The sequence below is a fragment of the Cupriavidus sp. UBA2010 genome (assembly GCF_002335265.1).
Taxonomy (GTDB): domain Bacteria; phylum Pseudomonadota; class Gammaproteobacteria; order Burkholderiales; family Burkholderiaceae; genus Cupriavidus; species Cupriavidus metallidurans.
The window spans coordinates 278,863-335,962 of sequence record NZ_DDCI01000009.1; the positions used below are offsets into that span (position 1 = coordinate 278,863).

The 57,100-nt window shown below is 63.1% G+C and carries 56 protein-coding genes and 1 tRNA gene (1 of these 57 cut by a window edge); 50 read left to right on the forward strand and 7 right to left on the reverse strand.

Annotation, left to right across the window (positions count from 1 at the left end; all coding sequences use genetic code 11):
- The first annotated feature begins 47 nt into the window (after window positions 1–47).
- Complete coding sequence (gene lysM, locus B2246_RS04670; protein ID WP_008643332.1) at window positions 48–548, forward strand: peptidoglycan-binding protein LysM; 501 nt, start codon at window positions 48–50, stop codon at window positions 546–548.
- Window positions 549–857: 309 nt separating this feature from the next.
- Window positions 858–2,399, forward strand: a complete 1,542-nt coding sequence (locus B2246_RS04675) for a 2-isopropylmalate synthase (RefSeq protein WP_008643333.1) — start codon at window positions 858–860, stop codon at window positions 2,397–2,399.
- A gap of 96 nt (window positions 2,400–2,495) precedes the next feature.
- On the opposite strand, the gene B2246_RS04680 is transcribed toward B2246_RS04675, so the two are convergent.
- On the reverse strand, window positions 2,496–3,029 hold the full coding sequence (locus B2246_RS04680) for a hypothetical protein (protein ID WP_008643334.1): 534 nt from the start codon (window positions 3,027–3,029) through the stop codon (window positions 2,496–2,498).
- Between the two features lie 213 nt (window positions 3,030–3,242).
- Between B2246_RS04680 and B2246_RS04685 the strand changes: the two genes are divergently transcribed.
- From B2246_RS04685 to ureG, 45 genes are all read left to right on the forward strand, one after another.
- Window positions 3,243–4,520, forward strand: a complete 1,278-nt coding sequence (locus B2246_RS04685; RefSeq protein ID WP_040010914.1) for a branched-chain amino acid ABC transporter substrate-binding protein — start codon at window positions 3,243–3,245, stop codon at window positions 4,518–4,520.
- Between the two features lie 165 nt (window positions 4,521–4,685).
- Complete coding sequence (gene rpsO / locus B2246_RS04690; RefSeq protein WP_008643336.1) at window positions 4,686–4,955, forward strand: 30S ribosomal protein S15; 270 nt, start codon at window positions 4,686–4,688, stop codon at window positions 4,953–4,955.
- A 465-nt stretch (window positions 4,956–5,420) separates the two neighbouring features.
- Window positions 5,421–7,598: a polyribonucleotide nucleotidyltransferase gene (pnp, locus tag B2246_RS04695; RefSeq protein ID WP_035881723.1), complete on the forward strand. Its 2,178-nt coding sequence runs from the start codon at window positions 5,421–5,423 to the stop codon at window positions 7,596–7,598.
- Window positions 7,599–7,766: 168 nt separating this feature from the next.
- Window positions 7,767–8,771, forward strand: a complete 1,005-nt coding sequence (locus tag B2246_RS04700) for an NAD(P)H-quinone oxidoreductase (protein WP_286879883.1) — start codon at window positions 7,767–7,769, stop codon at window positions 8,769–8,771.
- A gap of 116 nt (window positions 8,772–8,887) precedes the next feature.
- Window positions 8,888–9,625, forward strand: coding sequence for a triose-phosphate isomerase (gene tpiA / locus B2246_RS04705; protein ID WP_035881724.1), 738 nt, complete (start codon window positions 8,888–8,890; stop codon window positions 9,623–9,625).
- Between the two features lie 50 nt (window positions 9,626–9,675).
- On the forward strand, window positions 9,676–10,044 hold the full coding sequence (secG, locus tag B2246_RS04710) for a preprotein translocase subunit SecG (RefSeq protein ID WP_008643340.1): 369 nt from the start codon (window positions 9,676–9,678) through the stop codon (window positions 10,042–10,044).
- A 197-nt stretch (window positions 10,045–10,241) separates the two neighbouring features.
- A tRNA-Leu gene (locus B2246_RS04715) sits at window positions 10,242–10,326 on the forward strand.
- 167 nt (window positions 10,327–10,493) lie between these two features.
- The gene (locus tag B2246_RS04720) at window positions 10,494–10,853 is read left to right on the forward strand and encodes an NADH-quinone oxidoreductase subunit A (protein WP_008643341.1); all 360 of its coding nucleotides are present in this window, start codon (window positions 10,494–10,496) and stop codon (window positions 10,851–10,853) included.
- Window positions 10,854–10,859: 6 nt separating this feature from the next.
- Window positions 10,860–11,342, forward strand: a complete 483-nt coding sequence (locus B2246_RS04725; protein ID WP_008643342.1) for a NuoB/complex I 20 kDa subunit family protein — start codon at window positions 10,860–10,862, stop codon at window positions 11,340–11,342.
- Between the two features lies 1 nt (window position 11,343).
- Window positions 11,344–11,943: an NADH-quinone oxidoreductase subunit C gene (locus B2246_RS04730; protein ID WP_008643343.1), complete on the forward strand. Its 600-nt coding sequence runs from the start codon at window positions 11,344–11,346 to the stop codon at window positions 11,941–11,943.
- A gap of 9 nt (window positions 11,944–11,952) precedes the next feature.
- Window positions 11,953–13,206, forward strand: a complete 1,254-nt coding sequence (locus B2246_RS04735; protein WP_008643344.1) for an NADH-quinone oxidoreductase subunit D — start codon at window positions 11,953–11,955, stop codon at window positions 13,204–13,206.
- A gap of 211 nt (window positions 13,207–13,417) precedes the next feature.
- The gene (gene nuoE, locus B2246_RS04740) at window positions 13,418–13,918 is read left to right on the forward strand and encodes an NADH-quinone oxidoreductase subunit NuoE (protein WP_008643345.1); all 501 of its coding nucleotides are present in this window, start codon (window positions 13,418–13,420) and stop codon (window positions 13,916–13,918) included.
- Between the two features lies 1 nt (window position 13,919).
- Window positions 13,920–15,215, forward strand: a complete 1,296-nt coding sequence (nuoF, locus tag B2246_RS04745) for an NADH-quinone oxidoreductase subunit NuoF (RefSeq protein WP_008643347.1) — start codon at window positions 13,920–13,922, stop codon at window positions 15,213–15,215.
- Between the two features lie 13 nt (window positions 15,216–15,228).
- Entirely contained in the window at window positions 15,229–17,601 is a 2,373-nt protein-coding gene (gene nuoG / locus B2246_RS04750; protein WP_008643349.1) for an NADH-quinone oxidoreductase subunit NuoG, read from the forward strand.
- An 18-nt stretch (window positions 17,602–17,619) separates the two neighbouring features.
- Entirely contained in the window at window positions 17,620–18,684 is a 1,065-nt protein-coding gene (gene nuoH / locus B2246_RS04755) for an NADH-quinone oxidoreductase subunit NuoH (protein ID WP_008643351.1), read from the forward strand.
- 71 nt (window positions 18,685–18,755) lie between these two features.
- Window positions 18,756–19,247: an NADH-quinone oxidoreductase subunit NuoI gene (gene nuoI / locus B2246_RS04760; RefSeq protein WP_008643353.1), complete on the forward strand. Its 492-nt coding sequence runs from the start codon at window positions 18,756–18,758 to the stop codon at window positions 19,245–19,247.
- Window positions 19,248–19,410: 163 nt separating this feature from the next.
- Window positions 19,411–20,052: an NADH-quinone oxidoreductase subunit J gene (locus B2246_RS04765; protein WP_008643357.1), complete on the forward strand. Its 642-nt coding sequence runs from the start codon at window positions 19,411–19,413 to the stop codon at window positions 20,050–20,052.
- A 17-nt stretch (window positions 20,053–20,069) separates the two neighbouring features.
- Window positions 20,070–20,375 (forward strand): NADH-quinone oxidoreductase subunit NuoK, encoded by a 306-nt coding sequence (nuoK, locus tag B2246_RS04770; RefSeq protein ID WP_008643358.1) that lies wholly within the window; start codon window positions 20,070–20,072, stop codon window positions 20,373–20,375.
- Between the two features lie 61 nt (window positions 20,376–20,436).
- Entirely contained in the window at window positions 20,437–22,515 is a 2,079-nt protein-coding gene (gene nuoL / locus B2246_RS04775; RefSeq protein WP_008643359.1) for an NADH-quinone oxidoreductase subunit L, read from the forward strand.
- A gap of 28 nt (window positions 22,516–22,543) precedes the next feature.
- Complete coding sequence (locus B2246_RS04780; protein WP_008643361.1) at window positions 22,544–24,010, forward strand: NADH-quinone oxidoreductase subunit M; 1,467 nt, start codon at window positions 22,544–22,546, stop codon at window positions 24,008–24,010.
- Window positions 24,011–24,029: 19 nt separating this feature from the next.
- On the forward strand, window positions 24,030–25,505 hold the full coding sequence (nuoN, locus tag B2246_RS04785) for an NADH-quinone oxidoreductase subunit NuoN (RefSeq protein ID WP_008643364.1): 1,476 nt from the start codon (window positions 24,030–24,032) through the stop codon (window positions 25,503–25,505).
- Between the two features lie 21 nt (window positions 25,506–25,526).
- Complete coding sequence (locus B2246_RS04790; RefSeq protein ID WP_008643366.1) at window positions 25,527–25,835, forward strand: DUF2818 family protein; 309 nt, start codon at window positions 25,527–25,529, stop codon at window positions 25,833–25,835.
- Window positions 25,836–25,884: 49 nt separating this feature from the next.
- Window positions 25,885–26,520 (forward strand): NUDIX domain-containing protein, encoded by a 636-nt coding sequence (locus B2246_RS04795; RefSeq protein ID WP_035881727.1) that lies wholly within the window; start codon window positions 25,885–25,887, stop codon window positions 26,518–26,520.
- A gap of 206 nt (window positions 26,521–26,726) precedes the next feature.
- A complete protein-coding gene (locus tag B2246_RS04800) occupies window positions 26,727–27,194 on the forward strand; it encodes a DUF1178 family protein (protein ID WP_008643370.1) in 468 nt (155 codons plus the stop codon).
- A gap of 91 nt (window positions 27,195–27,285) precedes the next feature.
- On the forward strand, window positions 27,286–28,488 hold the full coding sequence (locus tag B2246_RS04805) for an acyl-CoA dehydrogenase family protein (protein WP_186426412.1): 1,203 nt from the start codon (window positions 27,286–27,288) through the stop codon (window positions 28,486–28,488).
- A gap of 13 nt (window positions 28,489–28,501) precedes the next feature.
- A complete protein-coding gene (locus tag B2246_RS04810) occupies window positions 28,502–29,620 on the forward strand; it encodes an acyl-CoA dehydrogenase family protein (protein WP_011515756.1) in 1,119 nt (372 codons plus the stop codon).
- Window positions 29,621–29,684: 64 nt separating this feature from the next.
- Window positions 29,685–30,134, forward strand: a complete 450-nt coding sequence (locus B2246_RS04815) for a MaoC family dehydratase (RefSeq protein WP_008643386.1) — start codon at window positions 29,685–29,687, stop codon at window positions 30,132–30,134.
- Between the two features lie 85 nt (window positions 30,135–30,219).
- Complete coding sequence (locus B2246_RS04820; protein ID WP_286879907.1) at window positions 30,220–30,693, forward strand: MaoC family dehydratase; 474 nt, start codon at window positions 30,220–30,222, stop codon at window positions 30,691–30,693.
- Window positions 30,694–31,295: 602 nt separating this feature from the next.
- Window positions 31,296–32,264, forward strand: a complete 969-nt coding sequence (gene cyoA / locus B2246_RS04825) for a ubiquinol oxidase subunit II (protein ID WP_011515759.1) — start codon at window positions 31,296–31,298, stop codon at window positions 32,262–32,264.
- Window positions 32,265–32,272: 8 nt separating this feature from the next.
- Window positions 32,273–34,246 carry a cytochrome o ubiquinol oxidase subunit I gene (gene cyoB / locus B2246_RS04830; protein WP_286879910.1) on the forward strand — a complete coding sequence of 658 codons (1,974 nt, stop codon included), beginning with the start codon at window positions 32,273–32,275 and terminating at the stop codon, window positions 34,244–34,246.
- A 5-nt stretch (window positions 34,247–34,251) separates the two neighbouring features.
- A complete protein-coding gene (gene cyoC / locus B2246_RS04835) occupies window positions 34,252–34,896 on the forward strand; it encodes a cytochrome o ubiquinol oxidase subunit III (protein ID WP_008643394.1) in 645 nt (214 codons plus the stop codon).
- Window positions 34,897–35,247: a cytochrome o ubiquinol oxidase subunit IV gene (gene cyoD / locus B2246_RS04840; RefSeq protein ID WP_008643397.1), complete on the forward strand. Its 351-nt coding sequence runs from the start codon at window positions 34,897–34,899 to the stop codon at window positions 35,245–35,247. It abuts the gene before it with no gap.
- 317 nt (window positions 35,248–35,564) lie between these two features.
- Window positions 35,565–36,824, forward strand: coding sequence for an urea ABC transporter substrate-binding protein (gene urtA, locus B2246_RS04845; RefSeq protein WP_008643399.1), 1,260 nt, complete (start codon window positions 35,565–35,567; stop codon window positions 36,822–36,824).
- A 100-nt stretch (window positions 36,825–36,924) separates the two neighbouring features.
- Window positions 36,925–38,562: an urea ABC transporter permease subunit UrtB gene (gene urtB / locus B2246_RS04850; RefSeq protein ID WP_286879917.1), complete on the forward strand. Its 1,638-nt coding sequence runs from the start codon at window positions 36,925–36,927 to the stop codon at window positions 38,560–38,562.
- Window position 38,563: 1 nt separating this feature from the next.
- Entirely contained in the window at window positions 38,564–39,775 is a 1,212-nt protein-coding gene (gene urtC / locus B2246_RS04855) for an urea ABC transporter permease subunit UrtC (RefSeq protein ID WP_286879920.1), read from the forward strand.
- Window positions 39,772–40,620 carry an urea ABC transporter ATP-binding protein UrtD gene (gene urtD, locus B2246_RS04860; protein WP_286879922.1) on the forward strand — a complete coding sequence of 283 codons (849 nt, stop codon included), beginning with the start codon at window positions 39,772–39,774 and terminating at the stop codon, window positions 40,618–40,620. Before urtC ends, urtD begins: the two co-directional genes overlap by 4 nt.
- 2 nt (window positions 40,621–40,622) lie before the next feature.
- Window positions 40,623–41,315 carry an urea ABC transporter ATP-binding subunit UrtE gene (gene urtE / locus B2246_RS04865; RefSeq protein ID WP_008643406.1) on the forward strand — a complete coding sequence of 231 codons (693 nt, stop codon included), beginning with the start codon at window positions 40,623–40,625 and terminating at the stop codon, window positions 41,313–41,315.
- Window positions 41,316–41,423: 108 nt separating this feature from the next.
- A complete protein-coding gene (locus B2246_RS04870; protein ID WP_286879992.1) occupies window positions 41,424–42,305 on the forward strand; it encodes an urease accessory protein UreD in 882 nt (293 codons plus the stop codon).
- A 34-nt stretch (window positions 42,306–42,339) separates the two neighbouring features.
- Complete coding sequence (locus B2246_RS04875) at window positions 42,340–42,642, forward strand: urease subunit gamma (RefSeq protein WP_011515766.1); 303 nt, start codon at window positions 42,340–42,342, stop codon at window positions 42,640–42,642.
- A 44-nt stretch (window positions 42,643–42,686) separates the two neighbouring features.
- A complete protein-coding gene (locus B2246_RS04880; protein ID WP_286879929.1) occupies window positions 42,687–43,322 on the forward strand; it encodes a HupE/UreJ family protein in 636 nt (211 codons plus the stop codon).
- Between the two features lie 24 nt (window positions 43,323–43,346).
- A complete protein-coding gene (locus B2246_RS04885; RefSeq protein WP_011515768.1) occupies window positions 43,347–43,652 on the forward strand; it encodes an urease subunit beta in 306 nt (101 codons plus the stop codon).
- A complete protein-coding gene (ureC, locus tag B2246_RS04890; RefSeq protein WP_286879947.1) occupies window positions 43,652–45,370 on the forward strand; it encodes an urease subunit alpha in 1,719 nt (572 codons plus the stop codon). Before B2246_RS04885 ends, ureC begins: the two co-directional genes overlap by 1 nt.
- Before the next feature lie 3 nt (window positions 45,371–45,373).
- Window positions 45,374–46,018 (forward strand): urease accessory protein UreE, encoded by a 645-nt coding sequence (gene ureE, locus B2246_RS04895; RefSeq protein WP_286964021.1) that lies wholly within the window; start codon window positions 45,374–45,376, stop codon window positions 46,016–46,018.
- A gap of 34 nt (window positions 46,019–46,052) precedes the next feature.
- Window positions 46,053–46,745, forward strand: a complete 693-nt coding sequence (locus B2246_RS04900; RefSeq protein WP_186426418.1) for an urease accessory protein UreF — start codon at window positions 46,053–46,055, stop codon at window positions 46,743–46,745.
- A gap of 9 nt (window positions 46,746–46,754) precedes the next feature.
- Window positions 46,755–47,378: an urease accessory protein UreG gene (gene ureG, locus B2246_RS04905; RefSeq protein ID WP_035881742.1), complete on the forward strand. Its 624-nt coding sequence runs from the start codon at window positions 46,755–46,757 to the stop codon at window positions 47,376–47,378.
- Window positions 47,379–47,459: 81 nt separating this feature from the next.
- Here ureG and B2246_RS04910 read toward each other — a convergent pair whose 3' ends face one another.
- Window positions 47,460–47,855 (reverse strand): helix-turn-helix domain-containing protein, encoded by a 396-nt coding sequence (locus B2246_RS04910; protein WP_008643418.1) that lies wholly within the window; start codon window positions 47,853–47,855, stop codon window positions 47,460–47,462.
- A gap of 270 nt (window positions 47,856–48,125) precedes the next feature.
- On the opposite strand from B2246_RS04910, the gene B2246_RS04915 reads away from it, so the two are divergent.
- Window positions 48,126–48,797, forward strand: a complete 672-nt coding sequence (locus B2246_RS04915) for a hypothetical protein (protein WP_286879955.1) — start codon at window positions 48,126–48,128, stop codon at window positions 48,795–48,797.
- Between the two features lie 8 nt (window positions 48,798–48,805).
- On the opposite strand, the gene B2246_RS04920 is transcribed toward B2246_RS04915, so the two are convergent.
- Both B2246_RS04920 and B2246_RS04925 read right to left on the reverse strand, forming a co-directional pair.
- On the reverse strand, window positions 48,806–49,498 hold the full coding sequence (locus tag B2246_RS04920; RefSeq protein WP_286879958.1) for a glutathione binding-like protein: 693 nt from the start codon (window positions 49,496–49,498) through the stop codon (window positions 48,806–48,808).
- Window positions 49,499–49,663: 165 nt separating this feature from the next.
- Window positions 49,664–50,926, reverse strand: a complete 1,263-nt coding sequence (locus B2246_RS04925; RefSeq protein ID WP_008643423.1) for an acyl-CoA dehydrogenase family protein — start codon at window positions 50,924–50,926, stop codon at window positions 49,664–49,666.
- 249 nt (window positions 50,927–51,175) lie between these two features.
- On the opposite strand from B2246_RS04925, the gene B2246_RS04930 reads away from it, so the two are divergent.
- Entirely contained in the window at window positions 51,176–52,117 is a 942-nt protein-coding gene (locus B2246_RS04930; RefSeq protein ID WP_008643425.1) for a LysR family transcriptional regulator, read from the forward strand.
- 89 nt (window positions 52,118–52,206) lie between these two features.
- Window positions 52,207–54,174, forward strand: a complete 1,968-nt coding sequence (gene ggt, locus B2246_RS04935) for a gamma-glutamyltransferase (RefSeq protein WP_411860059.1) — start codon at window positions 52,207–52,209, stop codon at window positions 54,172–54,174.
- A gap of 143 nt (window positions 54,175–54,317) precedes the next feature.
- Here the strand turns inward: ggt and B2246_RS04940 are convergent, their stop codons facing one another.
- The 3 genes from B2246_RS04940 to B2246_RS04950 all read right to left on the reverse strand — a co-directional run.
- Window positions 54,318–55,319 (reverse strand): Bug family tripartite tricarboxylate transporter substrate binding protein, encoded by a 1,002-nt coding sequence (locus B2246_RS04940; RefSeq protein ID WP_186425232.1) that lies wholly within the window; start codon window positions 55,317–55,319, stop codon window positions 54,318–54,320.
- A gap of 292 nt (window positions 55,320–55,611) precedes the next feature.
- On the reverse strand, window positions 55,612–56,688 hold the full coding sequence (locus B2246_RS04945) for a phosphotransferase (protein ID WP_008643430.1): 1,077 nt from the start codon (window positions 56,686–56,688) through the stop codon (window positions 55,612–55,614).
- A gap of 42 nt (window positions 56,689–56,730) precedes the next feature.
- Window positions 56,731–57,100, reverse strand: the 3' end of a protein-coding gene (locus B2246_RS04950) for an oxepin-CoA hydrolase, alternative type (RefSeq protein WP_008643432.1). The gene runs 410 nt beyond the window's last position; the window shows 370 of its 780 coding nt (coding positions 411–780); the start codon falls outside the window, past its right edge; its stop codon occupies window positions 56,731–56,733.

A 57,100-nucleotide genomic window follows, 5' to 3' on the forward strand; every position in this document is an offset into this window, starting at 1 on the left:
TCTGTAGTCTGTGCGTTGTACGTTTCACCCACCCTCAGGAGGACATCATGGGCATGTTTGACTTCATCAAGGAAGCGGGAGAGAAGCTGTTCGGCAAGGGAGAGGCCAAGGCGGCCCAGGATGCGGCTGTGGCCGATCCGTCGACGGACAAGGTCGATGCGGCCAACCGCGCGGCTGGCGATGCCATCGAGGCTTATATCGCGCAGATGGGACTGACCGCGACGGGGCTGACAGTCACGGTTGACGGCTCGCAGGGCAAGGTCACCGTCTTTGGCGTGGCGGCTGACCAGGCAACGCGCGAGAAGATCATTCTGTGCTGCGGCAACGTGGAAGGCGTGGATTCGGTCGAGGACAAGATGTCTGTCAACGTCGAATCGGACGAGTCACAATGGCACACCGTCGTGAAGGGCGACACGCTCTGGGCGATCTCCCAGGCTGCCTACGGCAATGGCGCCGAATACAACAAGATCTTCGAGGCCAACAAGCCGATGTTGTCGAATCCGGACAAGATCTACCCTGGCCAGAAACTGCGGATTCCGCCGAAGTGAGTCGCTGGCAGGTATCGGGAATGATGCGGTTGCACACACGCGCCAAACCGGATATAGTCGCCGACATGATTTCGCGCCAGACCCTAATCGCCCGCACCATTCTAGGTGGCCTACTAGGCCGTCAGGTCGGGTTGCGCGCGCGCTAAGGGTCACCAATCGCCTTAACGCGGAATCACCAGGATTCTTTCGAACGCCCCGGCCTGCATCGTTGCACGCCGGGGCGTTTTGCATTCTGACGCGATTGTCCGGCAGCAAGATTGAGATCGGGACAGCACGGCACAACAGGGTACAGCCCAGGAGCTCCACAAAATGTCTGACAAACTCATCATTTTCGACACCACCTTGCGTGACGGCGAACAGTCGCCCGGCGCGTCCATGACCCGCGAAGAGAAGATTCGCATTGCGCGCCAGCTTGAACGCCTGAAGGTCGACGTGATCGAGGCAGGTTTTGCGGCAAGCTCCAATGGTGACTTCGAGGCCATCCGCTCGATCGCCCAAGTGGTCAAGGATTCGACGATCTGCTCGCTGGCCCGTGCCAACGACAAGGACATCGCTCGTGCCGCCGAGGCGCTCAAGCCGGCAAACTCGTTCCGTATCCACACGTTCATCGCCACCTCGGCGCTGCACATGGAAAAGAAGCTGCGCATGACACCGGACCAGGTTTATGAGCAGGCACGTCTGGCCGTGCGCTTCGCGCGCCAGTTCACGGACGACATCGAGTTCTCGCCGGAAGATGGCAGCCGCTCGGACATGGACTTCCTGTGCCGTGTGCTCGAAGGCGTGATCGCCGAAGGCGCCACCACGATCAACCTGCCCGACACCGTGGGTTATGCCGTGCCGGAAGGCTATGCCGAGCTGATCCGCTCGGTGCGCGAGCGCATTCCGAACTCGGACAAGGCCGTCTGGTCAGTGCATTGCCACAATGACCTCGGCATGGCCGTGGCGAACTCCCTGGCTGCCGTGAAGCTCGGCGGCGCTCGCCAGATCGAGTGCACGATCAACGGCCTTGGCGAACGCGCGGGTAACACCAGCCTGGAAGAAGTGGTGATGGCCGTGAAGACGCGCCGTGACTACTTCAACATGGATGTGGGCATCGACACGACCCAGATCGTGCCGGCCTCGAAGCTTGTGTCGCAGATTACCGGCTTCGTCGTGCAGCCGAACAAGGCCGTGGTGGGCGCCAACGCGTTTGCCCATGCGTCCGGCATTCACCAGGACGGCGTGCTCAAGGCGCGCGATACCTACGAGATCATGCGCGCCGAGGACGTGGGCTGGACGGCCAACAAGATCGTGCTTGGCAAGCTTTCGGGCCGCAATGCGTTCAAGCAGCGTCTGCAGGAGCTTGGCGTCCAACTCGAAAGCGAAGCGGAGATCAATGCGGCATTTGCTCGCTTCAAGGAGCTCGCCGACCAGAAGGCCGAGATCTTCGATGAAGACATCATGGCGATCGTCTCCGATGAAGAGCAAGAGCACGCCAATGAGCACTATCGCTTTATCTCGCTGTCGCAGCGTTCGGAAACGGGTGAGCGCCCCCATGCCCGCGTGGTGTTTAACATCGATGGCAGCGAGCAGACCGGCGAAGCTGAAGGCAATGGCCCGGTGGACGCCACGCTGCACGCGATCGAAGGCAAGGTCAATAGCGGTGCCGAACTGGTGCTGTACTCGGTGAACGCGATCACCGCTGGCACGCAGGCCCAGGGTGAAGTCACGGTACGTCTGTCGAAGGCGGGCCGTATCGTCAATGGCGTGGGTACCGACCCGGATATCGTCGCCGCATCGGCCAAGGCCTACCTGGCCGCGCTGAACAAGCTGCACGACAAGGCTGTGCAGAAGATCAACCCGCAGATCTGATCCCGAATCCTGCGATGCCGCTGGCGGGGCTCACAAGGCCCCGCCATCATGAAACGCCCGCCAGTCGCGTATCCCGCGATGGCGGGCGTTTTGTCGTCAGCGCTCAGGGCGGTCGCGCAAGGGGTCGGGTGTCACCAGTGTCTGGCGCAGCACACCCGTATCGTCGAACATGAAGTTGAACATCGAGTACCACTGGTCCTCGTGGAGGAAGCGGTAGCTCCAGGCCTCTTGCTTCAGGCGCGGGTAGTACTCGATCGGCTCGCGCGGCGCGCCGAAGTGTTCGAGCACGTCCTTCTTGGTCCAGACATTGACCTTTGCCTTGTACAGCTCGGTCGTCGTCAGCATCTGGCGGAAATTCGTCAGCTTGCCATCCCGATCGAAATCGGCCGCGTAGGAATACTCGCCGAGCGGCTGCTTCGAATAGAACCAGCGGGTTGTCCCGTCATCGAGCTTGTAGACGTCGGTGGGCTTGCCGAATGCGGCCTGCACGGCGCTCTGCGGCTGGCCGACGAGCTTGAGTCCGGAGTCGACCGGGGCAAGGACGGTGCAGGCGCCCAGCGCGAGGGTGGCCAGGACGGCCCACAGAATTGAAAGCAGATGGCGACTGCCACGCTGATAACGGGAGGGCATGACTTCAGGCTTGGCACATGGTGGATGCGAGTGGCGGCAGTTTAGCCGCACCAGTCGCGTCGTGTGAATGCCGCATTGCTTCTTTCAGATTCGTCTGCTTAGTCGCAATAAACTTCGCGGATCTAATGGCATCTGGCGATGATCGATGAAGATTGCCGGTCCGGGCGCATCTGCCTTAACATCGCTCGCTTTGCTGGGTAACTGGGGAGGGCGATGGCCTGGATTCGAGGGAACAGATTGCGCGTCTGGGTGGCTGCTGCGCTGTTTTGCGCGGCGGCAGCCGCGCAGGCGCAGGCTGGCGCGCCAATTCGCCTGGGCATGATCGACGGCCTGTCCGGCCCCTTTGCCAACGCAGGCGAGGCTGTGGTGCGCAACCTGCGTATCGCCATCGAGCGCGTCAACGCGAGCGGCGGTGTCAAGTTGCCCGATGGGTCGCATCCGTTCGAACTGGTGACATTCGATAGCAAGGGCAATGTCGATGAAAGCCTGATCCAGTTCCGCAGTCTGGTCGACAAGCGCATTCCGTTTGTGCTGCAAGGGAACAGTTCGGCCGTGGCCAGCGCGCTCGTGGGGGCAATCAACCGTCAGAACGCGCGCCAGCCCGATGCTCGCGTGCTGTTCCTGAACTATTCGGCCGTTGATCCTTCGCTGACCAACGAGAACTGCAGCTTCTGGCATTTTCGTTTCGACGCCAGCGCGGATATGCGAATGCAGGCGTTGACCGAGGCCATCCGAAGCGAGCGTTCGGTGCGCAAGGTCTACCTGATCGACCAGGACTACAGCTTCGGCCATCAGGTGGCGCGTTCGGCGCGTGAAATGCTGGCGACAAAGCGTCCGGATATCCAGATTGTCGGCGACGAGTTCCACCCGATCGGCAAGATCAAGGATTTCGCGCCGTATATCGCCAAGATCAAGGCGAGTGGCGCTGACGCGGTCATCACCGGTAACTGGGGCAACGATCTGACGCTGATGGTGAAGGCCGCGCGCGAGGGTGGCCTCAATGCGCGCTTCTACACGTTCTATGGCAATGGGCTCGGTGCGCCGGCAGCGATGGGTGACGCGGGTGTGGGCCGGGTGCTGGCCGTGGCCGAATGGCACCCGAACGTAGGCGGGGCGGCATCCGATGCGTTCTACCAGTCGTTCCGGGCACGCTATCCGGACCCCAAGGATGACTATGTGCATCTACGCATGCAGATGATGGTGGAGATGCTGGCGCGGGCGATCGAGCGCGCTGGTTCTACCGACGCCGTGGCCGTGGGCTATGCGCTTGAGGACATGCGTTTTACCAACGCGTTCCACGAGGCTACCGTGCGGGCGGACGACCACCAGGTCCTCCAGCCGCTTTATGTCTCGGTCATGGCGAAGCAGGGCGGCGATGTCCGTTTCGACAATGAAGGCTCCGGCTACGGATTCCGCACGATAAAGAAGCTTAAGACCGCCCAGACCACGCTGCCGACCACGTGCCGTATGGAGCGCCCGCCGCGCAATTGAGGCGGGCGCCGCCGTAGACTTCGCCGCGGGCGGGAATTCGGCTATAATGCGCGGCTGTCGTCCTCAAGCCACCCAGCTGGATGGCGACAGATGCCTCAAGTCATTCAGGCACGACGCAGGTGGCGCATCCCGCGCTGCAGCGTTCGCAAGTGAAAGGAAATCATCATGGCAACTGCCAATATCAACAAGTCCGAGATCATCGCGAAGTTCGCTCGCGGCACCAACGACACGGGTAGCCCCGAAGTTCAGGTCGCTCTGTTGACGACCCGTATCAACGAACTGACCCCGCACTTCAAGGCCAACATGAAGGATCACCACAGCCGCCGCGGTCTGCTGCGCATGGTGAGCCGTCGCCGTCGCCTGCTGGACTACCTCAAGGCCAGCGATGCCGATCGTTACCGCGCCCTGATCGAAGCCCTGGGCCTGCGTAAGTAAGGTCTGCGGATGGCAGCACGAATCCTGCGGAAGTTGCACGCGCACGATTTCACGTGAGGCCGCAATGCCTGCGTCAGCACTGCTGAGGCAGGCATTTTGCTTTTCTGGTCCAGCGATTGATATGCTGGGCCAGGGTTGGTAGTGATGTTCGCTTCACTCGAAAGTCGGGCGTTGATGCCCGGCGCCGTTGCGCCAAGTCGCGCGACGGAGTAAGTTACCTCGCTCTTTATCGCGCATTTTTGCGCATTGACACTGGAGTCGGCACCAAGGAAACGGGGTTTTGTGTCATTCCATCGCGGGTTGCATCGTCCACGTGCCTTCACGGACGGTGGCGCGATGGAATGGCATAGCACTTCCCTGGGACTGCGGACCGGATTACCTCCGGCAGTTCGCCTGCCGCTGCGAGCGCAGGCGTCGCCGATCGTGCATGTGTGCGGCCGGCAAGCATGAAATCAAGGAACGCTCATGACCATGTTCAACAAGATCGTCAAGGAATTCCAGTGGGGCCAGCACACGGTCCGCATGGAAACCGGCGAAATCGCACGCCAGGCATCTGGCGCCGTGATCGTCGACGTGGAAGACACCGTGGTGCTGGCCACCGTGGTGGCAGCCAAGAGCCCGAAGGCGGGTCAGGACTTCTTCCCGCTGACCGTCGACTACATCGAGAAGACCTACGCTGCTGGCAAGATCCCCGGTGGCTTCTTCAAGCGTGAAGGCCGTCCGTCGGAAAACGAGACGCTGACCTCGCGCCTGATCGACCGTCCGCTGCGTCCGCTGTTCCCGGAAGGTTTCTACAACGACGTGCAGGTGGTGATCCACGTGCTGTCGATCAACCCGGAAATCCCGGCTGACATCCCCGCGCTGATCGCTTCGTCGGCTGCACTGGCCGTTTCGGGCATCCCGTTCAACGGTCCGGTTGGCGCCGCTCGCGTCGGCTACAAGGACGGCCAGTACCTGCTGAACCCGACCCGCGCGCAAATCGCGACGTCGGATCTGGACCTGGTGGTTGCCGGTACCGAACGTGCCGTGCTGATGGTGGAATCGGAAGCCCACCAACTGTCGGAAGACGTGATGCTCGGCGCCGTGGTGTACGGTCACGAGCAAATGCAGATCGCGATCAACGCGATCCACGACCTGGTGCGCGAAGGCGGCAAGCCCGAGTGGGACTGGGCTCCGGCTCCGAAGAATGAAGCGCTGATCGCCAAGGTCAGCGAGATCGGCCTGCCGCTGTTGCAGCAAGCCTACCAACTGCGTCAGAAGTCGGCACGCAGCACCAAGCTCAAGGAAATCTACGCAACCGTGCAGGCCCAACTGGCCGAGGCCGGCGTGGAAGCCGACAAGGTGGAAGTGGGCAACGTCCTGTTCGACCTCGAGGCGAAGATCGTGCGTGGCCAGATCCTGGCTGGCGAGCCGCGTATCGACGGCCGCGACACGCGCACCGTGCGCCCGATCGAGATCCGTTCGTCGGTGCTGCCGCGCGCGCACGGCTCGGCGCTGTTCACCCGTGGTGAAACGCAGGCACTTGTGGTGGCCACGCTCGGCACCAAGAGCGATGAGCAGATCATCGACGCGCTGGCCGGCGAATACCGCGACCGCTTCATGCTCCACTACAACATGCCTCCGTTCGCCACCGGCGAAACAGGTCGCGTTGGTAGCCCGAAGCGCCGTGAAATCGGTCACGGCCGTCTGGCCAAGCGCGCGCTGATCCCGGTGCTGCCGAAGGACGACGAGTTCGCGTACACGATCCGTCTGGTGTCGGAAATCACCGAATCGAACGGTTCGTCGTCGATGGCTTCGGTCTGCGGCGGCTGCCTGGCGCTGATGGATGCTGGCGTTCCGGTGAAGGCGCACGTGGCCGGCGTGGCCATGGGCCTGATCCTGGAGGGCAACAAGTTTGCCGTGCTGACCGACATCCTCGGTGACGAGGATCACCTCGGCGACATGGACTTCAAGGTGGCCGGTACCGACGCGGGCATCACCGCGCTGCAGATGGACATCAAGGTCCAGGGCATCACCAAGGAAATCATGCAGGTGGCGCTGGCTCAGGCCCGCGAAGGCCGCATGCACATCCTCGGCGCGATGCAAGGCGCGATGGGTCACGCTCGCACCGAGCTGTCGGCGCACGCTCCGCGCATGATCACGATGAAGATCCATCCGGATAAGATCCGCGAAGTGATCGGCAAGGGCGGCTCGACGATCCAGGCACTGACCAAGGAAACCGGCACGACCATCGACATCCAGGAAGACGGCACGATCACGATCGCGTCGACGTCGACCGACGGCATGGCCGAAGCCAAGCGCCGCATCGAAGGCATCACCGCGGAAGCCGAAGTTGGCAAGATCTACGCCGGTACCGTGCTGAAGCTGCTGGACTTTGGCGCCATCGTCAACATCCTGCCGGGCAAGGACGGTCTGCTGCATATCTCCGAGATCGTCAACGAGCGCGTCAAGGACATCAAGGACTGGCTCAAGGAAGGCCAACAGGTTCGCGTCAAGCTGATCCAGGCCGATGAAAAGGGTCGTCTGCGTCTGTCCCTGAAGGCTGCGCTGGCCGAAGAGGGCGGCAGCATCAGCCCGATCGCGCAAGGCGATGCACCGGCCGCGGCACCTGCCGCCCCGGCATCGCCCGATCAGCAGCAGTAAGCTGACGGCGAACGCGGTCACCGCGTAGCACCCATGAAAGCGGCTGGCGATGTCCAGCCGCTTTTTTGTTTACACTGCCGGTCAGTTCGCCATCCGGTTCGCCTGCGACACGTGCGTCAGCAACGCCATCGCGCGCGATGCAATCCAAGACATTAATGAGGAGTCATCATGAAAGCCATCGAGATCCGTGAATACGGCGCTCCCGAAGTTCTGCAGGAAACGCAGCGTCCCGATCCGGAGCCGAAGGCCGGTGAAATCCTGATTCGTGTGGCGGCTGCTGGCATCAACCGTCCCGATGTGTTCCAGCGCACCGGCAACTATCCGGTGCCGCCCGGTGCGTCGGATCTCCCGGGGCTCGAGGTCGCGGGTGTGGTCGTTGGTGGAGACCTTTCGCATCCCGCCAATCGCTTCCGCCTGAAGGCTGGCGACCGCGTCTGTGCGCTGGTGCAGGGCGGTGGTTACGCCGAACTGTGCACGGCGCCGATCGAGCAATGCCTGCCCGTACCCGAGGGCCTCACCGATATCGAAGCGGCTGCGCTACCCGAGACATTCTTCACGGTGTGGAGCAACGTGTTCGATCGTGGGCAGCTTGGCAAGGGTCCGCGTGGTGCGGCTGAAACGCTGCTGATCCAGGGGGGATCGAGCGGCATCGGTACCACGGCAATCCAGATTGCCAAGGCACTTGGCTTCAAGGTCTTCGTGACGGCCGGCAGCGATGACAAGTGCAAGGCGTGTGAGGCGCTCGGCGCCGATCGCGCGATCAACTACAAGACCGAGGACTTCGTGGCCGAAGTGAAGGCGCTGACCGAAGGGAAGGGCGTCGACGTGATCCTCGACATGGTGGCGGGGTCGTATCTCGCGCGTGAACTGTCGTGCATCGCCGATGACGGCCGCATCGTGATCATCGCGCTGCTTGGTGGCGGCAAGGCGGAAATCCCCCTTGGCGATATCCTGCGTCGACGCATTACCGTCACCGGTTCCACGCTGCGCCCGCGTCCGGCTTCGTTCAAGGGCGCCATCGCGCAGGCGCTGCATCAGAACGTCTGGCCGTTGCTGGCATCGGGCAAGATCAAGCCGGTGATTCACAAGGTGTTTCCCGCAGCACAGGCCGCCGATGCGCATCGCCTCATGGAGTCGAGCGAGCATATCGGCAAGATCGTACTGACCTGGTAAGCCATGCTTCTTGCTGTGGTCCCGTGATCGCTTGCGGTCCGGGATTGCCTGCGCACGCTGGCGGCCCCCTTCTGACCACGCTACAATAGCCGGTTTGATTTAAAGAGGGGGCCCTTGTGAGACAAAAGCTGGTCATCGGCAATTGGAAGATGCATGGCAGCCTGGCCGCCAACGCGGCGCTGCTTGAGGGTATCAAGGCTGCACCTGCACGCGCGAAGCTGGCGGTCTGCGCGCCGTTCCCCTATCTTGCCCAGTGCCAGACGCTGTTGTCCGGTTCCCAGGTTGCCTGGGGTGCTCAGGATGTGTCGGCCGAGGCCCGTGGTGCCTTCACCGGCGAAGTGGCTGCCTCGATGCTGGGTGAGTTTGGTTGCGGCTATGCGCTCGTCGGCCATTCCGAGCGCCGTACCTACCATGGTGAAACTGACGCGGTAGTGGCTGCCAAGGCACTGCGCGCGTTGGAATTCGACATTGTTCCAGTGGTCTGTGTTGGCGAGACGCTGGCTGAGCGCGAAGCCGCTCAGACCGAAGCCGTGGTTGGCCGTCAGTTGCAGGCTGTTCTCGATGCTTTGTCTATCGAGCAGCTTGGTCGCATTGTCCTGGCCTATGAGCCTGTCTGGGCGATCGGCACGGGCAAGACGGCCACGAGCGCGCAGGCCCAGGAAGTTCACGCAGCGCTGCGTGCGCGGGTCGCGGCGAAGGATGTCGGTGTCGCGGCACGCATGGCCATTCTGTATGGTGGCAGCGTCAAGCCCGACAATGCGGCTGAATTGTTTTCCATGTCCGATATTGACGGGGGGCTTATTGGTGGCGCCTCCCTGAAAGCGGATGATTTCCTCGCGATCGGCAACGCCTGAATGCCGTACGCGACTGTCTGATCAGGCAAGTTCGAAACGACTTTAACCAAATGGCAATCTTCAAGACTTTGTTGGTAATCGTGCAGGTCCTGTCCGCGCTTGGCGTGATTGGTCTTGTTCTGCTGCAGCACGGCAAGGGTGCCGATGTCGGTGCGGCGTTCGGATCGGGCGCCTCTGGCAGTCTGTTCGGCGCTACCGGATCGGCGAACTTCCTGTCACGTACCACGGCCGTTCTGGCGGCACTGTTCTTCTGCTGCACCCTGGGTCTGACGCTGCTGGGCAACTACAAGCCCTCGGCATCCCTGGGCGTGATGGGCGCGGCGCAGCAGTCGGCGCCGGCCGCTGCGGCACCTGCTTCCGCACCTGCCGCAGCTGCAGCATCGGCCTCCGCCCCGGCGGGTCCGGCCGTGCCGAAGTAATTGCAATAATTGAACAGTGTGTCCACGGATTCCTGATTTTATTTGCAGTTGTGCATTGAACAAATCGGGAATCCTAGTTAGAATGCAGGGCTTGAAACGATTCCCCAGCGACGGGGCGAAAGCCGAAGGACAGACTCCTCGGCAGACGTTCCAGAGGGTATAAAAACCCAGCGCAAGGCAATATTGTTTCTCCCCCAGCCGACGTGGTGAAATTGGTAGACACGCTATCTTGAGGGGGTAGTGGCGAAAGCTGTGCGAGTTCGAGTCTCGCCGTCGGCACCAAACAACTTGATCGGAGTTCGTGTTACGCATCTCAAGATGCGTCGGCATGTCCTCCGGCAGTCCGCAAGGCGGCGCCGTAGCTATGACGGGATGGCGCTTGGGGTGGGCAACAGGACGCCGCTATAGCTGGTGCTGTTGACAACATTCCAGATAAGGCTGGCCGCATCTTGACTCTCGAAGCCTACTTCCCCGTCCTCATCTTCATCGTCTTTGGCGTCGTGCTCGGTGTGGCACTGATGGCCATCGGTCGAATTCTCGGTCCCTACAAGCCTGACGCAGCGAAGCTGTCGCCGTACGAGTGCGGCTTCGAAGCGTTCGAGGATGCGCGCATGAAGTTCGACGTGCGCTACTACCTCATCGCCATCCTGTTTATCCTGTTCGATCTCGAAACTGCCTTCCTGTTTCCGTGGGGCGTCGCCCTCAAGGACATCGGTTGGCCGGGATTCATCGCCATGGGCGTGTTTCTGCTGGAATTCATCGTGGGCTTCGTCTACATCTGGAAAAAGGGCGCGCTCGATTGGGAGTGATGTGAAATGGCAATCGAAGGCGTTCTCAACGAAGGCTTTGTCACGACGACCGCTGACAAGCTGATCAACTGGACCCGTACGGGTTCCCTGTGGCCCATGACGTTCGGTCTGGCCTGCTGTGCAGTGGAAATGATGCACGCCGGCGCCGCGCGTTACGACATGGACCGTTTCGGCGTGATTTTCCGCCCGTCGCCGCGTCAGTCCGACGTGATGATCGTGGCAGGCACGCTGTGCAACAAGATGGCCCCCGCTCTGCGCAAGGTGTACGACCAGATGGCCGAACCGCGCTGGGTGATCTCGATGGGATCGTGCGCCAACGGCGGCGGCTACTATCACTACTCGTATTCGGTGGTGCGTGGCTGCGACCGCATCGTGCCGGTCGACATCTATGTTCCGGGCTGCCCGCCGACGGCGGAAGCGCTGATCTACGGCGTGATCCAGCTCCAGAACAAGATCAAGCGTACCAACACCATCGCGCGCAAGGGCTGATATGGCGAACCTGGATACCCTCAAGGCTGCGCTCGAAAAGGTCCTCGGCAAGCGCGTGCAGAACCTGATCGAGGCCACCGGCGAACTGACGCTGATCGTCAAGGCCGCCGACTATCTCGAAGTCGCGCGTCTGCTGCGTGACGATCCCTCGTTGCGTTTTGAACAGCTACTCGACCTGTGCGGCGTGGACTATTCCGACTACGCCGAAGGCGCCTGGGATGGCTTGCGTTTTGCCGCTGTCTCCCAACTGCTGTCGGTAACGCACAACTGGCGTCTGCGTCTGCGCGTATTCGCGCCGGACGATGATTTCCCGGTGCTGCCGTCGGTCATCAACGTCTGGAACTCGGTGAACTGGTTCGAGCGCGAAGCGTTCGATTTCTACGGCATCGTGTTCGAAGGCCATCCGGATCTGCGCCGTATCCTGACCGACTACGGTTTCGTCGGCCACCCGTTCCGCAAGGATTTCCCAGTCTCGGGCTACGTCGAAATGCGCTACGACCCGGAACAGAAGCGGGTCATCTACCAGCCGGTGACGATCGAGCCGCGCGAAGTCACGCCGCGCGTGATTCGCGAGGAAAACTACGGCGGCACGCAGCACTGAGATCGCGTCATGGCAGATATCAAGAACTACACCCTCAACTTCGGCCCCCAACACCCTGCAGCGCACGGCGTGCTGCGTCTGGTGCTTGAACTGGACGGCGAAGTCATCCAGCGCGCCGACCCCCATATCGGCCTGCTGCACCGTGCCACCGAAAAGCTGGCCGAGCAGAAGACCTGGATTCAAAACGTCCCCTACATGGATCGTCTCGACTACGTGTCGATGATGGTCAACGAACACGCGTACGTGATGGCGATCGAGCGCCTGCTGGGCCTCGAGGTACCGATTCGCGCCCAGTACATCCGCGTAATGTTCGACGAAATCACCCGTCTGCTGAACCACCTGATGTGGATCGGCTCGCACGCGCTGGACGTGGGTGCGATGGCGGTGTTCCTCTACGCGTTCCGTGAGCGTGAGGACATGTTCGACATGTACGAGGCGGTGTCGGGCGCGCGTATGCACGCGGCCTACTACCGTCCGGGCGGCGTCTACCGCGATCTGCCTGACACGATGCCGCAATATCGCGCGTCGAAAGTCCACAACGAGAAGGCCATCAAGGTCATGAACGAAGCCCGTTCGGGCTCGCTGCTGGACTTTATCGAGGACTTCACGAACCGTTTCCCGACCTATGTCGATGAGTACGAGACGCTGCTGACCGATAACCGTATCTGGAAGCAACGTCTGGTCGATATTGGTGTGGTCACACCGGAGCGTGCGCTGCAGATGGGTTTCACCGGTCCGATGCTGCGTGGCTCGGGCATCGAGTGGGATCTGCGCAAGAAGCAGCCGTACGAGGTCTACGACAAGATGGACTTCGACATCCCCGTGGGTACGGCGGGCGACTGCTATTCGCGTTACCTGGTGCGTGTGGAAGAAATGCGCCAGTCGAACCGCATTATCAAGCAGTGCATTGACTGGCTGCGTCGCAACCCGGGTCCGGTGATCACCGAGAATCACAAGGTGGCGCCGCCGTCGCGTGTGGACATGAAGTCGAACATGGAAGAGCTGATTCACCACTTCAAGCTCTTCACCGAAGGTATCCACGTGCCGGCAGGCGAAGCCTACGCCGCGGTGGAGCACCCGAAGGGCGAGTTCGGCATCTATGCGATTTCGGATGGCGCGAACAAGCCGTACCGTCTGAAGATCCGTGCCCCGGGCTTTGCCCACCTGGCCGCGCTCGACGAAATGGCCAAGGGACACATGATTGCGGATGCGGTCACGATCATCGGTACACAGGACATCGTGTTCGGCGAGATCGACCGCTAAGGGATACCGGAAGACGAGTATCCCGTCACAGGCCGTTGCCCGGACGACGTTCCGGGTGTGTTCGGCCGGCCCCGGCTGTAACGGTGGCGGCAGGCAATGCCTGCAACGGATCGGCAAGGACGCGAAGGGGCGTCCGGGCCGGCAGAACATGGCAGCGACGGCTGCAAACTAGCGGAGCCCCGCGCGGCTTCGCCGTATTACTGCAATGACCATGCTATCAGCAGAAGCTCTCAAGGAAATCGATCGCGCGATCGCGAAGTATCCGGCCGACCAGAAGCAGTCGGCCGTGATGGCGGCACTCGCCGTGGCACAGGGCGAGGTGGGCTGGGTTTCCCCCGAAGTCATGCAGTTCGTCGCCAGCTACCTCGAAATGCCGCCCGTGTGGGTGGAAGAGGTGGCCACGTTCTACAACATGTATGACACCAAGCCGGTGGGCAAGCACAAGCTCGCCGTCTGTACCAACCTGCCGTGCGCGCTGTCGGGCGGCGAGCGGGCTGGCGAATACCTGAAGCGCAAGCTCGGGATCGACTATAACGAGACCACCGCCGACGGCTGTTTCACCCTGAAAGAGGGCGAGTGCATGGGCGCGTGCGGCGACGCACCGGTGATGATCGTCAACAACACCCGCATGTGCAGCTTCATGAGCGAGCAGAAGATCGACGCACTGGTCGAAGAGCTCAAGTCCGAAGCCGCCGCCAAGGGGGACAAGTAACATGACCTCTCTGCATGACCGTCATATCAAGCCGCTGATCCTGGCTGGCCTGGACGGCAAGAACTGGCACCTCGAAGACTACGTGAAGCGTGGCGGCTACAAGCAGCTCCGACGCATTCTCGAGGAAAAGGTAACGCCCGAGCAGGTGATCGCCGACGTCAAGGCGTCGGGTCTGCGCGGCCGTGGCGGTGCGGGCTTCCCCACCGGCCTGAAGTGGAGCTTCATGCCGCGTGCGTTCCCGGGTCAGAAGTACCTCGTCTGCAATACCGATGAAGGCGAGCCGGGCACGTTCAAGGATCGCGACATTATTCGCTACAACCCGCACGCGCTGATCGAAGGCATGGCCATCGGCGCGTACGCGATGGGCATCACCGTGGGTTACAACTACATCCACGGCGAAATCTGGAATGAATACAAAATCTTCGAGGAAGCCCTCGAAGAAGCGCGCCGCGCCGGCTTCCTCGGCGACAACATCCTGGGTTCGGGCTTCAACTTCCAGTTGCACGCCCACCATGGTTACGGCGCATACATCTGCGGCGAGGAAACCGCGCTGCTGGAGTCGCTGGAAGGCAAGAAAGGCCAACCGCGCTTCAAGCCGCCTTTCCCGGCCAGCTTCGGTCTGTACGGCAAGCCGACCACCATCAACAATACGGAAACGTTCGCCGCGGTGCCGTTCCTGCTGGAAGTCGGCCCCGAGAACTACCTGAAGATGGGCAAGCCGAACAACGGCGGCAGCAAGATCTTCTCGGTGTCGGGCGATGTCGAGCGTCCGGGCAACTACGAGATCCCGCTGGGTACGCCGTTCGCAACGCTGCTGGAACTCGCAGGCGGCATGCGCGGTGGCAAGAAGATCAAGGCGGTCATTCCGGGCGGTTCCTCCGCCCCGGTGGTGCCGGGCGACCTGATGATGGCATCGGACATGGATTACGACTCGATCGCCAAGGCCGGCTCGATGCTGGGCTCGGGCGCCGTGATCGTGATGGACGAAACACGCTGCATGGTGCGTTCGCTCCTGCGCCTGTCGTATTTCTACTTTGAAGAATCGTGCGGCCAGTGCACGCCGTGCCGTGAAGGCACAGGCTGGCTCTATCGCATGGTGAATCGCATTGAACACGGAGAAGGCCGCCAGGAAGATCTGGACCTGCTCAACAACGTCGCGGAAAACATCATGGGTCGCACTATCTGCGCACTCGGCGATGCAGCGGCGATGCCGGTACGCGGCATGCTCAAGCACTACTGGAAGGAGTTCGAGTATCACGTCGAACACAAGCAGTGCATGGTCCCGGCCTATTCCTGAAGCGTGGCAGAACATGGTTGAACTCGAGATCGACGGCAAGAAGGTAGAGGTTGCGGAAGGCAGCCTCGTGATGGAAGCGGCCCAGAAGCTGGGCACGTACATCCCGCACTTCTGCTACCACCGCAAACTGTCCATCGCGGCGAATTGCCGCATGTGCCTGGTTGAAGTGGAAAAAGCGCCCAAGGCGCTGCCCGCCTGCGCCACCCCGGTGACGCCAGGCATGAAGGTTTTCACCAATTCTGAGAAGGCTGTGAAGGCTCAGAAATCGGTGATGGAATTCCTGCTGATCAACCACCCGCTCGACTGCCCGATCTGCGATCAGGGCGGCGAATGCCAGCTCCAGGATCTGGCGGTGGGCTACGGTGGTTCGGAGTCGCGCTACAAGGAAGAGAAGCGTGTGGTGTTCCACAAGAATGTGGGCCCGCTGATCTCCATGGAAGAGATGACCCGCTGCATCCACTGCACTCGCTGCGTGCGCTTCGGCCAGGAAGTGGCCGGCGTGATGGAGCTGGGCATGCTGAACCGCGGCGAGCACTCGGAAATCACGACGTTCGTCGGCCAGACCGTGGATTCGGAACTGTCCGGCAACATGATCGACCTGTGCCCGGTCGGCGCGCTGACCAGCAAGCCGTTCCGCTACTCGGCCCGTACGTGGGAACTGGCACGCCGCAAGTCGGTGTCGCCGCACGACGGCCTGGGCGCCAACCTCGTGGTCCAGACCAAGAACCAGCGCGTGATGCGCGTGGTGCCGCTGGAGAACGAGGACATCAACGAATGCTGGATCTCCGATAAGGACCGCTTCGCCTACGAAGGCCTGAACAGCGCCGACCGTCTGACCCGCCCGATGCTCAAGCAGGGTGGCGAATGGATGGAAACGGACTGGCAGACCGCGCTCGAATACGTAGCCAATGGTCTGGCAAGCATCAAGCGCGATCACGGCGTCGACCAGATTGCTGCGCTGGCCAGCCCGCACAGCACGCTGGAGGAGCTGTTCCTGCTGGGCAAGCTCGTCCGTGGCCTGGGCAGCGACAATGTCGACTTCCGCCTGCGTCAATCCGATTTCTCGGCCGCACTAAAGGGCGCGCCGTGGCTCGGCATGCCGGTGGCCGACGTCAGCACGCTGCAACGCGCGCTGGTGATCGGTTCGTCGCTGCGCAAGGATCATCCGCTGCTGGCGTCGCGTCTGCGTCAAGCCGTGAAAAAGGGTACACGTGTGGCCGTGATTGGCGCGGGCGGTGAAGACCTGCTGATGCCGATCGCCGCGCGTATCAATGCTGCCCCGTCGGGCTGGACCGCCGCACTGGCCGGCGTGGCCCGTGCCGTGGCCGCCGCCAAGGGCGTGACCGCTCCGGCCGGTACCGAAGGATTCGACGGTGGCGATGCCGCGAAGGCCGTGGCCGATATGCTGCTGTCGGGCGAGCGCCGTGCGGTGTTCCTCGGCAACGAAGCCGTCCGTCACCCGCAGTTCTCGTCGCTGCACGCTCTGGCGCAGTGGATCGCCTCGGAAACGGGCGCGACGCTGGGCTTCCTGACCGAGGCCGCCAACACGGTCGGTGGTTATGTTGCTGGCGCCCTGCCGCAGCAAGGCGGTGCCAACGCACAGGCCATGCTCGATGCGCCGCGCCGCGCGTACATCGTGTTGAACGCCGAGCCCGAGTTCGACGCCGCCGATGGCCGCAAGGCACTGGCCGCGCTGAACCAGGCCGGCACGGTTGTGGTGCTGTCGCCGTTCCGTTCGGAAGCCGCGCTGCAATACGCAGACGTGATCCTGCCGGTCGCGCCGTTCACCGAAACCGCAGGTACGTTCGTCAATGCCGAAGGCAAGGCGCAGAGCTTCAACGGCGTGGTACGCGCGCTGGGTGAGTCGCGTCCGGGCTGGAAGGTGCTGCGCGTGCTGGGCAACCTGCTGGAAGTGCCGGGCTTCGACTTCGACACGGCTGAAGCCGTGCGCGATGCCGCGCTGGCTCGCCCGGTCGCCGAGCAACTGAACAACTCGACCGATGCTCCGATCCGCGTGACGGCTGCTGCCGCCAACGGTGTCGAGCGTATCGCCGATGTGCCGATTTACCACGCCGACCCGATCGTGCGCCGTGCCGACTCGCTGCAGCTTACCGCCGCCGCGCGCCGTGCGATGCAGGTGTCGCTGTCGTCGGATCTGTTCGCCAAGCTGGGCGTGCAGGCTGGCGATCCGGTGCGTGTGATGCAGGATGGTGCCAGCGTGGTGCTGCCGGCCGCTCTCGAAGCGACGCTGCCGGCAAACACCGTGCGCGTGCCGGCCGCCACAGAGGCTGCCGTGACGCTGGGTGCGCTGTTCGGCAATGTCACCGTTGAGAAAGCCATCGACCTGCCGGCCGGCAACAACGCGGCCGCGACGGCCACCGCATAAGAAGAGCGAGAAAGCAACATGATCGACTGGATTACCTCGCAAGGTCACGACATCTTCGGCATGTACTGGACGCCGCTGTGGATCCTCATCCGCGCGGTGCTCATCGTGGTGCCGGTGCTGCTGTGCGTGGCCTACCTGATTCTGTGGGAGCGCAAGCTGATCGGCTGGATGCACGTGCGTATCGGCCCGAACCGCGTGGGTCCGCTGGGCCTGCTGCAGCCGATCGCCGACGTGCTGAAGCTGCTGCTCAAGGAAGTCATGTTCCCATCGCAGATCAACCGGGGCATGTACCTGGTGGCTCCGCTGATGGTGCTGATGCCCGCGGTGGCTGTCTGGGCGGTGATTCCGTTCCAGGCCGAAGTGGTGATGGCCGATATCAACGCCGGTCTGCTGTATGTGATGGCCATCAGCTCGGTGGGCGTCTATGGCGTGATTCTGGCTGGCTGGGCCTCGAACTCGAAGTATGCGTTCATCGGTGCGATGCGTGCCGCGGCGCAGATGGTGTCGTACGAAATCGCCATGGGCTTCGCTCTGGTGACCGTGCTGATGGTGTCGGGCAGCCTGAACCTGTCGCACATCGTGAACGCCCAGAACACCGGCTACTTCGCCAACATGGGCCTGAACCTGCTGTCGTGGAACTGGCTGCCGCTGCTGCCGATGTTCGGCGTGTACTTCATCTCGGGCGTGGCTGAAACCAACCGCCACCCGTTCGACGTGGTGGAAGGCGAATCGGAAATCGTGGCCGGCCACATGATCGAATACTCGGGCATGACGTTCGCGCTGTTCTTCCTGGCCGAGTACATCAACATGATCATCATCTCGACGATGACCTCGCTGATGTTCCTCGGTGGCTGGGCACCGCCGTTCTCGAGCGCGCTGACCAATGCGATCCCGGGCTTCTTCTGGCTGGTGATCAAGGTATTCCTGCTGCTGTCGGTTTTCATCTGGATTCGCGCTTCGTTCCCGCGTTACCGCTATGACCAGATCATGCGTCTGGGCTGGAAGATCTTCATTCCGCTGACCGTGGCTTGGCTGATCATTGTGGCGATCTGGATCAAGTCGCCGTGGAACATCTGGCACTAAGAGGCCAGGCGATGGTGCGTGACTGCCAGGGGCAGGGCGCGCCGCGCGGAAATACTTAGGAAGCAATCGTCATGCTGCTCGCCATCAAGGACTTCTTCAACAGCCTGCTCCTGAAGGAACTCTTCAAGGGTATGGCTTTGACCGGCCGCTATCTCTTCGCGCGCAAGATCACTGTCCAGTTCCCGGAAGAGAAGACGCCGATGTCGCCGCGTTTCCGCGGCCTGCACGCACTGCGCCGCTATCCCAATGGGGAAGAGCGTTGCATCGCCTGCAAGCTGTGCGAAGCGGTGTGCCCGGCATTGGCCATCTCGATCGAATCGGACGTGCGTAACGACGGCACCCGCCGCACCACGCGCTACGACATCGACCTGACCAAGTGCATTTTCTGCGGCTTCTGCGAAGAAGCTTGCCCGGTTGACGCGATCGTCGAGACGCACATTCTCGAGTATCACGGCGAAAAGCGCGGTGACCTGTACTTCACCAAGGACATGCTGCTGGCCGTGGGCGACCGCTACGAGCCGCAGATCGCCGCGGCCAAGGCTGCGGACGCGAAGTACCGTTAAGCGTATCGACGCAGGGCGGGAGCAGGGCGCTTGAGGCGCCGGCTCCCGAAAGCGAAATTGAATCGGTCCCGCAAGGGGCCAACAGAAGGATGCCGCGAGCACGCGTGGCCACCCCGAAAAGGGGCCTGTGTGCAAGCGGCCCAAAGAGGATCCGATAGGGACCATGGAACTCACGACCACCATCTTCTATGTCTTTGCGTTGGTGCTGGTGCTGTCCGCACTGAAAGTCATCACGGCAAAGAACCCGGTGCATTCCGCACTGTTCCTCGTCCTGGCGTTCTTCACCGCCGCAGCGATCTGGATGATCCTGAAGGCCGAATTCCTCGCCATCCTGCTCCTGCTCGTGTACGTCGGCGCCGTGATGGTGCTGTTCCTGTTCGTCGTGATGATGATCGACATCGACATCGAGCATTTGCGGCGCGACTTCTGGACCTACGTGCCGATGGCCTCGATCATTGGCGCGCTGATCATCGCCGAAATGGCGATTGTGCTTGTGCGCAACTTCATCGGCACGACCAACGCCGTGCTGCCCGCAGGCGCGCAGGATCCGAACTATTCGAATACCGCCGCGCTGGGCAAGCTGATCTACACGGACTACATCTACGCGTTCGAAGTGGCCGGCATCATCCTGCTGGTGGCCATCATCGCCGCCGTTGCGCTGACGCTGCGTCGCCGCAAGGACGTGAAGGCCCAGGACATTGGCGCCCAGCTCCGTGTGCGCCGAGACGAGCGCGTGCGTCTGGTGAAACTGCCGGCCGAGGGCCGGGCCGAAGCGGATGCCGCGGCAGCCGCCAACAAGAACTAAAGCCCGGAGAAACCGCTGTGCTCTCTCTCGCCCACTTCCTCGTCCTCGGTGCGATCCTGTTTGCGATCAGCATCGTTGGCATCTTCCTGAACCGCAAGAACGTGATCGTGCTGCTGATGGCGCTCGAACTGCTGCTGCTTGCGGTGAACATGAACTTCGTCGCCTTCTCGCACTACATGGGCGACCTGGCTGGTCAGGTTTTCGTTTTCTTCATCCTCACGGTGGCCGCCGCCGAGTCGGCAATTGGTCTGGCAATCCTGGTTGTGCTGTTCCGTAACCTGGACACGATCAACGTGGACGACATGGATACCCTCAAGGGCTGATTCATGACCGCATCCACATTGAACCAAGACTGCTCCCCGATCGCACACCAATAAGCGTCCTATGGCAACCACGCTCAACCCCAACCTGCTGCTGGCGATTCCGCTGGCGCCGCTCGCCGGCGCCGCGATAGCTGGTCTGTTCGGTACCAAGTTCTTCGGCACGTTTTCCTCGGAGTCGCGCGGCGGCCGGATCGTGGCGCATTCGGCAACGATTCTCGGCGTTGCCATCGCTTTCGTCCTGTCGGTGATGGTGTTGCTCGACGTGCTCAACGGCGCGGGCTACAACGCCACCGTGTACGAGTGGATGACGATCGGCAGCCTGAAGATGGAGGTCGGCTTCCTGGTCGACTCCCTGACCGCGATGATGATGGTGGTCGTGACCTTCGTCTCGCTGATGGTGCACATCTACACCGTCGGTTACATGGAAGGGGACCCCGGCTACAACCGATTCTTCGCCTACATCTCGCTCTTCACCTTCTCGATGCTGATGCTGGTGATGAGCAACAACTTCCTGCAGCTGTTCTTCGGCTGGGAAGCGGTGGGCCTGGTGTCGTACCTGCTGATCGGCTTCTGGTACACCCGCCCGACGGCGATCTTCGCGAACCTGAAGGCGTTCCTGGTCAACCGTGTGGGTGACTTTGGCTTCATTCTCGGTATCGGCCTGCTGCTGGCATACAGCGGCAGCATGAACTACACGGATGTCTTCGCTACCCGCGAGCAGCTGGCAACCGTGATCTTCCCCGGCACCGACTGGATGATGATCACCGTGGCCTGCATCTGCCTGTTCATCGGCGCGATGGGCAAGTCGGCGCAGTTCCCGCTGCACGTCTGGCTGCCTGACTCGATGGAAGGCCCGACCCCGATCTCGGCACTGATTCACGCGGCAACCATGGTGACCGCCGGTATCTTCATGGTGGCGCGCATGTCGCCGCTGTTCGAACTGTCGGACACCGCGCTGTCGTTTGTGCTGGTCATCGGCGCGATCACCGCGCTGTTCATGGGCTTCCTGGGCATCATCCAGAACGACATCAAGCGCGTGGTGGCGTACTCCACGCTGTCGCAGCTCGGTTACATGACCGTCGCGCTGGGCGCTTCGGCCTACTCGGTGGCCGTGTTCCACCTGATGACCCACGCGTTCTTCAAGGCACTGCTGTTCCTTGCCGCGGGCTCCGTGATCATCGGCATGCACCATGACCAGGACATCCGCAACATGGGCGGCCTGCGCAAGTACATGCCGATCACGTGGATCACGTCGTTGGTCGGTTCGCTGGCCCTGATCGGCACGCCGTTCTTCGCGGGCTTCTACTCGAAGGACTCGATCATCGAGGCCGTGGCCGAATCGCATATCGCTGGCTCGGGCTTCGCGTACTTCGCGGTGCTGGCCGGTGTGTTCGTGACTGCCTTCTATTCGTTCCGCATGTACTTCCTGGTGTTCCACGGTGAAGAGCGCTTCGGCAAGGCCGACGACCACCATGGCAATCACCATGACGAGGAAGTCTCGCACGATCATCACCACGGCCTGGCCCCGGGCCAGAAGCCGCACGAGTCCCCGTGGGTCGTGACGCTGCCGCTGGTGCTGCTGGCTATCCCGTCGGTGATCGTTGGCGCCATCGCCATCGAGCCGATGCTGTTCGGCGAGTTCTTCAAGCATGGCGTGGCCTTCAAGGACGTGATCTTCGTCGGCGAGAACCATCATGCGATGGAAGAGCTGAAGGAAGCGTTCCATGGCTGGGTGCCGATGGCGATTCACTCGCTGACGACGCCGGTGCTGTGGCTGGCCATCGCAGGTGTGGTGCTGTCGTGGTTCTTCTACATGAAGCGCCCGGACATCCCCGCAGCGATCAAGCAACGTTTCTCCGGTCTCTACAAGCTGCTGGACAACAAGTACTACATGGACGCGATCAACGAGGCGGTTTTCGCTCGCGGCGCGCGCCTGCTGGGTACTGGCCTGTGGAAGGGTGGTGACCAGAGCTTCATCGACGGCCTGTTCGTCAATGGTTCGGCCCGCGTGGTGGCGTCGTTCGCTGCGGCCAGCCGCTACCTGCAGTCCGGTTATATCTACCATTACGCTTTCGCAATGATCATCGGCATGTTGGTGCTCCTGACGCTGACGATCACTGGCGTGATAGGCACCAAGTGATAGGCACCAAAGCAAGGAAAACATAGAAATGGTTCTGTCTTTCGCAATCTGGCTGCCTATCTTCTTCGGGCTGGTGGTATTGATGTTCGGCTCCGACCGAAGCAAATGCTTCGTGCGCTGGATGGCGCTGTTCGGTGCTATCGTCAGCTTTGCCGTCACGCTGCCGCTGATCTTCCACTTCGACACCGCTTCCGCTGCGATGCAGTTCGTCGAGCAGGCGAACTGGATCGAACGCTTCAACATCCAGTACCACCTGGGTGTGGATGGCATCTCGATGTGGTTCGTGGTGCTGACCGCATTCATCACCGTGATCGTCGTGATCTCGGCCTGGGAAGTGATCACCGAACGCGTGGCCGAATACATGGCCTCGTTCCTGATCCTGTCGGGCCTGATGGTCGGTGTCTTCTCGTCGCTGGACGGCTTGCTGTTCTACGTGTTCTTCGAAGCCACGCTGATCCCGATGTACATCATCATCGGCGTCTGGGGTGGCCCGAACCGCGTGTATGCGGCGTTCAAGTTCTTCCTCTACACGCTGCTCGGCTCGCTGCTGACGCTGGTCGCGCTGCTGTACCTGTACAACAAGACGGGCTCGTTCGACATCCTGACCTGGCACCAGGCCAAGCTGACGATGAACGAGCAGATCGCGATCTTCCTCGCGTTCTTCATGGCCTTCGCGGTGAAGGTGCCGATGTGGCCGGTGCACACCTGGCTGCCGGACGCCCACGTGGAAGCGCCGACCGGCGGTTCCGTGGTGCTGGCGGCGATCATGCTGAAGCTGGGTGCCTACGGTTTCCTGCGGTTCTCGCTGCCGATCGCCCCGGACGCCAGCCACTACCTGGCCCCGTTCATCATCACGATCTCGCTGATCGCCGTGATCTACATCGGCCTCGTGGCACTGGTCCAGGCCGACATGAAGAAGCTGGTGGCGTACTCGTCGATCGCGCACATGGGTTTCGTGACGCTCGGTTTCTTCATCTTCAATGAGATCGGCATCGAGGGCGGCATCATCCAGATGATCTCGCACGGTTTCGTGTCGGGCGCGATGTTCCTGTGTATCGGTGTGCTCTATGACCGCGTGCACTCGCGCCAGATCGCCGATTACGGCGGTGTGGTGAACGTGATGCCGAAGTTCGCGGCGCTGTCGGTGTTCTTCGCGATGGCCAACTGCGGTCTGCCGGCTACCTCGGGCTTCGTGGGCGAATTCATGGTGATCCTGGGTGCCGTCAAGTTCAACTTCTGGATCGGTCTGCTGGCCGCCACGGCCCTGATCTTCGGCGCGGCTTACTCGCTGTGGATGGTCAAGCGCGTGATCTTCGGCGATATCGTGCACGAGCACGTCCGCGAACTGGTGGACCTGAACAAGCGTGAATTCTTCATGCTCGGTCTGCTGGCGATCATGACGCTGTATATGGGTCTGTACCCGAAACCCTTCACCGACGTGATGCACGCCTCGGTGGTGAACCTGCTGTCCCACGTGGCACAGTCCAAGCTGTAAGCGGGGGAGAGAAATCAACATGCAATCGTCCTCTAGCCTGGCCCCCGTGGCGCCAATCATTTTTCTGGCGATCGCCATTGCGGCGATCAACTGGATCGACCTAGCCCGCGGCAAGAACCGCACCAGCGTGGCGTACCCGCTGTCGCTGCTGACTACACTGGTGCTGACCGTGTGGTTCGGCATCGACGCGGCAGGCGGCGAAACGCACTACGCGTTCGCCAACCTGGTCGTGATCGACCCGATGGCGAACGTGCTGGCCGCGTTCTGCTCGTTGGGTATGCTTCTGACGCTGATTTACACGCGTAGCTACCTGGCCGAACGGGACATGTTCGCAGGCGAGTTCTACATGCTCGCGCTGTTCACGCTCGGCGGTCAGATCGTGATGATCACCGGCAACAACTTCCTGACGCTGTACCTGGGTCTGGAACTGCTGTCGCTGTCGTCGTATGCGCTGGTTGCCCTGCGCCGCGAGTCGCGCGTGACGTCCGAATCGGCGATCAAGTACTTCGTGCTGGGCGCACTGGCATCGGGCTTCCTGCTCTACGGCATGTCGATGATGTACGGTGCCACCGGTTCGCTGAACCTGGGTGAAGTGTTCCGCGTGGTCGAGTCGGGCCGCGTCAACACGACGATGCTGGCCTTCGGTGTGGTGTTCATCGTGGCCGGTGTGGCGTTCAAGCTGGGTGCCGCACCGTTCCATATGTGGATCCCGGACATCTACCAGGGTTCGCCGACCGCTGTGACGCTGCTGATCGCTGCTGGTCCGAAGGTTGCCGCATTCGCGCTGATCATCCGCCTGCTGGTGGAGGGCCTGCTGCCGCTGGCGACCGACTGGCAGGTCATGCTGGTGATCCTGTCGATTGCTTCGCTGGTCATCGGTAACCTGACGGCTATCGTTCAGACAAATCTGAAGCGGATGCTGGCGTACTCGACGATCTCCCACATGGGCTTCGTGCTGCTGGGCATGCTTTCGGGCGTGGTGGCCAACAAGGCCGACGGCGCAGTGAATGCCTACAGCTCGTCGATGTTCTACTCGATCACGTACATGCTGACCACGCTGGGCACGTTCGGCCTGATCCTGGTTCGCACGCGCAAGGGCTTCGAGGCAGAAACGCTCGACGACCTGAAGGGCATGTCGCGCCGTCATCCGTGGTTCGCGTTCCTGATGCTGGTGATGATGTTCTCGATGGCCGGCATTCCGCCGACCGTCGGCTTCTATGCCAAGCTGTCGGTGCTGCAGGCGGTCGTGTCGGCAGGCATGAGCTGGCTGGCCGTGGTGGCAGTGGTGTTCTCGCTGATCGGCGCGTTCTACTACCTGCGCATTGTGAAGCTGATGTACTTCGATGCACCGGTTGGCGAAGAGCCGCTGGAAGCGTCGACTGGCCTGCGTTCGGTGCTGAGTCTGAACGGTCTGGCAGTGATCCTGCTGGGTCTGTTCCCGGCTGGCCTGATGGACCTGTGCTTCCAGGCCATCCGTGCTACGCTGGCGTCCTGATTTTTCAGGCAAGGTGACGCAATGAGTTCCTCGGCAGGTGGTTGGTTTGTCATCCTTTTGGCACTGGTGTGTGCCAATCTGCCGTTCGTCAACCAGCGCCTGTTCGCGGCGGTGGGCCTGAAGTGGGCCCGCAAGCCGCTGTGGCTGCGCCTGGTGGAACTCTTCATGTGGTACGTGGTGGCCGGCCTTGCCGGTTTCGCGGTGGAGGCGAGCCTCGGCAACGCCTTCCCGCAAGGCTGGCAGTTCTACGCCATCACCGCCTGCATGATGCTGGTGTTTGCCTTCCCCGGCTTCACCTGGCAATACCTGGTCAAACATCGCACGGCCTGATTGCGGCCAGACCCTCGCGCCCGGGGCCCGTGCCACACCCGGAGCGTTCATGATCGACAAGACCCCCGCCGTATCGTCCGAAGAGCGTGACGATCACCTCAGGGAAACTGCCGTCGCTTCCGCGACCATCCATCGCGGCAAATTCCTCACCCTCAAGCAAGACATCGTGCGCCTGCCCAATGGCAAGCAAGCCGGGCGCGAGTACGTGCTGCATCCGGGCGCAGTCATGATGATCCCGCTGTTCGATGACGGCTCGGTGCTGATGGAGCGCCAGTTCCGCTACCCGATCGGTGAAGTGATGCTCGAATTTCCGGCCGGCAAGCTCGATCCGGAAGAGGGCGCGCAGCGCTGTGGCGAACGTGAGTTGCTCGAGGAAACCGGCTACACCGCGCGTCGCTGGGACTACCTGACGCGGATCCACCCTGTGATCTCCTACTCGACCGAGTTCATCGACCTGTTCCTGGCGCGTGATCTGACCGCCGGCGAGGCGAAACTCGACGATGGCGAGTTCCTGGAAACCTTTATCACGCCGGTGGGCCAGGTGATCGATTGGGTACGTCAGGGGCGTATTACCGACGTCAAGACGATTATCGGCGCGCTCTGGCTGGAGAAGATCGTCTCTGGCGCCTGGCAGCCGGGCGAGCAAAGCGAGCCTCCGTTTCCTGACAATCGCAGCATCGGCTGAAACGGCGCATAACTGCTAAGCTACTGCGCCGCCTTGCAGGCTTGTGGCTGGCCCAGTGCCAGTCTCCGCATGGGGTTTTCCCTTGCTCCGGCGTAATTGTGTTTAGGACGCATCCTGCCAGGCAAAAACGGTCAGCGAAAAAATTAGCACGACCGTTCACAAAATTTCGATTCACGGCTAATATTGCCCGACGGGCTGGAAAGATCATGAAGGTGCTCGACCTGCGCTGTGCGCAAGACCATCGTTTCGAGGGTTGGTTTGCCTCGGAGGAAGATGCGCAATCGCAGATTTCGCGTGACCTCGTCCAATGCCCGGTCTGTGGTGACCATGCCGTCTCCCGCCTGCCCAGCGCGCCGCGCCTGAATCTTTCGGGTGCCACCGCCAAGCCGGCGCAGACGCAGGTCCGGAACGCCGAGGAAGGCAAGGCCGACGCGCAGCAGATGATGCAGGCGCTGCAGGCCCACTATCTGAAGGCAGTCCGGCAGGTACTGGCGCAGACCGAGGACGTGGGAGAACGTTTCGCCGAGGAAGCGCGGCGCATGCACTACGAGGAAGCGCCGGAGCGCGGTATCCGCGGTTCGGCAACGCCGGAAGACGTGCAGGCGCTGGCCGACGAAGGCATCGAGACCTTTCCGCTCATCGTGCCGGATGCGCTGAAGCAGACGGCCCACTGAACAAGCATCCTGTGCCCGGTTTACCTCGCGCAGTGATGCGCGAGGTAAAACAAACGGCCGGCGCCCGCCGGCACCACCAATGGAGACGGGCATGGATCTCAATTACTCGGCGGCCGACATCGCCTTCCGTCAGGAAGTGCGTAGCTGGCTCGAAGCCAACCTGCCGGCGGAAATCCGCGAAAAGGTACTCAACCACCGCCGCCCCAACCGCGACGATCTGGTGCGCTGGCACAAGATCCTGGCCGGCAAGGGCTGGTCCGCGCCGCACTGGCCGGTCGACTTCGGTGGCACGGGCTGGAACGCCACGCAACGCCACATCTGGGACGAGGAGAATGCCCGCGTCGGCGCGCCTGGCGTGCTGCCGTTCGGCGTGGCGATGGTCGCGCCCGTGATCATGAAGTACGGCAACGCAGAGCAGAAGTCGTACTACCTGCCGCGTATCCTCGACTGCACCGACTGGTGGTGCCAGGGTTATTCGGAGCCGGGTTCGGGTTCGGATCTGGCTTCGCTGAAGACCCGTGCCGAGTTGACGTCGGATGGCAAGCACTACATCGTCAACGGCCAGAAGACCTGGACCACGCTCGGCCAGCACGCCGACATGATCTTCTGCCTGGTGCGCACCGACCCCGAGGCCAAGAAGCAAGAGGGCATTTCGTTCCTGCTGATCGATATGAAGACGCCGGGCATCACCGTGCGCCCGATCATCATGCTCGACGAAGAGCATGAAGTGAACGAAGTCTTCTTCGACAACGTCAAGGTGCCGGTCGAAAACCGCGTCGGCGAGGAAAACCGTGGCTGGACCTATGCCAAGTACCTGCTCGGCCATGAGCGTACCGGAATTGCGCGCGTGGGTAACTCCAAGCGCGAACTGGGCTTCCTGAAGCGCGTTGCCCGCCAGCAGCAGAAGAACGGCAAGCCGCTGCTCGAGGATCCGGTATTTGGCGCCAAGGTCGCCGCGCTGGAAATCGAACTGATGGCGCTGGAGATCACCGTGCTGCGCGTGGTGTCGAGCGAAGCCGCTGGCAAGGGCCCCGGCCCCGAGGCATCGATGCTCAAGATCAAGGGCACCGAGATCCAGCAGATGCTGACCGAACTGATGGTCGAAGCGGTCGGCCCGTACGCCCAGCCGTTCGATCCGGCGTACCTGGAGTGCGAACACGAGCACGCCGTGACCGGCTACGACGACGCCGCCCCGCTGGCCGCGTACTACTTCAACTATCGCAAGACCTCCATCTACGGCGGTTCGAACGAAATCCAAAAGAACATCATCAGCCAGATGATTCTGGGGCTGTGAGGAGACACGCAACATGAACTTCAATCTCAGCGACGAACAGAAGCAACTGGCCGACGCGATTCGCCGTTTTGTCGAGAAGAGCTACGACTTCGAATCGCGCAAGAAGAACATCAAGGGCGCGAATGGTTACGGCGAGCAGGCCTGGGGCGGATTGGTCGAACTCGGCCTGACCGCACTGCCGGTGCCCGAAGCGCAAGGCGGCTTCTCCGGTACGGCTGTCGACATGATGGTGGTGCAGCAGGAACTGGGCCGCGGCCTGGTGGTGGAGCCGTACTTCGCGACGGTGGTGGCCGCGCAGGCGCTCAAGCTGGCCGGTGGCCAGGAAGCGCTGCTCGAGCAGGTGGCTGGTGGCGAACTGAAGCTGGCCACGGCGTTCAATGAGCAGCAGGCACGCCATGAACTGAACAACGTGACCGTGACGGCCAAGGGCGGCAAGCTCAACGGTCGCAAGGTCGTGGTGACCCACGGCGCCCAGGCTGACAAGCTCGTGGTGTCGGCACGCACCAGCGGCGCCCAGTCGGACCGTGACGGCATCTCGCTGTTCCTGGTCGATACCAAGGGTGCCGGCGTCAGCGTCAAGGACTATCGCACGATCGACAACCTCCATGCGGCCGACGTGACGTTCCAGGATGCACCGGCCACGCTGATCGGCACGGAAGGCAAGGGCTGGGATGTGCTCGAGGCCACCGCCGACTACGCCGCCGTGCTGCTGTGCGCCGAAGCCGTCGGTGTCATGGATACGCTCAACGCCGCCACGCTCGAGTACGCGAAGACCCGCCAGCAGTTCGGCGTGGCCATCGCGCGCTTCCAGGCGCTGCAGCACCGTATGGTCGAGATGATGATCCATGCGGAGCAGTCGCGTTCGATCACGCTGCTGGCCGCGGCGCGCTTCGACGAGGCCAGCCCCGAGGAGCGCCGCCGCTACGTGTCCGCCGCCAAGGCGCGCGTCGGCGTGGCAGCCCGCTCGGTGGGGCAGGAAGCCGTGCAGATCCACGGTGGCATGGGTGTGACCGACGAACTGCCGGCCGCGCACATGTTCAAGCGCCTCACGCTGATCAATACGACCTTCGGCGATGTGGACCACCATCTGGGCCGCTTCGCCAGCCAGCCTGGCTTCCAGGAAGCTGCCTGAGTATTGCGTAAGTGTTCAAACCGCGCCGGTGACCCCGAGCGCGGTTTTTTCATTGGAGGACTTGATGTCCAAGATGTATTTCGAGGATTACGTCGTCGGCAGCGAACACCCGCTCGGGAGCTATACGGTCACTGAAGAGGAGATCATCAGCTTCGCGCGCCAGTACGACCCGCAACCGTTTCACGTCGACAAGGCCGCGGCGGAGCAGAGCATCTACGGTGGGCTGATTTCCAGCGGCTGGATGACCTGCGGCATCATCATGCGTCTGCTGGTGCTGTCGATGGGGGATCGCTCCACCAGCATGGGGTCGCCCGGCGTGGATGAAGTCCGCTGGATCAAGCCGGTCTATGCCGGTGACACCCTGACTGCCGTGCTGAGGGTTCTGGACGTGCGTCCGTCGAGTTCCAAGCCTGACCGCGGCGTGGTGATGACCCAGTGGGTGGCCAGCAACCAGAAGGGCGAGGTTGTGTGCACGGTCAAGGGCATGGGGATGTACAAGCGCCGCCCGGCCTGACGCACGCCGTTTGTTCACTTCCCTCTGCCGCACGCGGGAGAGGGGGCCTACCCAATCAGAAAAGAACGACAAGGAGACAAGCACCATGCGTACCATCGCATCGTTGGAAGAACTGGAGTCGCTGCAGGGCGAGGAAGTGGCTGTCAGCGACTGGATCGAAATCACGCAGCAGCAGGTGAGCCTGTTTGCCGAGGCCACGGGCGATCACCAGTGGATCCATATCGACGTCGAGCGTGCCAAGCGTGAGTCGCCGTTCGGCGCGCCGATCGCGCACGGCTTCCTGACCCTTTCGCTGCTGCCCCAGCTGATGCAGAACGCAATCCACATGGAAGGCGTCAAGATGGGCGTCAACTATGGTCTGAATCGCGTTCGTTTCACATCGCCGGTGCCGGTGGGCAGCCGTCTGCGAGGACGCGTGAAGCTGCTCAAGGTTGAGCGGCTGGAGCCGCTGCCGAATGGCCTGGTCGGTGCCCAGTCCACCTGGGAGGTGACGATCGAGCGGGAAGGCGCCGATCGACCGGTCTGCGTAGCGGAATCGATCAGCCGACGCTACTCCTGACGTATCCAATTCGTCAGTACTGTCGCTCGACAATAAGGGCCGCGAGATCGCGGCCCTTATCATTTGTCCAGCGAAATCGTGGAAAAACAAGCAACCACGATATAACTGTTACCCCGTTGCGACAGGTCAAGGAATTGTCCGATTAAAAGAACAGTGTTTCTGTTGTGTCTGGGTTTACCCGTAATGTTGCGTTGCGGTACAGTCCCGGCCACGATGTTTTATGTAATGCGATATCCGCTCGGAGACCGTTCTCACTGCGCTGGTGAGGCGGTTGAAGCAAGTGGATATGGCGTGAACATCGTGACACAACGCTCGTTCCGGTGGCATTTCCGAACCGGGGCAGACGCAGTTCAGGCAGTCGGTCACCTCAGCGCACGCACCCGCCCCCTCAGGCGCGCGCACGCAGTCGTCAGTTGCTGTCCAAGCCGCGTTCATGGCGTTGCCCGGCCGCATGGTCCGCAGGCGTTTGCATCGCCCATTTCGCAGCGCCAGCTTTGGACACGTCCTCCGGTTTTCCCCAGCCCAGCCAGCCAGTTGCCCCGTGCAGCAGGTAGGCGGTGCCACGCTTGTGCACAGGCGTGGCGCAACCAGACCGTCGTGACATGAAGAAACCAAAAATGCCGCCCCTGATGCGGTACCTGCCTTGCCTTGGCCTGCTCCTGTTGGCCGGCTGCGACTTCGCGCTGATGAACCCGAAAGGGCAAGTCGGCGTCGACATCAAGGGCATCATCCTGATCGCCACCTGGCTGATGCTGCTGGTCGTCGTACCGGTCATCATCCTGACGCTCGTGTTCGCGTGGAAGTATCGCGCCAGCAACACGTCTGCTGAATACGATCCGAACTGGTCGCACTCCACCCGCATCGAAGTGGTGGTTTGGCTGATCCCCTGCCTGATCATCATCGCGCTGGGCATCATCACCTGGAAGTCGTCGCACGATCTCGACCCGTACAAGCCGCTCGAGTCGAACGTCAAGCCGGTGACCGTGGAAGCCGTGGCGATGAACTGGAAATGGCTGTTCATCTATCCGGAACTGAAGATCGCGACGGTGAACCAGCTCGCGCTGCCGGTGAACACGCCGGTGAACTTCAAGATCACGTCGGATTCGATCATGAATTCGTTCTTCATCCCGCAACTGGGTAGCCAGGTTTACGCCATGGCTGGGATGGAGACCAAGCTGCACCTCATCGCCAATGAAGCCGGCACGTTTGACGGCATGTCCGCCAACTACAGCGGCGGCGGCTTCTCGGGCATGAAGTTCAAGGCCATCGCCATGTCGAATTTCGAGTTCGACAAGTGGGTGGAAAAGGTGCGCGCGTCCGAAAAGCAGCTCGCGTCCGAGGACTACAAGGTCCTGGCCAAGCCGAGCGAAGCGGAACCGGTGACGTACTTCGGCAAGGTCGAAGACGGTCTGTACACCGGCATCCTGCATCAGTACATGGGCGGCGACGGCCATGCAATGGCCCGCGAAGGTTTTGATGGCGGTCCGGTCTGCACGTCGCGTAACACGCTCGGTGAAGAGCGGGTGTCCATGGCCACGCCGGCCAAGCCGGCGCTGGGCGCGCAAATCTAGGAGCAATGATGTTTGGCAAATTGAGTTTGTCGGCGATTCCGTTTCATGAGCCGATCATCATGATCACGCTGAGCTGCGTGGCCCTTGGCGGGCTGGCGCTGCTCGGTGCGATCACGTACTTCAAGAAGTGGGACTACCTGTGGACCGAGTGGATTACCTCGGTCGATCACAAGCGCATCGGCGTGATGTACTCGCTGGTGGCGCTGATCATGCTGCTGCGCGGCTTTGCCGACGCCGTCATGATGCGTACCCAGCTGGCGGTTGCCACCAACGGCTCCACCGGCTTCCTGCCGCCCGAGCACTATGACCAGGTGTTCACGGCCCACGGCGTGATCATGATCTTCTTCGTGGCCATGCCGCTGATGACGGGTCTGATGAACCTCGTGGTGCCCCTGCAGATCGGCGCGCGCGACGTGGCATTCCCGTTCCTGAACACGCTGAGCTTCTGGCTGTTCGTGGCCGGCGCGATGCTCGTGAACGTCTCGCTGGGCGTTGGCGAATTCGCGCGTACCGGCTGGCTGGCCTATCCGCCGCTGTCGGGTCTGGACTACAGCCCGGGCGTGGGGGTGGACTACTACCTCTGGTCGCTGCAGATATCAGGGCTAGGGACATTGCTGACCGGCGTGAACTTCCTGGTGACCATCCTGAAGATGCGCGCCCCGGGCATGACGCTGATGCGCATGCCGGTGTTCACCTGGACGGTCCTGTGCACCAACGTGCTGATCGTGGCTGCCTTCCCGGTGCTGACGGTGTCGCTGGCACTGCTGGGCCTGGACCGCTACTTCGACATGCACTTCTTCACGAACAACGGCGGCGGTAACGCCATGATGTACGTGAACCTGATCTGGATCTGGGGCCACCCCGAGGTCTACATCCTGATCCTGCCGGCGTTCGGTATCTTCTCGGAAATCATCTCGACGTTCTCGGGCAAGAAGCTGTTCGGCTACAAGGGGATGGTGTATGCCACCAGCGCGATCATGGTGCTGTCGTTCATCGTGTGGCTGCACCACTTCTTCACGATGGGCTCCGGCGCCAACGTGAACGCGTTCTTCGGCATCACGACGATGATCATCTCGATCCCGACGGGCGTGAAGATCTTCAACTGGCTGTTCACGATGTACCGTGGCCGCGTGCAATTCACGTCGCCGGTGCTGTGGACGCTGGGCTTCATGATTACGTTCGTGATCGGTGGCATGACTGGCGTGCTGATGGCCGTGCCGGCCGCTGACTTCGTGCTGCACAACAGCCTGTTCCTGATTGCTCACTTCCACAACGTGATCATCGGCGGCGTGCTGTTCGGCTACCTGGCCGGCGTGACCTACTGGTGGCCGAAGGCCTTCGGCTTCAAGCTGAACGAGCGTCTGGGCAAGTGCGCCTTCTGGTGCTGGCTGGTGGGCTTCTACTTCGCCTTCATGCCGCTGTACGTGCTGGGCCTGATGGGCATGACCCGTCGTCTGAACCACACCGACAACCCGGCCTGGACGCCGTGGCTGCATCTGGCCGTGGTGGGCGTGGTGTTCGTGGCGCTGGGTATCTTCTTCCAGGTGCTGCAGATCGTCGTGTCGATCCGCGACCGCAAGAAGCTGGCAGACGTGACGGGCGACCCGTGGGGTGGCCGCACGCTGGAATGGGCAACTTCGTCGCCCCCGGCGTTCTACAACTTCGCGCACACCCCGGTGGTGCGTGACCTGGACGCGTTCGCCGACATGAAGGCCCGTGGCGAGACGATCCGCACGGATGGCTTCGAGCAGATTCACATGCCGAAGAACACCGCGGCTGGTTTCTACATGGGTGCATTCAGCCTGGCGCTGGGCTTCGCGCTGACGTGGCACATCTGGTGGCTTGCCGCCGTGGGCCTGATCGGCATGGTCGTAGCGTTCATCCGCCGCGCCAACGATGACCACATCGATTACTACGTGCCGGCCTCCGAGGTCGAGCAGATCGAAACGCGCTACCAGCAGCGCATTGCTGCCCAGGGCTGATAACTATGTCGACAGAAGTTCTTGACCGCTTCGGGGCGAAAGCCCCTGCGCATGCGCACTCGCACGACGAGGCGCACGACCACGCGCATCACGACACCAGCGAGAACACCGTCTTCGGTTTCTGGCTGTACCTGATGAGCGACTGCATCTTGTTCGCGTGCCTGTTCGCCGCCTTCGCCGTCCTGCGCGGCGAAGTGGCGGGTGGCCCGTCGGGCAAGGAGATCTTCGAGCTCAACTACGTGCTCGTGGAAACCGCCATCCTGCTGTTCTCGTCGATCACCTATGGCTTTGCCATGGTGTCGATGCAGAACCATCAGAAGGGCCGCGTGATGTTCTGGCTGGGCGTGACGTTCCTGCTGGGCGCCGCGTTCATGGGCATGGAAATCAACGAGTTCGCGCACCTGATTCACGAGGGTGCCGGCCCGAGCCGCAGCGCGTTCCTGTCGTCGTTCTTCACGCTCGTGGGTACCCACGGTCTGCACGTTGCCAGCGGCATGCTGTGGATGCTCGTGCTGATGTGGCAACTGTCGAAGAAGGGCCTGACCCCGGTCGTGGCCAAGCGCCTGAACTGCCTCAGCCTGTTCTGGCACTTCCTGGACGTGGTCTGGATCGGTGTGTTCACCGTGGTCTACCTGATGGGAGCAATGTAAATGGCACAGCAACACGCTTCGACCGCCGCTCACGGCGCGTCGCATGGCCACAGCAGCGTCAAGTCGTATGTGATCGGTTTCGTGCTGGCGGTGATCCTGACCGTGATTCCGTTCAAGATCGTCATGGACGGCACGATGGAACGCGGCACCATGCTGTGGATCATCCTGGGCATGGCGGCCGTTCAGATCGTCGTGCACCTGAAGTACTTCCTGCATCTGGATGGTTCGAACGGTCAGCGCTGGAACGTGATGGCGCTGCTGTTCACGGTACTGATCCTGTTCATCGTGCTGGCCGGTTCGCTCTGGATCATGCACAACATGAACGCCAACATGATGCCGTGGATGAAGTAACGGTTCATACGGTCGTTTGAAAACGGGGCCTTCGGGCCCCGTTTTTTATTGGCCACGGTGCGCAACGCACCGGCATCGGCCACGGCTGCACCGGTTCACGCCGGACCGCACCCGAACGGCGCTGCACATTCGCGGTGCGCCTGCGGATTTCCCTCTGGCCCCGCCAGCGGCACCAGCGTGGTGCGGCACGGCCTTCCTCCCGTCGATTTGTCACGTAATGGTGACCCGGTCATGCGTGTTTCCCTTGGCACGCTAGTTGCAGATGTGCTCTCCGGGGTGCGTAGTCCCTAATCACATACGACAAACTGGGAGCTGCAATGAAACGACGTGACATGCTGAAGCTGTCGGCGGTGGCCGCCGCGGCGATGATCGGTACCAGCCCGCTGATGGCGCAGACCAAGGAGCCGATCAAGGTCGGCATCCTGCATTCGCTATCGGGCACGATGGCCATCTCCGAAACGTCGCTCAAGGACGTGGCGCTGATGACGATCGACGAGATCAACAAGAGCGGCGGCGTGCTGGGCCGCAAGCTCGAGCCCGTGGTGGTGGACCCCGCTTCCAACTGGCCGCTCTTCGCGGAGAAGGCGCGTCAGCTCATCACCAAGGACAAGGTGGCGGTCACGTTCGGATGCTGGACGTCGGTATCGCGCAAGTCGGTGCTCCCGGTCTATGAGGAAACCAACGCGCTGCTGTTCTACCCGGTGCAGTACGAAGGTGAGGAGATGTCGAAGAACGTGTTCTACACGGGCGCGGCACCCAACCAGCAGGCGATCCCGGCGGTGGAATACCTGATGAGCAAGGAGGGCGGCGGCGCGAAGCGCTTCTTCCTGCTGGGTACCGACTACGTCTATCCGCGCACTACCAACAAGATCCTGCGTGCGTTCCTGAAGAGCAAGGGCGTGGAGGACAAGGACATCGAAGAGGTCTACACCCCGTTCGGCCATAGCGACTACCAGACCATCGTCGCCAACATCAAGAAGTTCTCGCAGGGTGGCAAGACCGCCGTGATCTCCACGATCAATGGCGACTCGAACGTGCCGTTCTACAAGGAACTCGGCAACGCCGGCCTGAAGGCCAAGGACGTGCCGGTGGTGGCCTTCTCGGTCGGCGAGGAAGAGCTGCGCGGCATCGACACCAAGCCGCTGGTGGGCCATCTGGCTGCATGGAACTACTTCATGTCGGTCAAGAACCCCGAGAACGAGGCGTTCAAGAAGCAGTGGGCCGCGTGGGTCAAGGCCAACAACCTGCCGGGCGGCGACAAGCGCGTGACCAACGACCCGATGGAAGCTACCTACGTGGGCATCCATATGTGGGCGCAGGCCGTGAAGAAGGCAGGCAGCACCGATCCGGACAAGGTGCGTGCCGCGATGTACGGCCAGACCTTCAAGGCGCCCGATGGCTTCACGCTGACGATGGGTGACAACCACCATCTCTACAAGCCCGTGATGATTGGCGAGGTCAAGGGCGACGGCCAGTTCTCGGTGGTGTGGAAGACGCCGAAGCCGGTCCGCGCGCAGCCGTGGAGCCCGTTCATCGCCGGCAATGAAGGCAAGGCGGACAAGGTGGCGGGGAACTGACGGTCTGTTGCTCCCACTCCCGTGCTCGGGAGTGGGAGCAAACCACAGGTGAACGCCAACAACCCCAAGATGCGATCCATCGCGCGAACCAGGCTCCTGAATGCACCGACCCAATATCCGTACATGGCTGCGTGTCATGCTCGCCGCGCTGCTGCTGGCCGCGGCACCGTTGTGGGCCGCCACGCCGCTGACGCAGGCCGACCTCAAGCCATTGGCCGAGGATGACTACGATGCCAAGACCGCGGCGCTGAACAAGCTCACTCAGGCACCGGCGGAGCAGGCCGGTCCGATCCTGAAGGCCTTGCAGGATGACGCGCTGCAGTACGCGCCCACCGTCGGCATGGTGCGGCAGGATGGCGACAAGACCGTCGACGCGGTCAGCGGCAAGCCGGTCACCGTGAAGGCGGACGAGCTCGAATCGCTGACGCTGAATAACAGCCTGCGCGCCATCGTCGATAGTGCCGCGAGCAGCCTGGAGCTGCAGTCACCGGACATCGCGGTGCGCACGCAGGCCATCAGTACGCTGCTCGATCAACCGGAGAACGCTTCGCGTGCGGCGGTGGAGGCCGCGCGCAAGGCCGAGGCCGATGCCGGACTGCGGGCGAGGCTCGACGTGATCTGGGCCAACACGGTTCTCGCGCAAGGCGCCGAGGCGGGCCGGGACGCGCGTATCGAGGCGATTCGCATCCTCGGCCACGACAGCAATCCGCAATCGCGCCAGAAGCTGATGCCGCTGGTTGAGCGCGACGCGGCCGGCAAGTACAAGGAGGCCGACGAAGGCGTGCGTGTGGCCGCGCAAGTGGCCATTGACCAGTTGCGTACCGAACAGCGCCGCGCCGAACTGCTCGGCAACCTGTTCGCGGGTCTGAGCCTTGGCAGCGTGCTGCTGCTGGCGGCGCTGGGTCTGGCGATCACGTACGGGCTGATCGGCGTCATCAACATGGCGCACGGCGAGTTTCTGATGATCGGCGCCTATGCCACCTACGTGGTGCAGACGCTGTTTCGTGCCTACGCGCCCAATGCGTTTGACTGGTACCTCGTGGCGGCCGTGCCGGTGTCGTTCCTGGCTGCCGGAGCCGTTGGTTTCGCGCTCGAGCGAATCGTGCTGCGCCATCTCTATGGCCGCCCGCTGGAGACGCTGCTGGCCACGTTCGGTGTCAGCCTGCTGATGATGCAGGCCGTGCGTACGATCTTCGGCGCACAGAACGTGGAAGTGGCCAATCCTGCGTGGATGAGCGGCGGCATCGAGGCACTCGCCGGGCTCGTGATTCCGTACAACCGCATCATCATCATCCTGTTCGCGCTGGGCGTGGTGACGGTGGCATGGGCCGTGCTGAATCGCACGCGCCTGGGTCTGTTCGTGCGCGCCACGACGCAGAACCGCACGATGGCGGCCTGCGTGGGCGTGCGGACGTGGAAGGTGGACAGCTACGCGTTCGCATTTGGCGCCGGCATCGCCGGGCTCGGCGGTTGCGCGCTCTCGCAGATCGGTAACGTGGGCCCGGACCTGGGGCAGGCCTACATCATCGACTCGTTCATGGTGGTGGTGCTGGGTGGCGTCGGGCAGCTGGCGGGCACGATCGTGGGCGCGTTCGGCCTCGGCATCATCAACAAATTCATCGAGCCGTTCTATGGCGCGGTGCTGGCCAAGATCTTCGTCCTCGTGCTGATCGTGCTGTTCATCCAGAAGCGGCCACAAGGACTTTTCGCGCTCAAGGGGCGCAGCGCGGAGGCCTGACATGAGCAGCTTTTCCTCGAAACCCGGCAAGTCATTCACGCTATCCGTGCCGGAACGCCAGCCGCTGTTCTCCACGCGCATGTGGATGGCGATGGCGGTACTGACCCTGGTCGTGGCGATCGGCGTGCCAGTCTGCGCGCTGATCGTGCCGGAAGGCCACGCGCTGCATCTGTCGGCCTATGCGCTGACATTGATCGGCAAGATCATGTGCTTCGCGCTGGCCGCCATTGCGCTCGATCTGGTGTGGGGCTATTGCGGCATCCTGAGCCTCGGTCATGGTCTGTTCTTCGCGCTGGGCGGGTATGCAATGGGCATGTACCTGATGCGGTCGATCGGTCGTGAAGGTGTCTACAAGAGCGATTTGCCCGACTTCATGGTGTTTCTGGACTGGAAGGAGCTGCCGTGGTTCTGGCATGGCACCGAGCACTTTCCCTACGCATTGCTGCTGGTGGTACTGGTGCCGGGCGTGCTGGCGTGGCTGTTTGGCTTCTTCGCGTTCCGGTCCCGCATCAAGGGCGTGTACCTGTCGATCATCACGCAGGCCATGACGTACGCCGCGATGCTGCTGTTCTTCCGCAATGAAACGGGCTTCGGCGGCAATAACGGCTTCACCGACTTCAAGCGCATCGCCGGCTTTGCCGTGGCCGCGCCGCAGACGCGTGCCGCGCTATTCGTGCTGACGTTCCTTGCGCTGCTGGCCGGATTCGTGGCCTGCCGCTACATCGTCACGTCCAAGCTCGGCCGGGTGGTGACCGCCGTGCGCGACGCGGAGATGCGCGTGATGTTCTCGGGCTACAACCCGCTTGGGTACAAGCTGTTCGTGTGGACGTTCTCGGCTGTGCTTTGCGGCATTGCCGGGGCGCTGTACGTGCCGCAGGTCGGCATCATCAACCCGAGCGAGATGTCGCCCGCGAACTCGATCGAAATGGCGGTGTGGGTCGCCGTCGGCGGGCGCGGCACGCTGATCGGGCCGGTAGTGGGGGCATTCCTGGTCAACGGCGCGAAGACGATGTTCACGGCCTATTTCGCGGAGTACTGGCTATTCCTGCTCGGCGCGATGTTCGTGCTGGTGACGCTGTACCTGCCCGATGGCGTGGTGGGCCTCTGGCGACGCCTGCGTGATCGTCGCACTTCGAAGGTAGAAACCGGAACCGCCGATGAAGCGGAAGCGGTGGTGGCGCCTCGGCAAGCACAGCAAGGGAGCAAGGCATGAACTCGGTACTGGGTGAAGGCAAGGCGGAAAGCGGGGACGCCACCGGGCTGGGCCGGATCGTCGAACCCGGCGTCATCGACACCACGCACGGGCCGATCCTCTACATCGAGGACCTGACCGTGCAGTTCGACGGCTTTCGCGCGCTGAACAAGCTGTCGTTGTCGATCGATCACGGTGAACTGCGCTGCGTGATCGGCCCGAACGGCGCTGGCAAGACCACGATGATGGATGTCATCACCGGCAAGACCGGGCCGCGCAATGCCAACGTAACCGGGCGCGTGTTTCTGGGGCAGACCATCGACCTGATGCGGCTGACCGAACCGCGCATCGCGCAGACCGGCATTGGCCGCAAGTTCCAGAAGCCGACCGTGTTCGAGCAGCACGCGGTCTGGGAGAACCTGGAACTGGCGATGCAGGCCGACAAGCGCTGGTGGGCATCGCTGCGCGCCCGGCTGACGCTGGAGGGGCATCGTCGCATCGAGGAAACGCTGGCGCTGACCGGGCTCGAGGACGAAGCCTATCGGCCTGCGGGCTTGCTGTCGCACGGCCAGAAGCAGCGGCTCGAGATCGGCATGTTGCTGATGCAGCAGCCTCAGCTCCTGCTGCTCGACGAACCGGTGGCCGGCATGACCGACGAGGAAACCATGCAACTGGCCGCGCTGCTCAACAGTCTGCGCGGTAGCTGCTCGATGATGGTGGTCGAGCACGACATGGAATTCGTCGCCGCGCTGGCCGGTGACGCTGGCACGGTGACCGTGCTGGCGGAAGGCAGCCTGTTGGCCGAAGGCACGCTCGACGCCGTGAAGCGCGACGAACGCGTGATCGAATCCTACCTGGGAAGATAACGATGCTGCAGGTCAACGCAATCAATCAGTTCTACGGCGGCAGCCATATCCTGCGCGACGTTTCGTTCGAGGTGCCGCATGGCAAGCTGACGACGCTGCTGGGCCGCAATGGGGTGGGCAAGAGCACGCTGCTCAAGTGCCTGATGGGCGTGGTGCCCACGCGCAGTGGCAGCATCAGCTGGGACGGCAAGGCGCTGGAAAAGAAGGCGCCTTACGAACGTGTTTCGGCGGGGCTGGCCTACGTGCCGCAGGGCCGCGAGATCTTTCCCCGGCTGACCGTCGAGGAGAACCTGCTGATCGGCGCCGCCAGCCGGGCGAGGCCATCTGGCGTGCCCGACCGCATCTATCAGTTGTTTCCTGTGCTGCGCACGATGCGCCAGCGCCGTGGCGGCGATCTGTCGGGTGGTCAGCAGCAGCAACTGGCCATCGGCCGGGCGCTGATGAGCGAGCCGCAGTTGCTGATTCTCGACGAGCCGACCGAGGGCATCCAGCCGTCGATCATCCAGGATATTGGCCGTGCCTTGCGGTTGCTGGTGGACGAGTTCGGCATGACCGTGCTGCTGGTGGAGCAGTACTACGAGTTCGCGCGGCACCTGGCCGACCACTACGTGGTGATGAGTCGTGGCGAGGTCGTGGCCAAGGGCGATGGGGCAACGATGGAGCAGGACGGCGTGCGCGCGCTGATCGCGGTTTGAGCGTGCATTCGAACGACCCTGATGGCCGTCCGGGCACCTTTCTGTGACGGCTGCCACGCGCTATGATCTGGCGCACCGGCCCCCGCCTGAACCGTCTTGCCATCTTCGATGCGCCATCCGGATTTTCCATCGCAACTCGCCATGACATCAGCCTGGCACGCCAGCCTGCGCCTGCGCTTTGCCGCGCGCGCCGGCCGGACCGCCATGGTCGAGCGGCGCCACGAGGGGCCGCTGCGGGTGCAGAAGCCGCTTTATCCCGAAGGGGAGATTTGCCACGGGGTGGTGCTGCATCCGCCCGCCGGCGTGGCGGGCGGTGATCGTCTCGACATCGACATTGCCGTGGCATCGGGCGCCCATGCCGTGCTGGCCACGCCGGGTGCTACCAAATGGTACAAGTCGCTCGGTCGCGATGCAGCGCAGCATGTGCGGATCGAGGTGGCAGCCGGCGGGAAGCTCGACTGGCTGCCGCAGGAGAACATCGTGTTCGACGATGCCCGTGCCCGGATCACGACGGACGTGGTGGTGGCACCCGGAGGCAGCGCGATCGGCTGGGACGCCGTGGTGCTGGGCCGCCAGGCGTCGGGCGAGCGATGGGCCAGCGGCGCGCTATGGCTCGACACTCGCGTGGGTGACCCGGACCGCGCGCTGTGGATCGAACAGTCGCATTTCGATGGTGCATCACCGCTGCGTGGTGCCGTGGCAGGCATGGATGGACTGCATATCCTCGGCACACTTTGGGCGATCGGGCCGGGCGCCACGCAGGAGCTGGCGGAAGCGCTGGCCGAGCGTCTGCCATATCGTGCCGATCTACGCGCCGGCGTGACCTGCCTGGCCGGATATGGCACGGCCACGGCACAGTCGATGCTGCTGCTGCGCGTGCTTGGCAGCGATATGGAAGCGGTGCGCCACCTGATGATCGATGCGTGGACCGTGCTGCGCCAGCCGATGCATGGCGTGCCGGCAAGGCCGCTGCGCCTGTGGTCGACCTGAGAACCCAATACCTCGAACAACAAGGAATCCGATCATGGAACTGACGCCGCGCGAGAAAGACAAGCTGCTGATCTTCACCGCCGCGCTACTGGCCGAACGCCGTCGCGCGCGCGGTCTCAAGTTGAACTACCCGGAAGCGGTGGCGCTGATCACTGCCGCCATCATGGAAGGTGCGCGCGATGGCCGCACCGTGGCCGAGCTGATGCACGAAGGAACCACCGTGCTCGCACGCGAGGACGTGATGGATGGCGTGGCCGAAATGATCCCCGAGATCCAGGTGGAAGCCACGTTCCCGGACGGCACCAAACTGGTCACCGTGCACCACCCGATCGTCTGAATCCGCGTCACCGTCGCAGCCATTCACAAGAAGAGGAAAACCCTATGCACCGCATGCTCCGTTCCCGCCTGACTGCAGGCGTAGCGATGTCGCTGGCCTCCGTCTCTGCCTTCGCGCATCCCGGCCACGACGCCGCCACCGTTGGCGCCAGCCTCTGGGCCGGCCTGGCCCACCCGTTCACGGGCGCCGACCACCTGCTGGCGATGGCCGCCGTGGGCTTGTGGAGCGCGCTGGCAAGTTCGCCGCGCAGCGCCTTCGGCCAGACATCCAGGATGGATGTGCTGCGCCTGCCGCTCGCGTTCGTGGCGATGATGCTGGTGGGGGCCGCGCTCGGGCTGGCTGGCGTGACGCTGCCGGCCGTCGAGCCCATGATCGCCGTCTCGCTGCTCGTGATCGGCCTGCTGGTGGCCACGCGCGCGCGTCTGTCGGCATGGGCAGGCATGGCGATCGTCGGCGGCTTCGCGCTGTTTCACGGTTACGCGCACGGTGCCGAGTTGCCGGCCACCGCAGCGGCGCTACCCTCGGTGCTGGCGTATGTGGGCGGTTTTGCCGTGGCCACGATGACACTGCACGTGCTCGGCATCGGCGCGGGGGCGTTCCTTCGTCGTCACGCCGGCTGGCTGGCGCGCGTGGCGGGCGCTGGGGTGGCGCTGTACGGCGTCGGCCTGCTGGTCGCCTGATCTTCCCCCCCAGGAGCTTTCGCGATGATTCCCGGTGAACTGATGCCGCTCGACGGCGAGATCGAACTGAATGCGGGGCGTCCCACGGTCACCGTGACCGTGGCCAACACTGGCGACCGGCCGGTGCAGGTCGGCTCGCACTTCCATTTCTACGAAACCAACGCCGCGTTGTCGTTCGACCGTGAGGCCGCGCGCGGCTATCGCCTCGACATCGCCGCCGGCACGGCCGTGCGCTTCGAGCCGGGGCAGTCGCGCACGGTGCAACTCGTGGCGCTGGACGGTGACCGCATCGTCTACGGTTTCAACGGCAGAATCATGGGAGCACTCTGATGAGCGTGAAGATCTCCAGGCAGGCCTATGCCGAGATGTTCGGCCCGACCACGGGCGACAGGCTGCGTCTTGCCGACACGGGCCTCGTGATCGAAGTCGAGCGCGATTTCACGATCTACGGCGAGGAAGTGAAGTTTGGCGGCGGCAAGGTGATTCGCGATGGCATGGGGCAGAGTCAGCGCATGTCGAAGGACTGCGTCGACACGGTGGTCACCAACGCACTGATCATCGACCACTGGGGCATCGTGAAGGCCGATATCGGGCTGAAGCACGGGCGCATCGCGGCAATCGGCAAGGCGGGTAATCCGGATATCCAGCCGGGGGTGACGATCATCGTCGGGCCGGGTACCGAGGTCATCGCGGGCGAGGGGATGATCGTCACTGCTGGCGGCATCGACACGCACATCCACTTCATCTGCCCGCAGCAGATCGAAGAAGCGTTGATGAGCGGCGTGACGACGATGATCGGCGGCGGCACCGGGCCGGCGACGGGCACCTATGCGACGACCGTGACGCCGGGCCCGTGGTACATGGAGCGGATGCTGCAGGCGGCCGATGCGTATCCGATGAACATCGGCTTTCTCGGCAAGGGCAACGCCAGCCTGGCGGCGCCGCTGACCGAGCAGGTGGAGGCGGGCGCCATCGGCTTGAAGCTGCACGAGGACTGGGGCACCACGCCGCAGGCGATCGACACCTGCCTGTCCGTGGCCGATGCCACCGATACCCAAGTGGCGATCCACACCGATACGCTCAACGAAGGCGGTTTTGTCGAGGCGACGATTGCCGCGTTCAAGGGCCGCACGATCCATACGTATCACACCGAGGGCGCAGGTGGCGGCCATGCGCCGGACATCATCAAGGTTTGCGGCGAGGCTAATGTGCTGCCGTCGTCGACCAATCCGACGCGCCCGTACACCGTGAACACGCTGGACGAGCACCTGGACATGCTGATGGTCTGCCATCACCTGGATCCGGCCATTGCGGAGGACATTGCGTTCGCCGAGTCGCGCATCCGTCGCGAGACCATCGCGGCCGAGGACATCCTGCATGACCTGGGCGCGTTCTCGATGATATCGAGCGATTCGCAGGCCATGGGCCGCGTGGGCGAGGTGATCATTCGCACGTGGCAGACCGCGCACAAGATGGCCGCGCAGCGCGGCAAGCTGCCCGGCGATCCACACGATGCGCGCGGCGGGCACGACAACTTCCGCGTCAAGCGCTATATCGCCAAGTACACGATCAATCCGGCGCTCACGCACGGTATCGCGCACGAGGTGGGGTCGATCGAAGTCGGCAAGTGGGCGGACCTGGTGTTCTGGAAGCCCGCCTTCTTCGGCGTGAAGCCGAGCCTGATTCTCAAGGGCGGCATGATTGCGGCGGCGGCGATGGGCGATCCGAATGCTTCGATCCCGACCCCGCAACCGGTGCACTATCGTCCGATGTTCGCGTCGGCCGGTGGGGCGCTACCGAGATCGTCGCTCACCTTCGTCTCGCAGGCGGCGCTGGCGGCGAATGTCGGCGAGCGCTACGGGCTGGCCAAGACGCTCACCGCAGTGCGCGGCACGCGTACCGTCAGCAAACGCGACATGGTGCACAATGACTGGCAGCCGCACGTCACCGTGGATCCGGAGACTTACCAAGTGGTAGCCGACGGTCAGCTGCTGACGTGCGAACCCGCCACCGTGCTGCCGATGGCGCAGCGCTATTTCCTGTTCTGACCCGTGATCAAGATCGACAAACACCTGCCCGCTCCGCACGGCATCGCGCCGGTACTCGTGCGCCGCGCGCCGAAGCTCGTCCTGCCGTTCGGCGAACGCAGCAAGAGCCGCCTGCGCGCCATCCTCGACAACGGCGCCGAAGCTGCGTTGTTCCTGCCGCGCGGCACCGTGCTGCGTGGCGGCGATCTTCTGGTGGCAGAGGACGGTACCTTCGTGGAAGTGCAGGCCGCGGCGGAGTCGGTGCTGCAGGTCACTGCGACCGACCCGCTGGCGCTGATGCGCGCAGCCTATCACCTGGGCAATCGGCACACGCCGGTGGAGGTCGGGCGCGATTATCTGCGGCTGGAGTATGACCCTGTGCTGGCCGACATGCTGGCCCGACTGGGCGTGCAAGCCGAGCGCGCGGACCTGCCATTCGAGCCCGAGGCTGGCGCCTATGGCGGCGGCCACAAGCACGGGCATGACGCGACGTTCGCGGAGGACTACGCGGCGGCGCAGGCAGTGTTCCACGAGCATCATGGGCACTCGCACTCGCACTCGCACTCGCACTCGCACTCGCACTCGCACTCGCATGACCATGACCATGACCATGACCATGACCATGACCATGGTCACGTGCATGACGAGCATTGCGGTCACAAACATTGAGTTGCCCCTGACACCGTCGGCAGAGCCATCCCCCATGACCGCGCTCCCCCAACTCATCTCCCTGCTGCACCTTGCCTCGCCGACGCTCCCCATCGGCGGCTTCAGCTATTCGCAGGGACTGGAGGCGGCCATCGATTGCGAGTTGGTGCGGGATGCGGCGACTGCCGAGCGCTGGATTCGCGACAACCTTCTGCATGTGCAGGCCCAATGCGAGGCACCTGTCTGGCTACTGCTGCATCGCGCGTGGCAGACGCGGGACCACGCCTCCGTGCGTCAATGGAACGACTGGTTTCATGCCACCCGGGAAACTTCCGAACTGCGGCTCGAGACCGAGCAGATGGGCTGGTCGCTGGCGAAACTGATCGCGCAGATGGGTTGGGGCGACGATGCGTGCCGCGACCTGCTGCGCGACATGCGGCCGGTTTGCCTGCCCACGGCGTTTGCCTCGGCGTGCGTGGCGCTGGGCATCGCTGCGCGTGAAGGCCTGGCCGCGTATCTCTTCAACTGGGCCGAAAACCAGGTGGCAGCCGCCATCAAGGCGGTGCCGCTCGGCCAGGTGGCGGGCCAGCAGATGCTGCTTGGCTTGCATCAGGCGGTGCTCGGCACCGTCGATGAAGCAGTGTGCCGCGCCGATGAGGTGCCACCATTGCTTTCCACGTTCTCCCCGATGCTAGGCGTACTGTCGGCGCGTCACGAGACGCAGTACTCCCGGCTGTTCCGATCCTGAGATCCGATCATGACTCGTACCAAGAAAAATCCTCCGTTGCGCGTTGGCGTGGGCGGCCCCGTCGGCTCCGGCAAGACCACGCTGCTCGAGATGCTGTGCAAGGCCATGCGCGACCGCTATGACCTGGTGGCGATCACCAACGATATCTATACGAAGGAAGACCAGCGCCTGCTGACGATCTCGGGCGCGCTGCCGGCCGAGCGGATCATGGGTGTGGAAACGGGCGGGTGTCCCCACACCGCGATCCGCGAGGACGCCTCGATCAACCTCGAGGCTGTCGATCGGATGCTGGCGAAGTTTCCTGATGCCGATGTGGTGTTCATCGAGTCGGGCGGAGACAATCTGGCTGCGACGTTCAGCCCGGAACTTTCCGACCTGACGATCTATGTGATCGACGTGGCGGGCGGCGAGAAGATCCCGCGCAAGGGCGGGCCGGGCATCACGAAGTCCGATCTGCTGGTTATCAACAAGACCGACCTTGCGCCCTATGTTGGTGCATCACTGGAGATCATGGAGAGCGACGCCCGCAAGATGCGCGGCGAGCGGCCCTTCGTGATGGGCAGCGTGAAGTTGGGGCAGGGACTTGATCAGGTGATTGCGTTCATCGAGCGGCAGGGCATGCTCGACGTGTAGCCGTGTAGCCGTGTAGCCGTGTAGCCGTGCAGCCGTGCAGCCGTGCAGCTACGCGGCTCCCCCATCCCTTCGCGCTGCTGGCTAGGCGATCTTGCGCAATTGTTTTCGCGCGAGCGCTCTTGCCACGCCGGCCACCACATCGCGGTCAGTGTCGCTGAGTTCCGTCATATAGCGCAGCGTGGCCTGTACCGCTGGTGATATCTCCGGGTTGAATGGCGCGCGTGCCGGCTCAACCGGCGCGTCCGCGCAATGACTGGAGAAATCCAGCATCACACTCGGCGCGACGCCCAGCGTGTCGGCAAGCGTGCAGATGTTGTACAGCGCAACATTGCGCGTGCCGCGTTCGATTCCGCTGAGGTACGATCGCGCGAGTCCGCTTTCGAGCGACAGCGCTTCCTGAGACCAGCCGCGCTGCTTGCGCAACCAGGTCAGATGCCGCCCGAACAGCTTGAGTGGATCCCCGGTCATAAGGTGCATTGTGGATATTAGGTCGCTACGTCGCCCGAGGCTAAAGGGTTTGACCTGTCGATCACGACAACTTATAGTTCGTCGTTCTATCGGTGCCAGATCTGCATTTCAAGGGATGCGCCCACTCAAGGGTGCGGCGCCGATCGCATGGACCGGACGGTTTCACGCCGTGCCGAAACGGGGCAGTAGCGCATTGGCGATCGGGCGGAAAGCCGCATCGTACCGCCGTTGCGCATTCAGGGACCACTCGCGTCCCAGACTCCGTTCAGAGGGAATGCCATGCGGATCTATACGTTCTTCCATGCTCACCAGCGCGGCGATCTGCCGCACCTGAAGACTGCCACGACAAATGGTTTCGGTCACTGCTTATGTGTCATTCCGACAACGGCAGGGCTCGGTCATTCGTGCGATTACATCCATCTGCGTGCCGGTGATTGCTATCCGGTCACGGTAGCCGGGCACCCGGAATGGTGGGCTTGCCTGCAAGGCGGCCTGCGCGTGCTCGATGGCGATGCGGAGCGCGCGGTGCTGGCCTGCGGTGATATTCATACCCCCGAAGTGCACCAGGCGGTCGAGTTACAGGCCGTGGTCGACAGCGTGCTGGTTCGCGCCATCCCACAGGCCGGCGAGGCCGGGCACTGCAATGCCGGCGCCGCCGAATTCATTGCGATCGATGCGGGAGAGGCCGAGTGGGCGCAGCATCTTCACGCGCGCGGGCTGGTCTGGGGTGTCTGCCATCGGGGTGTGCTCAACCTGCAATGGCGGGGCGGGGCGAGCGGCGGCGACGTTCAATCGACCTACCTTCAACCGGGCATGGCCTTCGCGCCGGAGCCTGATGACGACTACTGCATCGACGCGATGCTGTCCGGTGCCGGGCTGCTCTGCTGCATGCAGCCGGCACCGGTACCGTCAGACGCATACGCCCCGCAGGGCGAACGACAGGCCGCCTGACGCCGGCGTTAGCGACGCTGGTATTGCGTGGCGCCGAACAGGACCTCGCGCTCCTTGTCGCCCTGTAGCGGCTTGCGTGCGCTGGCCAGGACCTCGACGCCGCGCTTGACCGCCGGACGTTCCGCGATGTCGTTGAACCAGCGCTTCAGGTGCGGATAGTCGTCCAGCTCCACGCCCTGGTTCTGCCAGCTACGCAGCCACGGGAACGTCGCGATATCGGCCACGGTGTAGGTATCGCCTGCCAGATACTTGTGCGTCGACAACTGCTTGTCGATCACGCCGTAGAGGCGCTTGGCCTCGTTGGTGTAGCGATTGATGGCGTATTCGATCTTCTCCGGCGCGTAGATGCGGAAGTGGTGCGCCTGACCCAGCATCGGGCCGACACCGCCCATCTGGAACATCAGCCACTGCAGCGCCTCGTACTTGCCGCGCACGTCCTCGGGCAGGAACTTGCCGGTCTTGCCCGCCAGGTACAGCAGGATCGCACCCGATTCGAACAGCGAGATCGGCTGGCCGTCCGGGCCATCGGTGTCGACGATCGCCGGGATCTTGTTGTTCGGGCTGATCTTGAGAAAGTCCTCGCCGAACTGGTCGCCGGCGCCGATGTTGATCGGATGGACCCTGTACTCGAGGCCGCACTCCTCGAGCATGATGTGGACTTTATGGCCGTTCGGTGTGGGCCAGGTGTAGGCGTCGATCATCTGCAACTGTCTCCATGGAAGATTCGCCGGGGCATTAGAGCACGAAAGAAATAACCCTGTTGGGCATGGATGATCTGTTCGTGGGATGGCGCTTCGGTGTCAAGCCCGGCAAGAAAAAAAGCCCGACAGTGACCTGTCGGGCTTTCCTGTTTCAGCAGTAGCGCATCACGAGCCGCGCGTGATCGGCATCTGGATGCTGTCCGGGTTCAGCTTCATGTGCTTGGCCAGTTCCAGCTTGGCGATCGCATTGCGGTGCACTTCGTCCGGACCATCGGCCAGACGCAGCGTGCGCTGGTGCGCCCACCAGTTGGCCAGCGGGAAGTCGCCCGACACACCCGCGGCGCCGTGCACCTGGATGGCCCAGTCGATCACGCGCAGGGCCACGTTCGGTGCCACCACCTTGATCATCGCAATCTCGGCCTTGGCAATCTTGTTGCCGACTGTGTCCATCATGTACGCGGCCTTCAGCGTCAGCAGGCGCGCCATCTCGATGTCGCAGCGGGCTTCGGCGATGCGTTCCTGCGTCACGCCCTGGCGGGCGATCTGCTTGCCGAATGCCACACGCTCCAGACTGCGCTTGCACATCAGTTCCAGCGCGCGTTCCGCCACGCCGATGCTGCGCATGCAGTGGTGGATACGGCCCGGGCCGAGGCGGCCCTGGGCGATCTCGAAGCCGCGGCCTTCGCCCAACAGGATGTTGCTGACCGGCACGCGCACATTCTTCAGTTCGATTTCCATGTGGCCGTGCGGCGCGTCGTCGTAGCCGAACACCGGCAGGAAACGCTTGATGGTGATGCCCGGGGTATCGGCCGGCACCACGACCATCGACTGCTGCTCATGACGGCCAGCATTCGGATCGGTCTTGCCCATCACGATGTAGACCTTGCAGCGGGGATCGCCGGCGCCCGACGACCACCACTTGGTGCCGTTGATCACGTAGTGATCGCCATCGCGTTCGATGCGGCACTCGATGTTCGTGGCGTCCGACGAGGCCACGGCCGGCTCGGTCATCAGGAACGCCGAGCGGATCTCGCCGCGCAGCAGGGGCTCCAGCCACTCGTCCTTCAGTTCTTCCGAGGCGTAGCGCTCGAGCGTCTCCATGTTGCCGGTATCGGGCGCGGCGCAGTTGAACACTTCAGCCGACCAGGGCACACGGCCCATGATTTCGCACAACGGCGCGTATTCGAGGTTCGACAGGCCTTCCGGCGCGCGCTTCGAACGCGGCAGGAACAGGTTCCAGAGCCCGGCTTCACGCGCCAGCGGCTTCAGTTCCTCGATCACCTTGGTCGGAATCCACGCGTTGCCGGCCGCGCGATTGGCCTGGATCTCGGCGTAGAAGCGCTTCTCGTTGGGGTAAATGTGCTGGTCGAAGAACGCCAGCAGCCTGGCCTGCATTTCCTTGACCTTGGGCGTGTACTCGAATTGCATGAGGTCTCCTCGGTTACCTTTTGGGTGTGGTACCAGGCACGGTGTGCCGACGTTGGTTACTCTAGCGGAACCTGATCAATAAGAAAAATGAATTTTCTGGATTGGTCAGTATCAATATCCTGCATTCCGTGACAGAATGCATTCACTACAAACTGACGTCGTGTCGATCGGTTGCCGGCTGGCCCCAATGCCTGCTGCGCGATCTGGCGTGCGTCTCGTGCCAGTCAAGCATTCGCGCAGGAAGGTGCCATGCAGCTCAGCCGGATCGATCTCAATCTCTTCGTAGTATTCGACGCCATCTACAGCGAGGGGAGCATCACCGCTGCCGCGCGCCAGTTGAACCTGACGCAGCCGGCCGTGAGCCACGCGCTGGGCCGTCTGCGCACGCTGTTCGACGATCCGCTGTTCGAGCGCCGCGGGCAGGGCATGGCGCCGACGCCGCTGGCCCGCTCGTTGGCCGGGGAGGTGCGCGGGGCGTTGCAGTCCTTCGCGCGGACGCTGCAGGACACGCCGCACTTCGATCCCACCAACACCACGCGCCGGTTCACCATCGGCATGCGCGACGCGCTCGAATCCACGCTGCTGCCGCCGCTGATGGCGCGCGTGACCGCGATGGCGCCGCACGTGGAGATTGCGGCGATTCGCTTCGATCGGCGCGAGATGGAGTCCGAACTGCTGGCCGGCACGCTGGACGCCGCGATCGACATCCTGCTGCCGGTATCGCCGGCGATCCATCACGCCGCGTTCATGTCCGATCCGATGGTGGTGCTGGCGCGGCGCGATCATCCGCTGGTCAAGAAGGAGCTGACGCTCGAGCGCTATCTCGCGGCCGAGCACGTACACGTGTCCTCGCGGCGACGAGGCGCGGGGCTGGAGGACCAGGCGCTGCATCGCATGGGCCTGACGCGGCGGGTGCGCCTGCGTTGCCAGCACTATGCCGCCGCGTGCCGCGTGGTCAGTTGCACCGATCTGCTGGCCACGCTGCCGCTGCGATACGCGCGCATCGCCAACGAGCCCTATGCCAACCGCCTGCTGTCGCTGCCGTTCAAGGTGCCGTCGCTCGAACTGCATCTGTACTGGCACGCGGGCGGCGAGAACGACGGCGCGAACCGCTGGCTGCGCGAGCAGCTGATGACGGTGATGGAATCGCTGGGCAGTGGCATGACGGATGTCGCGTCGGCTGCCGAGTAACCCCGGGTTAACGCTGTCAGACAAACGCCGATTTCACCAGCGTGTGTGATCGCCAAGAATCGCCGGATCTTCTCGACAGGAGGGACGGCATGGCTGACACACTCATAGCGACTTCAACAGGATCTTCCGCGCAATCTGTCTCGCAGCGTGCCGCGAACCGGCACTGGCGCGGTGCGCTGGCCGGGGCGATGGTTTCCCTGCTGGCCGCATCGCTATCAGGCTGCGGCACGGTGGACAAGGAAGCGGGGACGTCCGCCGCATCGACCGATCCGGCCACGGAGACGGGGACGGTGCCGGCGTCTACCGAGGCCGTGGCGGCAGCCGGGTTGCCGCCCGCCGCCGAAGTTGCCTCGGGCTACCGCCCGGGGATGACCACGACCTACGCGCAGAAGCATATGGCCGCGGCCGCGAATCCACTGGCCACGGAGGCAGGTCGCGAGATGCTGCGTGCTGGCGGGTCGGCCATCGATGCCGCCGTGGCGATGCAGGCAGTGCTGACGCTGGTCGAGCCACAGGCTTCCGGGATCGGTGGCGGCGCCTTCATCATGTACTGGGACGGCAAGCGCGTGCAGACCTACGACGGCCGCGAAACGGCACCTGCCGGTGCCACCGAGAACCTGTTCATGCGCGCCGACGGCAAGCCGATGGAGTTCTCGGCAGGGCAGATCGGTGGGCGTTCGGTCGGGGTGCCGGGCGTGTTGCGCGCGCTGGAGCTCGCGCATCGCCAGCACGGCCGCTTGCCTTGGGCACGCCTGTTCGAGCCAGCCATCGCACTGGCCGACAAGGGCTTTCCGATCTCGCAGCGCCTCTATACGCAGGTCGCCGCGGACAAGTTTCTGATCGACTCCCCCGAGATGAAGGCGTATTTCCTCGACGATCAGGGCAAGCCGAAGCCGGTCGGCACGCTGGTCAGGAATCCGCAACTCGCGCAGACATTGAGGGAAATCGCCGGACACGGGCCGGACGTGTTCTACAACGGTCCCATCGCGCGTGACATCGCAGCCAAGGTCAACGCCCATGCGAACCCCGGCAGCCTGTCCGTGGCCGATCTGAAGGGGTACAAGGCCAAGGAGCGCCCGCCGGTCTGCACGAACTACAAGGCCTGGAAGGTCTGCGGGATGCCGCCGCCTTCGTCGGGTGGCATCGCGATCGCGCAGATTCTCGGCAACCTCGAAGCACTCGAAAAGCGCGATCCCCGCTATGCGCTGGCAAAGCTCAAGCCGACCCAGGTCAACACGCCGGCGGGGTTCGAGGCCAATCCGCTGGCGGTGCACGCCATCTCGGAGGCTGACCGTCTGGCCTACGCGGACCGTGGGCTCTACGTGGCCGATGCCGATTACGTGCCGGTAGACGTGAGCGCGCTCGTGAACCCGCAATACCTGGCCGAGCGTGCCGAACTGATTGGCGACAAGAGCATGGGCAAGGCCGAACCGGGCACGCCGCCCGGGGTCAACGTTGCCTTCGCGCCTGACCGCTCGCCACCGCGCATTTCCACGTCGCAGGTGGCGGCGGTGGATGACCGTGGTGGCGCGTTGTCGATGACCACGACGGTCGAGTCGTACTTCGGCTCGCACATCATGGTGCGTGGCTTCATGCTGAACAACCAGCTGACCGACTTCTCGTTCAACCCGACCGAGAACGGCAAGCCTGTGGCCAATCGCGTGCAGGCTGGCAAGCGGCCGCGCTCGTCGATGGCGCCGACGCTGGTGTTTGACCGCAAGAGTGGCAGGCTGGTGGCGGCGCTTGGCTCTCCGGGCGGTTCGCAGATCATCGAGTATGTCTCGAAGACGCTGGTCGGCCTGCTCGACTGGAACATGGACGTGCAGCAGGCCGTGAGCATGGCGAACTTCGGTAGCCGTAACGGTCCGACGGAAGTCGAGCGCGGGCTGGTGACACCCCAACTGGTGCAGGCGCTCAAGGATCAGGGCCATCAGGTGGCCGAGATCGAGATGACCAGCGGCACGCAGGCGATCATGCGCAAGGCGGGCCCGAATGGTCGGCCAGTCTGGGCTGGCGGCGCTGATCCACGGCGTGAGGGCGTGGCGCTGGGCGATTGAGTGCGTCGCGGATTGCACCCCTCTCCCGCGCGGGTGAGGGGCCGGGGAACAACGCTGGCGCTTCAGGTTCCTGTCATGACTGGCCAATGAAGAACGGGCGCGAATATCGCGCCCGTTCTTCATGCAAGAGCCTTCCGTGGCAATCAGGCGTCCAGCTTCACCCCGGCCGCCTTCACCACCTGCGCCCAGCGCTTTTCCTCCGTCCCGAACCACTTGCCGGTCTCGGCCGGCGACATGGTCACGACTTCGGCGCCTTGCCCGGCCAGTTGGGCGCGGATCTCCGGTGTGCGAATGATGCGGATCAGCTCGGCATTGATCCGCGAGACGATGGCATCCGGCATCCCGACTGGCGCCATCACGCCTTGCCATGTTCCCGATTCGAAATTTGGCACGCCGCTCTCGGCGATGGTTGGCGTCTGGCTGACCAGTGCCATGCGCGAGCGTTTCGACACCGCCAGCAGCTTGAGTTTGCCGGCCTGCACCTGCGGCCAGGTGGCCAGCATCCCGTTCATCAGCACCTGCGCGGTGCCACCCACGGTATCGGAAATGGCCTGCGATCCGCCCTTGTAGGGCACGTATTGCCACGCCGCGCCGGTGGCCTGCTGCACGGCCACGCCAGCCAGGTGCGGCGCGCTGCCGATCGCCGTGACCGCGAAGTTCAGGGTCTGCTTGTGCGACAGGGCAACCAGTTCCTTGAGGTTGCTGACCTGCACGGACGGGTGGACGACCAGAAGGTGCGGGGAGTAGGCCAGCATGGCTACGCCCTTGAGGTCCTTGTTCGGATCGAAGGTGAGTTTCGTGTAGACCGACGGGCTGATCGCCAGCGCGCCGACATCGCACAGCAGCAGCGTGTGGTTGTCCGTGCCGGCCTGCGCGACCATCGCCGCGCCGATATTGCCATTGGCGCCCGGACGGTTGTCGACCACGATCGGCTGGCCCAGTGCCTCGCCGAGCTGCTTGCTGATCAGGCGCGCGATGATGTCCGACGAGCCGCCGGCCGGGTAGGGCACCACCAGCCGGATTGGCCGGCTCGGCCATTTGTCGTCGGCCCATGCGGAGGCGGGGGCGAGGATACCAGCGGTACCGAGGGTGCCAAGGGCGGCCAGGCCCGAAGCCTGGCCAAGGAATTGGCGGCGAGAGGTCATGCTGTGTCTCCAGTCAACACTTATCATAAGATGTCGTACAACTAGAGCCAAGTGTAGACAGGATTCTGGTGAGGGTCTATCAGGAAAATACGGAGATGGGCCGGATTTTCGGCCTCGAAGCGGCTAGGCGACGGGCTGCGTACTCAGTCGTCAGATGACTTCGGCGCTGCTTCACGCACTGGTTTTTCCCGGGCTGGCCCCTCTTGCACGGAAGGAAGAGGGGCCCCGGATGTGCATCGGATCAAGTGTTACCTATGTTCTTGAACACCTGTGGCCGATGCGCAGGCCGCCATCAGGCGCCCGACTTCTGCGCGTAGGCCCAGCCCATCTCGGCCATCGGGCGGGCGCGCTTGCCGGCGTCCGTGGCCTGTGCCGACGATGCGGTGCCATCGACCACGCGCTTCATGATGCCCTGCAGGATGCCGGCGATGCGGAACATGCTGAACGCCAGATAGAAATTCCAGTCGCCCGTGATCTGGCGGCCCGTGCGCTGCTCGTACAGGCGGCGATAGGTGGCCTCGTCAGGAATGCCAAGCGCCTGGTAGTCGAGTCCGGCGATGCCGCGGAACTGGCCCGGCTGGATATGCCAGCTCATGCAGTGGTAGCCGAAGTCGGCCATCGGATGGCCCAGCGTGGACAGTTCCCAGTCCAGCACCGCCAGCACCTTGGGCTCGGTCGGGTGGAACATCAGGTTGTCCAGGCGGTAGTCGCCGTGGACGATGCTGGTCAGGTCCACATCCTCCTGCGGAATATGGTCTGGCAGCCAGGCCATCAACTGGTCCATGGCCGGGATCGACTCGGTTTCCGACAGCTTGTACTGCTTGCTCCAGCGTTCGATCTGACGCTGGAAGTAGTTGCCCGGCTTGCCGTAGTCGGCCAGCCCGATCGCCTTGTAGTCCACCGTGTGCAGCGCGGCGATGACGCGGTTCATTTCGTCATAGATCGCACCACGTTCGGACTTGGTCATGTCCGGCAGGGACTGGTCCCACAGCACGCGGCCACCGACGAACTCCATGATGTAGAACGCGCGGCCGATCACCTCTTCGTCCTCGCACAGCGCGAACATCCGGGCCACGGGCACGTCGGTGCCGGCCAGCGCCGCCATCACGCGATACTCGCGCTCGATGGCGTGCGCGGAAGGCAGCAGTTTCGACTTCGGTCCCGGTTTGGCACGCATGACGTAGGTCTGGCCCGGCGTGATCAGCTTGAAAGTCGGGTTTGACTGGCCGCCCTTGAACTGCTCCACGGTCAGCGGGCCCGCGAAGCCGTCCACATGCTCCCGCATCCAGGATTCGAGGGCGCCGACGTCGAAACGCTGCTGGTCGGCCACGGGGCGGGTGCCTTCAAAGTGCGATACGTTGGTGCTCATGCTGTCTCCGGGTGTCCTTATGTGTTGTGTCTTCTCGGGGGCTTAGCGGTAGTTTGGCTTGCGCTTCTCGAGGAACGCGCTGATGCCTTCTCCACCGTCCTTGTGATGCAGTGCGGCCACGAAGCTGTCGCGTTCGGCGGCCAGGTGCTCGGTCAGGGTCGCGGTGCCCGCGTGGTTGATCAGCGCCTTGATGCCGCTGACCGCGTTGGGCGATTCCTTGGCCAGGTTTTCGGCGATGCGCAGCGCTTCAGTCAGGGCCTGCCCCGGCGCCGCCACGCGATTGACGATGCCGAAGTGCGCCAGGCGCGCCGGATCCACCGGCTTGCCTTCCATCATGATCTCGCTGGCAAGCTGGCGCGGCAGCATACGCGCGATCTCGTACGAGCCGCCACCGTCAGGCGTCAGACCGACC

Coding starts and splice junctions, on each gene's coding strand:
- lysM (WP_008643332.1), top strand. CDS start 48: ATGGGCATGTTTGACTTCATCAAGGAAGCGGGAGAGAAGCTGTTCGGC.
- B2246_RS04675 (WP_008643333.1), top strand. CDS start 858: ATGTCTGACAAACTCATCATTTTCGACACCACCTTGCGTGACGGCGAA.
- B2246_RS04680 (WP_008643334.1), bottom strand. CDS start 3,029: ATGCCCTCCCGTTATCAGCGTGGCAGTCGCCATCTGCTTTCAATTCTG.
- B2246_RS04685 (WP_040010914.1), top strand. CDS start 3,243: ATGGCCTGGATTCGAGGGAACAGATTGCGCGTCTGGGTGGCTGCTGCG.
- rpsO (WP_008643336.1), top strand. CDS start 4,686: ATGGCAACTGCCAATATCAACAAGTCCGAGATCATCGCGAAGTTCGCT.
- pnp (WP_035881723.1), top strand. CDS start 5,421: ATGACCATGTTCAACAAGATCGTCAAGGAATTCCAGTGGGGCCAGCAC.
- B2246_RS04700 (WP_286879883.1), top strand. CDS start 7,767: ATGAAAGCCATCGAGATCCGTGAATACGGCGCTCCCGAAGTTCTGCAG.
- secG (WP_008643340.1), top strand. CDS start 9,676: ATGGCAATCTTCAAGACTTTGTTGGTAATCGTGCAGGTCCTGTCCGCG.
- B2246_RS04725 (WP_008643342.1), top strand. CDS start 10,860: ATGGCAATCGAAGGCGTTCTCAACGAAGGCTTTGTCACGACGACCGCT.
- B2246_RS04730 (WP_008643343.1), top strand. CDS start 11,344: ATGGCGAACCTGGATACCCTCAAGGCTGCGCTCGAAAAGGTCCTCGGC.
- B2246_RS04735 (WP_008643344.1), top strand. CDS start 11,953: ATGGCAGATATCAAGAACTACACCCTCAACTTCGGCCCCCAACACCCT.
- nuoE (WP_008643345.1), top strand. CDS start 13,418: ATGCTATCAGCAGAAGCTCTCAAGGAAATCGATCGCGCGATCGCGAAG.
- nuoF (WP_008643347.1), top strand. CDS start 13,920: ATGACCTCTCTGCATGACCGTCATATCAAGCCGCTGATCCTGGCTGGC.
- nuoG (WP_008643349.1), top strand. CDS start 15,229: ATGGTTGAACTCGAGATCGACGGCAAGAAGGTAGAGGTTGCGGAAGGC.
- nuoH (WP_008643351.1), top strand. CDS start 17,620: ATGATCGACTGGATTACCTCGCAAGGTCACGACATCTTCGGCATGTAC.
- nuoI (WP_008643353.1), top strand. CDS start 18,756: ATGCTGCTCGCCATCAAGGACTTCTTCAACAGCCTGCTCCTGAAGGAA.
- B2246_RS04765 (WP_008643357.1), top strand. CDS start 19,411: ATGGAACTCACGACCACCATCTTCTATGTCTTTGCGTTGGTGCTGGTG.
- nuoL (WP_008643359.1), top strand. CDS start 20,437: ATGGCAACCACGCTCAACCCCAACCTGCTGCTGGCGATTCCGCTGGCG.
- B2246_RS04780 (WP_008643361.1), top strand. CDS start 22,544: ATGGTTCTGTCTTTCGCAATCTGGCTGCCTATCTTCTTCGGGCTGGTG.
- nuoN (WP_008643364.1), top strand. CDS start 24,030: ATGCAATCGTCCTCTAGCCTGGCCCCCGTGGCGCCAATCATTTTTCTG.
- B2246_RS04790 (WP_008643366.1), top strand. CDS start 25,527: ATGAGTTCCTCGGCAGGTGGTTGGTTTGTCATCCTTTTGGCACTGGTG.
- B2246_RS04795 (WP_035881727.1), top strand. CDS start 25,885: ATGATCGACAAGACCCCCGCCGTATCGTCCGAAGAGCGTGACGATCAC.
- B2246_RS04800 (WP_008643370.1), top strand. CDS start 26,727: ATGAAGGTGCTCGACCTGCGCTGTGCGCAAGACCATCGTTTCGAGGGT.
- B2246_RS04805 (WP_186426412.1), top strand. CDS start 27,286: ATGGATCTCAATTACTCGGCGGCCGACATCGCCTTCCGTCAGGAAGTG.
- B2246_RS04810 (WP_011515756.1), top strand. CDS start 28,502: ATGAACTTCAATCTCAGCGACGAACAGAAGCAACTGGCCGACGCGATT.
- B2246_RS04815 (WP_008643386.1), top strand. CDS start 29,685: ATGTCCAAGATGTATTTCGAGGATTACGTCGTCGGCAGCGAACACCCG.
- B2246_RS04820 (WP_286879907.1), top strand. CDS start 30,220: ATGCGTACCATCGCATCGTTGGAAGAACTGGAGTCGCTGCAGGGCGAG.
- cyoA (WP_011515759.1), top strand. CDS start 31,296: ATGAAGAAACCAAAAATGCCGCCCCTGATGCGGTACCTGCCTTGCCTT.
- cyoB (WP_286879910.1), top strand. CDS start 32,273: ATGTTTGGCAAATTGAGTTTGTCGGCGATTCCGTTTCATGAGCCGATC.
- cyoC (WP_008643394.1), top strand. CDS start 34,252: ATGTCGACAGAAGTTCTTGACCGCTTCGGGGCGAAAGCCCCTGCGCAT.
- cyoD (WP_008643397.1), top strand. CDS start 34,897: ATGGCACAGCAACACGCTTCGACCGCCGCTCACGGCGCGTCGCATGGC.
- urtA (WP_008643399.1), top strand. CDS start 35,565: ATGAAACGACGTGACATGCTGAAGCTGTCGGCGGTGGCCGCCGCGGCG.
- urtB (WP_286879917.1), top strand. CDS start 36,925: ATGCACCGACCCAATATCCGTACATGGCTGCGTGTCATGCTCGCCGCG.
- urtC (WP_286879920.1), top strand. CDS start 38,564: ATGAGCAGCTTTTCCTCGAAACCCGGCAAGTCATTCACGCTATCCGTG.
- urtD (WP_286879922.1), top strand. CDS start 39,772: ATGAACTCGGTACTGGGTGAAGGCAAGGCGGAAAGCGGGGACGCCACC.
- urtE (WP_008643406.1), top strand. CDS start 40,623: ATGCTGCAGGTCAACGCAATCAATCAGTTCTACGGCGGCAGCCATATC.
- B2246_RS04870 (WP_286879992.1), top strand. CDS start 41,424: ATGCGCCATCCGGATTTTCCATCGCAACTCGCCATGACATCAGCCTGG.
- B2246_RS04875 (WP_011515766.1), top strand. CDS start 42,340: ATGGAACTGACGCCGCGCGAGAAAGACAAGCTGCTGATCTTCACCGCC.
- B2246_RS04880 (WP_286879929.1), top strand. CDS start 42,687: ATGCACCGCATGCTCCGTTCCCGCCTGACTGCAGGCGTAGCGATGTCG.
- B2246_RS04885 (WP_011515768.1), top strand. CDS start 43,347: ATGATTCCCGGTGAACTGATGCCGCTCGACGGCGAGATCGAACTGAAT.
- ureC (WP_286879947.1), top strand. CDS start 43,652: ATGAGCGTGAAGATCTCCAGGCAGGCCTATGCCGAGATGTTCGGCCCG.
- B2246_RS04900 (WP_186426418.1), top strand. CDS start 46,053: ATGACCGCGCTCCCCCAACTCATCTCCCTGCTGCACCTTGCCTCGCCG.
- ureG (WP_035881742.1), top strand. CDS start 46,755: ATGACTCGTACCAAGAAAAATCCTCCGTTGCGCGTTGGCGTGGGCGGC.
- B2246_RS04910 (WP_008643418.1), bottom strand. CDS start 47,855: ATGCACCTTATGACCGGGGATCCACTCAAGCTGTTCGGGCGGCATCTG.
- B2246_RS04915 (WP_286879955.1), top strand. CDS start 48,126: ATGCGGATCTATACGTTCTTCCATGCTCACCAGCGCGGCGATCTGCCG.
- B2246_RS04920 (WP_286879958.1), bottom strand. CDS start 49,498: ATGATCGACGCCTACACCTGGCCCACACCGAACGGCCATAAAGTCCAC.
- B2246_RS04925 (WP_008643423.1), bottom strand. CDS start 50,926: ATGCAATTCGAGTACACGCCCAAGGTCAAGGAAATGCAGGCCAGGCTG.
- B2246_RS04930 (WP_008643425.1), top strand. CDS start 51,176: ATGCAGCTCAGCCGGATCGATCTCAATCTCTTCGTAGTATTCGACGCC.
- ggt (WP_411860059.1), top strand. CDS start 52,207: ATGGCTGACACACTCATAGCGACTTCAACAGGATCTTCCGCGCAATCT.
- B2246_RS04940 (WP_186425232.1), bottom strand. CDS start 55,319: ATGACCTCTCGCCGCCAATTCCTTGGCCAGGCTTCGGGCCTGGCCGCC.
- B2246_RS04945 (WP_008643430.1), bottom strand. CDS start 56,688: ATGAGCACCAACGTATCGCACTTTGAAGGCACCCGCCCCGTGGCCGAC.